Raw genomic sequence first — 40,485 nt, 5'->3', positions numbered from 1 at the left:
AGCAGCGTCATGGCGAGGGCCGCCGCCACGAAGGCGAGTGCGGCCAGCCATCTTCTGCCGCGTCGACGAGCGAAGGTGCGCATGTTTTCAACCTCCGGAAAAGGATGGGGAGTTGCTGTGCGAGGGGGACGTGACTGCTGACCCGGACGGGCCGATGTGCGCCTGACCTGCGGGTGTGTGCGGACCGCAGGCGTACCGTCCTCCGGCCGACGCCGCCTCTCGGTGAGAGTGAACTTCGCTTTCTTTCGAGGAAGCGTTGACAAAGTTTCACTGTTCCTCATCAATATGTGTCCACGGTGCCCCACTGGCAAGAGGTGCGGCGCAGATCTCTTCGGAGGGCAACCATGGGCGCGCACACGGCAGTTGCGCCATCACGTGAGAGCGCGGAGGCGAAGCGGGAAAGGGTGGCTGCCGGGCGGCCGCACCGGCGCCGCGACGACCGCAGGGTCGCCTGGCTGTTCCTGGCCCCGGTGCTGTTGGGATTCGCGCTGTTTTACGCGTATCCGACGATCCGCGGCGTCTACTACTCGCTCACCGACTACAACCTGCTCACGCCGCCACGGTTCGTCGGCGCGGACAACTACCAACGCCTCGTCGGCGACGACCAGTTCTGGAACGCCCTGAAGGTCACCGGCTTCTATGTGGTCCTCAACATCGGCTCGCAGACGGTCATCGGTCTGGGCCTGGCCACGCTGATGCACCGCCTGACCCGCTCGGTGGCCCTCCGCGCCATGCTCCTGGTGCCCTGGCTCGTGCCCAACGTCACCGTGGGCCTGCTGTGGATGTGGCTGCTGGACGCCGACCTCGGCTTCGTCAACCACGTATTGAACGCGCTGGGGCTAGGCACCACCGGCTTCTTCACCTCACCGCACTGGGCCATGCCGTCCGTCGCCGCGGTCAACACCTGGGCCTACGCCGGATATACGGCACTGCTGCTCTACGCAGGGATGCTGCAGATACCCCAACACCTCTACGAGAGCGCCTCGTTGGACGGGGCCGGCGAGTGGCGCATGTTCACCCGGATCACGCTGCCGCTGCTGCGCCCGGTCCTCGCGCTCGTCCTCGTGGTGTCGCTGATCGGCTCGTTCCAGATCTTCGACACGATCGCGGTGACCACCTACGGCGGCCCCGTGAGCGCCACCCGCGTCATCTACTACTACATCTACGAGCAGGCGTTCACGAACTTCCGCATGGGCTACGCCTCCGCCATCGCCGTGCTGCTCGCGGTGATCCTCGGCGTCCTGACCGCCCTACAGATGCGACTGCTGCGTGCCTCCCGCTCGGATCTGGCCTGAGGAGCCCCGACCATGAACCGCCTCCGCACCAAGGCCTCACCCGGCCGGATCGCCGCCTGGATCGCCCTCAGTCTCGCGCTCGTCGTGACCGTCTTCCCGTTCTACTGGATGGTCCGCACCGCCCTCACCCCCGCCGCCGACCTCTACACCGACTCCACCGCACTCGTTCCGCACCATCCCACAATGATCAACTTCCTGCGGGTGCTCGGCCTCACCAGTACGGAGAAGGCACAGGCCGCGGGCGGTTCGGGCGCGCACGTGAACTTCCTGCGCTATCTGCTCAACTCCGTGGTCTACAGCGGACTGATCGCCGCGCTGCAGACGATGTGCTGCGCGATGGCCGGCTACGCCTTCGCCCGGCTGCGCTTCCCCGGGCGGAACCTGGTGTTCGGTGTGCTCGTGGGCGCCCTCATGGTGCCGCCGATCTTCACGGTGCTGCCCAACTTCGTCCTGGTGAAGAACCTCGGCTGGCTGAACACCTTCGCGGGCATGGTCGCGCCCAGCGTGCTGATGACACCGTTCGCCGTGTTCTTCCTGCGCCAGTTCTTCCTGTCCATCCCACGGGAGGTGGAGGAGGCGGCGGTCCTCGACGGCGTCGGCCCCTGGGGCCTCTTCTGGCGCGTCGTGCTGCCGATGAGCCGCGGCCCGCTGCTGACCATCGGCCTCACCACCACGGTGTGGGCCTGGAAGGACTACCTGTGGCCGCTGTTGACCGGGCGTGAGGAACAGACCCGCGTCCTGACCGTCGCCCTCGGCATCTTCCGCCAGCAGTCGCCCAACACCCAGCCCGACTGGACCGGCCTCATGGCCGGGTCGGCGCTGTCCGTGCTGCCCGTCCTCGTCCTGCTGTTCCTGCTCGGCCGCCGCCTGGTCGAGTCCCTGAACTTCACCGGCATCAAGTAGCGGTCCACACAAACGACTTCACGCACCTCCCCCTTCGTACGAGCTGAGAGGCCCCTGTCATGAGCTCCCTGCGTCTGCGCGCCGGCACGGCCCTGTTGTGCCTGGCCGCCACCGCCACCCTCACCTCCTGCGCCGGCTCCGACGACACGGCCGGCGGGAAGACCACCATCGACTACTGGCTGTGGGACGACAAGCAGATGCCCGCCTACCAGGAGTGCGCCACCGCGTTCCAGAAGGCCAACCCCGACATCACCGTGAAGATCACCCAGACCGCGTGGGAGCAGTACTGGCAGAACCTCACCACCCAGCTGGCCTCCGGCGACGCCCCCGACGTGTGGACCGACCAGGCCTCGTACTATCCGCAGTTCGCCACGAGCAACCAACTCCTGGACCTGCAACCACTGGTGGAGCGCGACAAGGTCGACCTGTCCGCCTACCAGGCGGGCCTCGCCGACACCTGGGTCAAGGACGGCAAGCGCTACGGGCTGCCCAAGGACTGGGACACCATGGCCCTCGTCTACAACACCGCCCAGCTGAAGAAGCAGGGACTCGACGCCGCTCAGCTCGACGACCTGACCTGGAACCCGACCGACGGCGGCACCCTGGAGAAGACCGTCGCCAAGGCCACCGTCGACACCCACGGCCGCAACGGACTCGACCCCGACTTCGACAAGGACCACGTCAAGACGTACGGGTTCCTGCCCGAATGGAAGGACGGTTCCCAGGGGCAGAACGGCTGGGGCGACCTCGCCGCCTCCAACGGATTCACCTACCTCGACAAGAACCCGTGGGGCACCGAGTTCAAGTACGACGACCCCCAACTCGCCGCGACCATAGGCTGGTTCACGCACCTCATCGACAAGGGGTACGCGCCCCGCTTCGACAAGAAGTCGACGCTCGCCAACTCCGAACTGCTCACCGCGGGCAAGGGCGCCCTCATGGTCGCCGGATCCTGGACGATCTCCACCTTCACTGATCCCAAGGTCAAGGGGAAGTTCGCGTTCGCGCCGATGCCGACCGGACCGCAGGGCCGCAAGAGCGCCATCAACGGCCTCTCGGACGCCATCTGGGCCGGCTCCAAGCACCAGGAGCAGGCCTGGAAGTGGGTCAAGTTCCTCGCCTCGCCCGACTGCCAGAACCGCGTCGCCCGGCACGGCGTCGTCTTCCCCGCGCTCAAGAGCGCCACCGCCAAGGCCCTCGCCGCACACAAGGCCAAGGGCGACGACGTCCACGTCTTCACCGACGCCGCGAACGACAAGGACGTGACCTTCCAGCTGCCCGTCACCGAACACGGCACGGAGATCAGCACGCTCGTCCAGGACGCCATCCAGTCGGTGGTCCTGGGGCAGGCGAAGCCCGGTCCCGCCCTCAAGGGCGCGAACGACAAGGTGAACGGCCTCTTCAAGTAGTCCTTCCCCGCCCGCCCCTACGTTCCCGACCGACATCCGAGGAGCCCCATGGCCCAGATCCTGCGCCTCGGCGCGCACACCGTCGCCGCCGAACTCGGCAGCGACACCCCGCCCCGCCCGGTCGACGGCGGACTGTTGCTCCCGCCCGGCCGCGTCGCCCTCCTGCACGGCCTCGGCGACGCATCGTTCTACCGGCACGGCCACAACTCCTGGAGCCCGTGCGGCTGGCGGCGCCTGTCCGAGGCACCGCTGCGGATCGCGAGCGCCGAGCGCCGCCTCACCGCCGACGACACCTCCTGGGACGACCCGGCCCGCCATCACTCGTCGGCCGTCGCCGCCCTCGAAGGACCGGACGGCCAGGTGCTGTTGCTGGGCGCGCTCGGCCTGGACGTGCCACGTCTGGCCGCCGACCGGGACACGCTCGCCGGGTGGTACGAACGCGGGGGCGCCCCCTGGTTCCTCGCGTACGGCAGCGAGGACGAGGTGTTCGGCGCGTACGCCCGGCAGCTCGCCGAGCGGCTCGGGCGCAGCGGCAGGCGGGCGGGCAACGTCTGGTGCAGCTGGTACGCGTACTACGAGAACATCACCGAGGAGCAGCTCACCAAGGACATCACCGCCCTGCGCGGGCTGCCCTTCGACGTCGTCCAGGTCGACGACGGCTGGGAGCAGGCGGTGGGGGACTGGCAGCCGAACGCCAAGTTCCCTTCCGGGATGGGGGCGTTGGCCGAGCGGATCGCCGACGCGGGGCTGCGCCCCGGGCTGTGGATCGCCCCGTTCATCGTCCACCCCGAGTCCCGCACCGCCCGGGAGCGGCCCGAGGTGCTGCTGCGGGACGCGAGCGGTGAGCCGGTGATCGCCGGACACAACTGGGGCGCCGGCTACTGGGCCCTCGACCTGACCCACCCGGCGGCCCAGGACCATCTGCGCGAGACGATCCACCGCGTGTGCCGGGAGTGGGGCTTCACCTATCTCAAGGCCGACTTCATCGGGGCGGGCGCGGCGCCGGGGGCACGGCACGCCGACACCGGCCGCGAGGAGGCGTACCGGACCGGGCTGCGGATCATTCGCGAGGAGGCGGGTCCCGACGCCTACCTGCTCGGCAGCGGAGCGCCGCTGCTGCCCTCGCTCGGGCTGCTCGACGGCATCCGCAGCGGCCCCGACGTGGCGCCCCTGTGGGAGCACTACGCGACCCAGGACCCCTCCGACGCGCTGGCCCGCAACGCCGTCGTGAACACGCTGCACCGGCTGTGGCAGTCGCCGCTGCTCGAGGTCGACCCGGACGTCGTCTACTTCCGCAGCCGCCTCAACCTGCTGACCGAGCAGCAGCAGCGATGGCTGCGCGACCTCGCCGACATCTGCGGATTCCGTGCCGTCTCCGATCCGCCCGGCTGGCTGCACCCCGACGAACTGGAGGCGATGACCGCGTACTTGGGGGCGCGGCCCGAGATCCGCAGGCTCGGGCGCTACCGGTTCGCGCTCGACGGGCGCGAGGTCGACTTCACCCCCGCCGTCCATCCCGAGGCGCAGCAGCTCTACCCCATCGCCTGATCGTCGGTCGCGGGTACGGCCACCTCCAGGAATTAGTAAACTGCGCAGCATTATTCATGCGGCAGGAACGGCAACCCCTTCAGGGAGCACCAAGATGGCGACGACCGGAACGGACCTGTCCCGGATGCGCGAGATGAACCAGCTGTCCATCGTTTGGGCGCTGCGCGGGGAACTGCCCGCCACCGTCACGGAGTTGGCCGGCCGCACCGGACTGTCCCGCCCGGCCGTCGACGTCCTGGTGCAGGCCCTGGTCACGGACGGCTGGGCGGAGGTGGAGGAGCCGGGGGCCAGCAGTGTGGTGGGCCGTCCGGCACGCCGCTTCCGCTTCCGGGCCCGCGCCGGGCACGTACTGGGCATCGACATCGGGGTGCACAAGGTCCTGGTGATGCTCAGCGACCTGGAGGGCAACCTCCTGGAGACCCGGCGCTGCCCGGTCGACCCGGAGGCCGCGCCGCAGGCCCGGCTCGGCGCGGTGGACCAGGTGATCGACGAGGTGCTGCGCGGCGCCGGGATGGCCCCGGCCGACATCTGGGCCGTGACGGTCGCGGTGACCGGGCCCGTCGACGCCACAGGGCGCACCAGCCTGTTCACCCCGCTGCCGGGCTGGCGCACCACCGACACGGTCGCGCACCTGCGCGCCCGCTTCACCTGTCCCGTCCAGGTCGAGAACGACTGCAAGCTGGCTGCCGTCGCGGAACGCTGGAAGGGCGTCGCGCAGGACGCCGACGACATCGTCTTCCTCCTGGCGGGACTGCGCACCGGCGCCGGGCTCATCCTCGACGGCACCCTGCGCCGCGGTTTCGGGGGCGCGGCGGGGGAGATCGGTGCCCTCAAGGCCGTGCGCTGGCTCGACGCCCCCGGCCACCTGGAGTCCTGCCCCGGCATCCCCGCCACGGCCGCACCGGGCGAGGCGGCGGCATGGGTCTTCCAGGCCGCCCGGGACGGTGACCGTGACGCGAGGACCGCGGTGCGCCGCTACACCCGGGACCTCGCGGTGGGCGTCGCCGCGCTGGTCCTCGCCCTGGACCCCCAAGTCGTCGTCTACGGCGGCGGTTTCTCCCGTTCCGCGGACGTCGTCCTCGACCCGCTGCGCCGTGAACTCACCAAACACTGCCTGCGCCTGCCCGAACTGCGCACCTCCACGCTCGGCGACGAGGGCGTGGCACTGGGGGCGGTCCGGCTCGCCCTCGACGAGGTCGACCAGCGCCTGCTCACCGACGGCCTGGCGGCGCCGACAGCGCCCCAGGGGTAGCCGCGCCCGACAGTCGTCCCCGGTGCCGAGAGGGTGGCCGACGCGCCGGCGGTGGGCGACGATCAGGCGCGAGGCGATCACCCTTTGGAGGAGTACCCGTGTCCGACGTCAAGGCCGAGCTCGACCAGCTGATGCGTGTTTTCCTCGGCGCCTTCACCAACACCGGTGGCAGCCGGCCGAACGTCGAAGCCGTCCGAGAGGTGTTCATCCCGCAAGGAATGATCATCAAAAACGTGGGCGGCGTGCCTGTGATCCACGACCTCGACGCGTTCGTCGAACCCCGGGAGAAGATCCTCACTGATGGGACGCTGACGGAGTTCTCCGAATGGGAGGTCGCCGAGCGGACCGAGGTCTTCGGCTCGATCGCGCACCGGTTCAGCGAATACCGCAAGTCCGGTTTCCTCGACGGCGAGTGGTTCGAGGGCGCCGGTTGCAAGACCACCCAGTTCGTCCTGACTCCTGCCGGCTGGAGGATGAGCTCGATGGCCTGGGACGACGTGGAGAGCCCACGCCCGTGACACCGGATCTCACTGACCGTGGCGTCGGCCTTCACGACCACGACGGGTCGTGAAGGCCGACGCCACGTCCGGCCCAGGTTCGCCGGCAGAGTTCGCGACCCCGGAGGCCGGGTGGTGGGCCCGGGAGCGGCCCGCTCCTCTGGAGGAGTCCGGAACTCAGTGACCGACCATCACGGTGGGGTCGGCTGCCTTGACCTTCCTGCGCGGCAGCAGCGCCGCGGGGATGAGGCAGACCGCGATGAGGACGGTCGCCACGAGGAACACCGAGGCATAGGCGTCGCCCATGTGGTCCCGTATGGCGTCCGGAGAGGTCGGACTGCCGTCCTTGAGACCGTTGGTGAGGAGCACCGAGAACAGGGCGGTGCCGATGGAGGCGGCCACCTGCTGGACGATGTTCATCAGGGTCGAACCCCGTGCGACGGTGTGGTCGGTCAAGGTGGCCAACGCCGAGGCCATGATGGGCATCATCGAGGCGCCCATCCCGAGGCCCATCACGAAGAGCGCCGCGATGATGTAGGTGTACGAGGTGTCGGCGGAGAGCTGCGTGAACATGCCCATGCCGACGGTGATCACCGCGATGCCCGTCATCACGATCTTGCCGGGGCCGATCTTGTCCGCCAGCATGCCGGCGATCGGCATGGTGATCATCGCGCCGATGCCCTGCGGGGCGAGGAGGAGCCCGGAGTCGAGCGCCGACTCGCCGCGGACCTGCTGGAAGTAGAGCGGGAAGAGCAGGCTGGCACCGAAGAAGGCGACGGCGAAGAGCGACATTGCGATGACCGCGATGCTCATGTCCCGGTTGAGGAACAGGCGCAGGTCGACGAGCGGGTGAACGTTGCGCCGGTTCAGCGCCCAGGGAACGAACGCCACGATCAGGACCAGCCCGATGGCCGCGGGCACGAGCACCTCGGCGTCCCAGACGGTGCCGGACTCGGGAATGGTCGAGACGCCGTACAGGAACGTCGCCAGGCCCGGGGAGAGCATCACCATGCCCAGCCAGTCGAAGGTCTCCGACGGCTGCACGTTGTCCTTGGGCAGGACCTTCGCCGCGTAGATCAGCGCGATCACGCCGACGGGCACGTTGATCAGGAAGATCCAGTGCCACGAGGCGGCGTCGATCAGCCAACCGCCCAGGATGGGACCGAAGATGGGGCCGAGGAGCATGGGGATGCCGAGTACCGCCATCACGCGGCCGACGCGCTCGGGGCCGGCGGCGCGCGTCAGGATCGTCATGCCGAGCGGCATCAGCATGCCGCCGCCCAGTCCCTGCAGGACGCGGAACGCGACCAGCATCTGCAGGGAGGTGGCCGCCGCGCACAGTGCGGAGCCGGCGGCGAACAGGATGATCGCCAGCAGGTAGAGGCGTTTCGTGCCGAATCTGTCGGCGGCCCAGCCGGTGAGGGGGATGACGCTCGCCAGAGCCAGCGTGTAGCCGGTCATCGTCCAGGCCACCTGCGCCGAGGTCGCGCTGAACTCCTTCTGGAACGTCTGCAGTCCGACCGACACCACCGTGATGTCGAGGATCGACATGATGCCGCCGAGCACGACCACGCCTGCTACGAGGAGGACTCCGCGGTCCAGCCCGGCGCGTGACGTGTCCTGGGGAGGACTGTTCTCGTTCCGTTGTGATGTGGTCACTTCGCAACCTTTCCGAGGAAAGGACGGGACCCCGCCGAGTCGCCGGGGTCCGTCCGCCATCTGCCACCGCCGCAGACGGGGACCGGCGACGCGAAGCGCCCTGAACTCGACCGACGTGCCCCCGCACCCACAACGGACAATCTGAGGTCCGACTTACTGATGGACAGTTTAGGGAGCGGGACCGTACCACCGTTCGGGCCATTGTCGTGCGAGTGACGAGAAGGGGTCGTGTCCGGCGGTGCGACTCTCCGGTTGCCGGTCGGATCGGGGTGAGCGAGTTTGTTAGGGGATGAGGGGGTACTCAGAAACATCACCCCGTCCCGGCCGTTCACATCTCAGGAGGACACATGACGAGCCCTGATCAGGATCCCAACCAGCACGAGGGTCCCGCGGACGGTGGTGCGGCGGGTACACCGGGAGTCCACGACGGTGGCGCCGACGGTGGGGCGGAAGGCCCCGCGGACGGCGGTGCGGCGGGTACACCGGGAGTCCAGGACGGCGGTGCCGACGGTGGGGCGGAAGGCCCTGCGGACGGTGGCGCGGCGGGTACGCCGGGAGTCCACGACGGTGGCGCCGACGGTGGGGCGGAAGGCCCCGCGGACGGCGGTGCGGCGGGTACACCGGGTGTCCACGACGGTGGCGCCGACGGCGGGGCCGACGAGTCCGGCAGTGGCGTTTGAGCATCGCCACCAGCAAGGTCCAGGACGCCGACGCCGAGACGGGTGCCGGCGTCCTTGGCGCGCGTCTGACGCACATGAGCCGGCAGGAGTTCGCCGACGGGTTCTGGGCGCGCACCCCCCTGCTCACGCGCGGGGCCGATGATTTCAGCGACCTGTTCTCGGCCGACGCCGTCGACGAGTTGATCTCCCGGCGCGGTCTGCGCACCCCCTTCCTCCGCGTCGCCAAAGACGGTGCGACGCTTCCCGCGTCGTCGTACACCGCCCCCGGCGGGGTCGGCGCTTCGGTCGCGGACCAGCTCGACGACACCGCCCTGTGGCGCAGCTTCGCCGACGGCGCGACGCTGGTCCTCCAGGCCCTGCAGCGCACGTGGGAGCCGGTGGCCGACCTCAGCGCCCGGCTCGGTGCCGAGCTGGGACATCCGGTACAGGCCAACGCCTACGTCACTCCGCCGCAGAACCGCGGATTCGACGACCACTACGACGTGCACGACGTCTTCGTCCTGCAGATCGCGGGCACCAAGCGCTGGATCGTCCACGAGCCGGTGCATCCCGACCCGTTGCGCGACCAGCCGTGGACCGAGCGCCGGGAGGAGGTCGCCCAGGCCGCGAAGGGCGACGCCCACCTCGACACCGTGCTCCGCCCCGGTGACGTGCTCTACCTGCCGCGGGGCTGGCTGCACGCCGCCGAGGCGCAGGGGGCCGTCTCGATCCACCTGACGCTCGGGATCCACAACTGGACGCGCCACGGCCTGGCCGAGCAACTCGCCCAGAGCGCACTGGCGTTGCTGCGTGACGACCCGCAGATGCGCGGCTCCCTGCCGCTGGGCACCGACGGGCCCGCCGACGAATTGGGGATGGTCCGTGAACGCCTCATCGCCGCGCTGACGGAGGCCGACCCCGCCCCGCTGTTCCACCGGGTCCGCAGGAGTCAGGCCCGCCCGGCACCCCTGGGACCGCTGGCCCAGCTGGCGGCCGTGGACGAGCTCTCCGCGGACTCGCGGGTGCGGCTCCGTGAAGCGCTGGAGGCACGGCTGGAGGCGGACCGCCTGCACACGCGCGCCGGCTGGCTCGACTTCCCCCCGGAGCAACTGCCCACGGTGCACCGGCTGTTGGACGGCCGGGTGTACACCGCGCGCGATCTGGGCCTCGAACTCGTCCACCGGCTCCTGCGCGCGGGCGTGCTGGTGCCCGCCGAAGCGTGACGGCACCGCGATGAACGCGGCACCACGGTTCTTCTGCGCGGATGCCGCCAGGCTGCGGGGCGACTCGTTGGCGGGTACCGCGCCGTACGGCTCCACCTGGATCCTCATCGAGTACCGGGGCGGGTGGCCCGCCGACGGCTTCGACGGCCTCCCCCTCGAACCGGTGACCAAGGGCCTCGTGTACGCCGCTGCCGCCGCGATCAGGGCGCGGATGTTGTTGGTCCGGCGTCACGGACGCCGCTCGCGGCAAGGTCCGCCCCGCTGGGCGGTGCTGCGCCACGGCGCGGACGGCGACTACCGGCAGACGTGGGGCGAGTGGAGCCGCGACGAGGACCTGGCAGGCATCGTCGGCGCCCTGGGCAGCCCCGGCGAAGCGGGGCGGCCGCCCGTCGTCCTCGTCTGCGCCCATGGCCTGCACGACGCCTGCTGCGCCGTGCGCGGCCGGCCCGTGGGGCGGGCCCTGAGCGAGCGGTGGCCGGATCTGGTCTGGGAGTGCACACACGTGGGGGGCGACAGGTTCGCGGCCAACGTGGTGATCGCGCCGGACGGCGTCTACTACGGCAACCTCGATGCGGCGTCGGCCGTGAGCGTGGTCGAGGAACACCTGGCCGACCGGGTGCACGCGGATCATCTGCGGGGATACACGGACCTCTTCCCGCCCCAACAGGCCGCTGTCGCCGCCGCCCTCGCCCGTTTCGGGCCGGCGGGCCGGCGGCACTACGCGGTGGAGGAGACGCTGCGTCTCGACGATCGCTGGCGCGTGCGCCTCACGGGTCGTGGCGTGCCGTCCCCGGTGCACGAGATCGAGGTGCGCTCCCACCGCGCGCCCCCGCATCAGCTGACCTGCAAGGGACGCTCGGTCAGCTCCTCCGTCGTCTACGAGGTCCTGTCGGTCTCCACCGGGTGAAGGGAAGGCCGGTGGGGTGCCGGGCCGGGGAGCGGCGGCTTGTTACCTTCGCCCGGACAGCTACTGGCCCGATGTGAAGGCGGACTCGATGGACGATGCGAACGACCAGGCCCTGACGGAGCCGCATGCGCGGGTGCTGTCGGCCCTGGACGACCTGCTGGCGCGCTACGCGGCCCGCATCGAGCAGAAGCGGGAGGCCGGTCTCGGCGACTCCCAGGAGATGGAGCAGCTGCTGGACGAGCAGCAGGGCCTGTTCGCGGACAGGGAGGGGCTACCGCACATGAGCGGGGAACAGCTGGTCCAAGTGGCAGCCATCTACGAGACGCGCATCGAGACGTGGATGTCGGACGCCCCGGACCCGCAGTAGCAGCAGCCACGGCCCGCGCCGGTGCGGGCGTTCCCGGCTCGGCGTCGGCCAGGGAACTTCCGCGCGGAGTAAGGGAATTGTTCGTGATCCCCGGGGCACTTCGCATTGCATGCAGCGCCGTGGGAAGCGTGTGGTGCCCGGGGAGGCCGGATGTTCGAGGGGTTCGAGACCGCGCGGATCGGCGTCGGTGACGCTTGCGTGTTCGTCCGCTTCGGTGGGAAGGGGCCGGCGGTGGTGCTGCTGCACGGCCATCCCCGCACGTCGGCCACCTGGCACCGGGTCGCGCCGCTGCTCGTGGCAGCCGGGTACACGGTGGTGTGCCCGGACCTGAGGGGGTACGGGCGCTCCAGGGGGCCGGCCTTCACGGCGGACCACGCCGGTTATTCCAAGCGGGCGGTCGCCGGGGACGTGGTGGCCGTGATGCGGCGCCTCGGGCACCGGCGGTTCTCGCTCGTCGGTCACGACCGTGGCGGCAGCGTGGCCCTGCGGCTGGTGCTGGACCATCCCGACAGCGTCCGCCGGGTGGTGTTCGCCGACTGTCTGCCGCTGACGGAGCATCTGTCGCGCATCACGCCCGAGTTCGCCACGAAGTGGTGGCACTGGTTCTTCTTCGCGCAGCCGGACATCCCCGAGCGCGTCATCACAGCTGATCCGGACGGCTGGTACCGAGGCGTCCCCGAGACCATGGGGCAGGAGAACCACGACGAGTGGCGGCAGGCGATACGTGATCCGGACGTGGTGCGGGCGATGCTGGAGGACTACCGCGCGGGCCTGACCGTCGACCGGCGGCACGAGGAAGCCGATCGCGCCGCCGGTGCCCGCATCACCTGTCCCGCACTGGTCCTGTGGTCCCTTCAGGACGACTTGGAGGAACTGTACGGAGACCCCCGTGCCATCTGGCGCCGGTGGGCCGATGACGTGCGCGGACACGGCATCGACTCGGGTCACCACGTCGCCGAGCAGGCGCCCGCCGCCTTGGCCGGCGCACTCACCGACTTCCTCACGACGGCTCCGGACCCCGGCTGACCGGGGCGGGCGCCGTCCGCGTCAGGCGTTCTCCTCGGCGCCGGCTTCCTCCACGCTGTGCGAGTCGGTGAGGCTCAGGGCGCCGCCGGCCGCGATCAGTCCGACGACGACCGCGAGAAGGGCGTAGGTGATCCGTTCGCCGTGGAAGAACGACGCGATGAGGTCGCCGCTCCAGGTGCCGGCGGGGAGCTGGTTGGTGACCAGGGCGGCGATCAGGGTGCCGACCACGGCGGTACCGACGCTGGAACCGACCTCCTGCGCGGTGTCGTTGAGCGCGGCACCGATCGAGGTGCGGTTGCTCGGCATCGCGTCGACGAGGGCGACCGCGCAGATCGTCATCACGGTGCGCAGCCCCACGGTCATGAGCACCATGCAGACCGCGATGACGGCGTACCCGTGCTCGACGCCCCAGGCGAGACCGGCCAGCGAACCGGCCAGGCAGGCGGCGCCCACCAGGACGGCGATGCGGTGGCCGAAGCGGCGCGCGAGCCACTCGGACAACGGGGTCGCGACGAGCATCGTCACGATGATCGGCAGGTTGGCCAGCCCGGCCCGGACCGGGCTCCATCCGTAGGCGTACTGGAAGTGGAGGATCAGCCCGAACATCACGCTGGCCATCGCGATGGACGTACCGATCTGCGCGAGGGCGGCGCCGCGGACGGTGCCGTTGGAGAAGAGGCGCAGGTCGAGCATGGGCGCCGTGCTGCGGCGCTCGTGCCGGACGAACGCGAGCGCGGCCACGATCGCGCCCGCGATCGAGGCGAGGGTGAGTGCGGAGAGCCAGCCGTGCTCGACGCCGCTGGTCAGTGAGTAGCAGGCGAGGCCGATGGTGGCGACGCTCAGGGCGGCGCCCGGTACGTCGAGCCTGTCCTTGGTCAGGTCCTGCGGCCGGTCGGCCGGGACGCCGAGCCGCACGCCGATGCAGGCGATCAGGGCGATCGGGGCGTTGACGACCAGCAGCCACTCCCAGCGCACGTGCGCGAGTGCCGTGCCGCCGAGCAGCGGCCCGAGGACGAATCCGGACATGCCGACGACGATCATCACCGTCATGGCGCGCATCCGCAGGGCCTTGTCGTCGAACAGGCGGAAGACCAGGGAGTTCGTGATCGGGGCCATCGCCGCGGCGGCTATGCCGAGCGCGGCCCGCAGGGCGATGAGCTGCCCCGCGGTGGTGACCCAGACGACGCACAGGCTCAGCGCGCCGAACACGGCGAGGCCGATCAGCAGCACCCGGCGGCGGCCGAGCCGGTCGGCCATCGACCCCGCGGTGAGCAGGAGGCCGCCGAAGGTCAGCGAGTAGGCGCCGGTGACCCACTGGAGCGCGGTGGTGCCGCTGCCGAGGTCGCGGCCGATCGTGGGCAGCGCGATCGACAGCAGCGTGTTGTCGACCATCTCGACGAAAAAGGCCAGGCACAGGGCGGCCAGAGGGATCCACGCCGCGCGTAGGGACGGGTAGCTGCGGGAGGGGGTTTCAAGCGTGGCGGTGGTCATGGCAAGTCCTTCCATCGAACGCCGTTCGGCTATCGAACAACGTACGATGAGATACGATAGAACAACGTTCGGTCCGATGCAAAACTGATGGGATGAAGCCATGGCAGGCCCGCAGAACCGCCCCGCCAAGGGGCGCCGACGCGCTTCGCACTCGATGGAGTCCGTACTCACCGAGGCGGTGGCCCTGCTCGACGAGGCCGGAGCGTCCGCGCTCACGTTCCGGGCGCTCGCCCAGCGCCTCGGCGGCGGCGTCGCCAGCATCTACTGGTACGTGGCCAGCAAGGACGAACTGCTCGACCGCGCCACCGACCACGTCATCGGCACCGTATTGGCCGACGTCGAAAAGCTTCCGCGCAGCGACGACCCGATCGACGACCTGCGCGCGATGGCCCTGACCCTGTTCGACGCCATCGTGGAGCGGCCCTGGCTCGGCGCCTACTTCATGCGCAACACCGACGTCCAGGGCAACGCCCTGCGCCTGTACGAGCGCCTCGGGCAGCAGACCCTGCGCCTCGACCTCAGCGCGCTCCAGCGATTTCACGCCGTGTCCGCCATCGTGGGGGTCGTCATCGGTTCTGCCGTCGACCTGGGGCAGGAGCCGCCCCAGGAGGTACTCGGCGGCGCCGTGGACCGCGACGAGTTCCTCGGCCAATTCGCCCAGACATGGCGGGAGCTCGATGCCGAGGACTTCCCGTTCGTCCACGAGATCGTCGAGGAGTTCGACGGCCACGACGACATCGACCAGTTCCGCTCGGCGCTGGAACTGACGCTGACGGGCCTGCGCCTGCAAGCCGGAGCCTGAGCCGCCACCGCACCGCTTGTGCCCGCGCACAGCACGGCGCCGGACCTGCTGTGCGCGCGCCGCCGGAACGCCCTCGCCCCTGTACGCACCCCCGGGCCGCTGATGCCATGCCCGGCATGTCCCCTGGATCCCGCTCGACCCCGGCAGCCGACGCCCTGACGCACCGCTGCGGACCGGCCGCGCGAAAGCACCGGCCGTGACCGGCGGCGACGGGCAGTCCCTCGCCCTCGTCGTCTTCCTCGGCTTCGTCGCCGTGTCCCTGCTGCTGTGCGGACTCGCGGCGGCCGACCTGGACGACCCCGAGCACTTCTACGCGGGCGGCAGCGCGGCCTTCGGTCCGGTCGGCGGAGGGCTCGCCATCGCCGGCGACTACCTCTCCGCGGCCACCCTGCTCAGCACCACGGGAGCGGTCGCCCTCGACGGCACGGACGGCATCCTCTTCGCCGGCGCCACCGTCCTCTCGCTCTACCTGGTCATGCGGATCCTGGGCCCCCAGCTGCGCCGCAGCGGCGTGTTCACCCTGGGGGACTTCCTCACCGACCGGCTCGGCGACCCGTCCGTACGCAAGGCGCTGGGCGTCGCGAGCCTCGTGGTCCTCACCCCGCTGCTCCTGGTGCAGCTCACCACGGCCGGTCGCATCATGGCCGCCATGTTCGGCCTCCCCGGCGGCGCGCTCACCGGCTGCACGGCGGCCGGCGGCGCCCTGATGATCGGCTATGCCGCGGTCGGTGGCATGCGCGGCGTCGGCTACGTACAGATCCTCAAGGTCGGTGTGGCCCTCAGCGTCCTGGTGACGCTGGCCGGGATCGTCCTGTCCCGGTACGGCTGGTCCCCGCCGGCGCTGTTCGACGCCGCCCGGCACGGCTCAGGAGCCGGCGCCGACTACGCCCGACCCGGCCTCCACTTCGGCCACTCCCTGGCCGGCCGCCTCGACCTGATCAGCTTCCAGAGCACCCTCCTCATCGGCGCTGCCTGTCTGCCGCACCTGACCATGCGGCTGCACCCGCTCAGGGACGCGCGGACCGCACGGCGTGCCGTCGGCTGGGCCGTGGGCCCCGTCGCCGTGGTGTGCTCCGGGGTGGTGGTGGCCGGGCTGGGGGCCTGCGCCCTCGTCGGCCGGGACGCCGTGCGGGCCGCGGACCCCGGGGGAGCGACCGCCCTGCTCATGGTGACTGGCGCGCTCGATCCGGTGACCGGGGGCGCCCGGCACAGCGTGCTGTTCGCGATCGTCGCGTGCGCCGTCTTCGTGACCACCCTCGCGGCCGTGGCAGGCATCACGCTGGCGGCCGCCTCCAGCATCGCCCGCGACTTCCGCAAGGCATCCGCGCACCGCGCCGCGACCTGGACGCCGGCCGGGGAGATCAGGCGGGCGCGGGTCGGCATCGTGCTGGTGGGAGCCGCCGCCGTCGTACTGGCGGCCGTCCTCGCGGACCGCGGAAGACTGACCTTGATCTCGTTGTCGTTCGCCGTCGGCGCCTCGGTACTCGCCCCGGTCCTGCTGTACGCGCTCTTCCTGCCGGGGTACTCGGCGCGAGGCGTGCGCTGGACCGTCTACGGAACCCTGCCGCTCATCGTGGTGCTGCTGGCCGGATCCCCGGCCGCCACCGGTACGCCCATCGCGGTCTTCCCCGACCACGACGTCCACTGGTTCCCGCTCCAGACGCCGGGACTGATCACCATCCCCGTCGGGTTCCTGCTCGGCCTCATCGGGCGTACGCACCGTGCGACGGCGCGCCCGCCCGTGAAGCGCCGCACGTCTCAACTGCCGGGGAAGGAAACGCCGGTGAGTTCTTCGGAGACCCGCCACACGCGCCCGGCCTCCTCCGTGCCGCGAAGCCGTGAGTAGAGCTTCTGCGCCCCGGGAGGGCCACCCAGATTCCTGAACCCCCGGGGTCCGTAGAAGGCGCCTGGCTGCGCCTCGGGGGACGTGGCGGCATACAGGGCAGGAAGCTGCGCGCTGCGGACCGTCCCGACGAGCACGCCGCGCGCCGACAGCGCCCGGATGACGCGCACCCCCATGGTGTCCTTGGCGCGGCCGACCTCCGGGCGGGCGGCGAGCAGGTTCGTCGGAGCGACACCGGGATGGGAGAGGTTGCTCGTGATGCCCCAGCCGTGGGCCCGGCTGCGCCGGTCGAGTTCGAGGCCGAAGAGCCCGAGCGCGATCTTCGACTGGCTGTACGCCTTCCTCCCGTCGTAGGAGCGCTCCCAGTTCAGGTCGTCCCAGTTGATGGCACCCTGGTCCGCCGCGATGCTGACCTGGGACGTCACCCGCGCTCGGCCGGAGCGCAGCAGCGGCAGCAGATGTGCCGCCAGGGCGACATGGCCGAGGTGGTTGGTGCCGAACTGAAGCTCGAACCCGTCGGCGGTCGTCTGCCGCTCGGGCGGGGTCATGACGCCGGCGTTGTTGATGAGGAGGTGGATCGGCTGCCCCTCCTCCCGCAGGGTCTTGCCCAGGGCCTCGACGGAAGCGAGCGAGGACAGGTCGAGTTCCCGGAGCGACACGTCCGCCTCGGGCACGGCCCGGCGGATCGTGGCGAGCGCCGCCTCGCCCTTGCGCGGGTTGCGTACGGGCAGCAGCAGTTCGGCCCCGGCCGCGGCGATCCTCGTGGCGATGCCGAGCCCGATGCCGTCGCTGGCTCCGGTGATCACCGCCCGTTTGCCGGACAGATCGGGGACGGTGAGGTCCAGGGGTTCGCGTGGCATGTGCCCACTCCAGGGTCGTGTCGGTGCCTCCACCGCCGTGACCGGTGCCCTCGGCGTCGAGGCCGCTCGGTCCGCGGACGGGACCGGCGGGTTCCCCACCGAGCCTCGGCCACCGTCCCGGCGGGTTCCCCACCAAGCCTCGGCCACCGTCCCGGCGGCGGCAACGGCTGAAGGGGGGATCGACAGTCCGTGGCCCACGAGTGGCGAGGACGGTAGAAAGGAGCATCGAGGGAGGCACGCATGGTGATCGACCGGACCGGACTGGCGGAGTTCCTCCGGAGTCGGCGGGCGGCGCTGCAGCCGGAGGACGTCGGTCTGCCACGGGGGCGGCACCGCAGGACGAGCGGGCTGCGGCGGGAGGAAGTGGCCGCCCTGAGCCACATGTCGACCGACTACTACGCGCGGCTCGAACGCGAGCGCGGACCTCAGCCGTCCGGGCAGATGCTCTCGTCCCTCGCACAGGGGCTGCACCTCTCCCTCGACGAGCGCGACCACTTGTTCCGGCTCGCCGGTCACCCCCCGCCCGCGCGCGGCGCGGACAGTGAGCACATCGGCCCCGGCCTGGTACGCATCCTCGACCGCCTCCAGGACACACCCGCGGAGATCGTCACCGAGCTCGGCGAAACACTGCGGCAGACGCCGCCGGCCGTGGCACTCACCGGTGACCTGACCGGCTACAGCGGTCCGGCCCGCAGCATCGGCTACCGGTGGTTCACCGACCCCGCCACGCGTCGTCTCTACGCTCCCGAGGAGCATGCCTTCCTCACCCGCATGTTCGTCTCGGGACTGCGCGGGGTGGCCACGCTGCGCGGACCCGGCTCGCGCGCGGCCCACCTCGTCGACCTGCTGCTCGACCGGAGCGAGGAGTTCCAGCAGGTGTGGCGCGCGCACGAGATCGGGATCCGGCCGAGCGACGTGAAGCACTTCGTCCATCCCGAGGTCGGCGCGATGGAGCTGAACTGCCAGACCCTCGTCGACCCGAACCAGTCGCACCTGCTGATCGTCTACACCGCCACTCCCGGCAGCGAAAGCCACGAGAAGCTGCAGCTGCTGTCGGTCATAGGAACGCAGGAGCTCGCCCGGCGGGCCCCCTACGCATAGCGACCGCGCGGGGGAGCGGCCCCGGGCGAGCCAGGAGGCAGCGGTATGGGAACGGATGTCGTCGTCGTGGGCGCCGGCGTGATCGGGAGCGCCATCGCTCTCGAACTCTCGCGAGCCGGACGGGACGTGACCGTCGTCGACAAGGCCGGTGGAGTGGGACTCGGCTCCACCAGCGCGTCCAGCGCGGTGATCCGCTTCAACTTCTCCACGTACGCGGGGGTCGCGGCGTCCTGGGAGGCGGCCGCGCTGTGGACGCACTGGCCGGAGCACCTCGGCCACGACGTGGGGGAGTTGGCCCGCTTCGAGCGCAGTGGCCTCGTGATGCTCGACGCCGACGTGGCACCCCGCTCGCTGTACCTCCCGCTGTTCGACGAGATCGGGATCCAGTACGACGAGTGGGACAGCGCCGACCTGCGCGCGCACGTCGCGGGCATCGACGCCGGGCGGTACTGGCCGCCCAGACGACTGGACGACGAGGCGTTCTGGAAGGACGCCGTCGGCACCCTCGGCGGGGTCTGGACACCCGACGCGGGGTACGTCACGGACCCGCAGCTCGCCGCGCAGAACCTGGCCGATGCCGCACGGCTCCACGGGGCGCAATTCTCGCTCAGGCGCGCTGTCACGGGCGTCGACGTCCGTCACGGACGGGTTGCCGCGGTGATGATGGACGACGGGACCCGCATCGCCTGCTCCACGGTGGTCAACGCCGCCGGGCCCTGGTCCGGCAAGGTCAACGAACTCGCCGGAGTCGGCGGCGACTTCACCATCGGGACCCGGCCGATGCGGCAGGAGGTGGCCTACGTCAGCGCCCCCGAGGGCTTCGCCGGGCCCGGCGGGGTGGGCATCAGCATCGCGGACATGGACCTGGGCACGTACATGCGCGGCGCGAGCGGTGGCGGCCTGTTGGTCGGGGGTACGGAGCCGGAGTGCGATCCCGTGGAGTGGATCGACGACCCCGACGCGGCGAGCCCCGCTCCCACGGCGGCCGTCTTCGAGGCCCACGTCACCCGTGCCGCCCGGCGTCTGACGGATCTGACGGTGCCGCACCGCGCCAAGGGCGTGGCAGGGGTGTACGACGTCGCCGACGACTGGACGCCGATCTACGACCGCACCGACCTGGACGGCTTCTACGTCGCGATGGGCACGAGCGGCAACCAGTTCAAGAACGCGCCGCTCGTCGGCCTGCTCATGCGGACGCTCATCGAGGAGGTCGAGGGCGGCGCCGACCACGACCTCGTTCCTGTCCGTTACGCGGCCGGGCGCACCGGGACCACGATCGACCTCGGCGCGTTCTCACGCCGTCGCTCCGTGAACGCCGCGAGCTCCGGCACGGTGATGGGGTGACTCCTTCCCGGCCGGGGCCGGGAAGGAGCCGCTGCTCACCAGTCGTGCACCGTTCCGTCCTGCAGCCGGTTCACGGGAAGGTAGGCGGCCTTGTACGGGTGGGCGGCGGCGAGGTCCTCGTCGAGGTCGACGCCGATGCCGGGGGCCTCGCCGGGGTGCAGGTGGCCGTCGGTGAAGGTGTAGGCGTGGCGGAAGACCTGCTCGGTGAGCGGGGTGTGGCCGGAGTACTCCTGGATGCCGAAGTTGTGCACGGCGAGGTCCAGGTGGACGGCGGCGGCCATGCCGACCGGGGAGATGTCCTCGGGGCCGTGGATGGCGCTCTTGATCTGGTACTGCGCGGCGAAGTCGAAGAGCTTGCGCAGCGGCGTGACACCGCCGAAGTGGGTGACCGCGGAGCGGACGTAGTCGATCAACTGCTCGCTGATCAGCGTCTGGTAGTCGTACACCGTGTTGAAGACCTCGCCGATCGCCAGCGGCACGGAGGTGCCCTGCCGCACCAGGCGCAGCGCCTCCTGGTTCTCGGCGGGCGTGCAGTCCTCGAGCCAGAAGGGGCGGTAGGGCTCCAGGTCCTTGCCGAGGCGGGCGGCCTGGATGGGGGTGAGGCGGTGGTGGGCGTCGTGCAGGAGGGGGAGTTCGGGGCCGAACTCCGCGCGTACGGCCTCGAAGACGGTGGGGGTGTGCCGCAGGTAGGCGTCGGTGTCCCAGTCCTCCACCAGGGGGCGGGCCTGCTGGTGCAGGACGGAAGAGCCGTCGTCGCGGGTGCTGGTGACGCCGTACACCGCCTTGAGGCCGGGGATTCCGGACTGGATGCGGATCGCTGGGTAACCGGCGGCGAGGCGGGCCCGTACGGAGTCCAGGAGTTCGGGGATGTCGCGGCCGCTGGCGTGGCCGTAGGTGGCGACGCGGTCGCGGCTCGCGCCGCCGAGCAGCTGGTAGAGCGGGAGCCCGGCCGCCTTCGCCTTGATGTCCCACAGGGCGGTGTCGACGGCGGCGATCGCGGCCATCGTCACCGGGCCGCGGCGCCAGTAGGCGCCGCGGTACAGGGACTGCCAGGTGTCCTCGACGCGGTGCGGGTCGAGGCCGATGAGGAGCGGCGCCACATGGTCCTGGAGGTAGCTGACGACGGAGAGTTCGCGGCCGTTGAGCGTGGCGTCGCCGAGGCCCGTCAGGCCTTCGTCGGTGGTCAGCTTGAGGGTGACGAAGTTGCGGCCGGGGCTGGTGACGACGACCTTCGCGTCGACGATCTTCATGGTGGCTCTTTCTTGCCGACGGTGGCGAAATGCGGGACTGAGGGTCGGTCAGCCCTTGGTGGCACCCGAGGTCAACCCGGCCACCAGGTACTTCTGTCCGAGGACGGCGGCGAGGACGACGGGGACGGTGATGAGCGTGGCGGCGGCCATCAGGCCGCCCCAGTCGGTGCTCGCGTAGGAGATGAAGTGGAACAGGGTCACCGGGACGGTCTGCGTACGGTCGTCGGCGAAGACCAGCGCGAACATGAAGTTGTTCCAGCTGAAGACGAACGCGAGCAGGGAGGCGGTCGCGGTGCCCGGCGCGGCGAGCGGGAGCGAGATGCGCCAGAAGGCGCCGAAGGCGCTCAGCCCGTCGGTGCGGGCGGCTTCTTCGAGCTCGACCGGCAGCCCCGCGAAGAAGCTGATCATGATCCACATGATGAGCGGGACGGAGACGAACATCTGGCTGAGGATCAGCACGGTGTAGGAGCCGACGAGGCCCATCTTGGCGAACAGGTAGTACCAGGGCACGAGCAGGGAGATCGCCGGGACGATGCGTGCGACGAGGATCACCGACCCCGTGCGGTGCATCGCGAACCGCCCCACCGCCCAGGCCGCCGGCACCGCGAGGACCGCGGAGAGCACCGTGGACACCGTTCCGACCAGCAGGGAGTTGCCCATCGACCGCAGGATCTGCCCGTCCTCGACGATGCCGCGGAAGTTGTCGAGGGTGGGGGAGAACCACAGGCCCACGGTGGGGTCGGTGACCTGGACGTTGGTCTTGAACGCGGCGGCGAACATCCACACCACGGGCAGCACGAAGACGAGCGACACGAGCGCGATGGTGACGCCCCGCAGCCAGGACAGGGTGCGGCGCCGTCGCCTCGCCGTCGTCGCGGGGGCGGGGGTGGCGGTGGCACTCATGCGGTCTTCCTTCCGCCCCGGCGGCGCAGCAGCACCACGACGCCGACGATGAAGAGCGTGAACAGGACGAGGACGGCGGCGGCCAGGCCGTACTCCTGGTAGTCGAAGGTCAGCCCGTACGCGTACACGTTGAGGGTCTCCACCTCGAAGTCGGAGCCGCCGCCGGGGCCCTTCGTGGCGTAGAGGATGTCGAAGGTCTTGAGTGCGTCGACGGCGCGCAGCACCAGGGCGGTGGCCAGTGTCGGGCCGAGCATGGGCAGGACGACGTACCGGAAGCGCTGCCAGGGGCCCGCACCGTCGACGAGTGCGGCCTCTTCCGGTTCCTCGGGGAGCGTGGTGAGGCCGGCGAGCAGCAGGAGCGTCATCATCGGGGTCCACTGCCAGACGTCGATCAGCATCAGGGTGGGCAGCGACTGGCTCACCGAGCCGAGGAACTCCTGCGGGGGCAGGCCGACTTGGGTGAGCAGGTGGTTGGCGATGCCGTTGGTGGGGTCCAGGATCAGCAGCCACAGGATGCCGATCGCGACCGGCGTCGTGAGCAGCGGGATGACCAGGACGGTGCGCACCCAGCGCATGCCGCGGAACGGCTTGCGCATCAGCATGGCCAGGGCGAGGCCGAGGACCGTCTCCAGGAACACCGCGCCCACCGTGAAGACCAGCGTGCGCTGGGCGGCGGGCCAGAACCGGCGGGTGTCACCGAGGGCGTCGGCGAAGTTGCGCAGCCCGGCGAACCCGGTCCTCGCGTTCACCGCGCCGAAGGCGTCGCTCAGGCTGAGGCCGACGGTGTAGGCCAGCGGGAAGACGATCATCAGGCCCACGAAGAGCAGGGCGGGGGCGAGCATCGTCCACTTCAGCCGCCGGTTGGCCTGTTCGAAGGTGCGCGGGCGGCGGTCCCGGCGCGGGGAGAGGCCGCGCGGCCGGGTGGCAGGGCGGGCCCCGGACGTCTGCACGGTGGCCATCAGGACTCCTTGTGGCGGTTGTCGCGGACGAGGAAGTCGGCGAACTCGGCGTCGGCGTCACGGGCGACGGGCGCCACGGACTGGCCGAGGATGCCCGCGACCAGCGGCCGGCCGACGATGTCGCGGGCCCGGCCCACCTGGAGCACCCGGGGCCGGTCGTAGCCCCGGCCCCGCTCGGCGTTGAGCCGCATCGCCTCGGCGAGGTCCGGCGGGAAGGAGGCGAGCGTCTTCGCGTCCGACCACACCGAGGCGCGGGCGCCCGGTATGCCCTCCGTCTGCAGGACCTTGGACATCTCGGGTCCTGCGGCCCACTTGATGAACTGCCAGGCGTCGTCGCGCAGCAGGGAGAACGCGTTGATGCCCAGGCTCCAGGACGGGATGTTGTGCGGCTTCGCGCCGGCCGGACCGGCGGGGAAGGGGGCGAAGCCGACGGTGTCCTGCACCGTCGACACCTTCGGGTCGAGGAAGCTGCTGTAGATGGCGTCCGCGTCGACGTAGAAGGCGGCCTTGCCCTGCGCGAAGATCGGCATGGCCTGTTCGAGGCTCATGTTGGTGGCGCCGGGCGGGCCGGTCCGTGCGAGCAGCTTCCCGTAGTACTCGTACGCGGCGAGCGCCTCGGGCGTGCCGATGGCGGACCTGCCGTCCACGACGAAGTCGCCGCCGTGCGAGTACAGGAAGCTCGACCACTGGGAGACCGCGCCGTTGCGCTGGCCGCGGCCCACGAACCCGTACAACCCCTTCTTGTGCGCGGCGAGTTCCTCGGACGCGGACATCAGTGCTTCGAGGGTGCGCGGCGGCCCGCCGAGGTCCTCGACGAGGTCCTTGCGGTAGTAGAGCGTGGGGCGCTCGGTGACGACGGGGACGCTCAGGATCTTGCCCTGCGTCACGGAGGCGGCGCGCGGCGCCGGTTGGAAGTCGCGCCAGGCGAACCGGGCGTCGTCCGCGACGCGGTCGCTGAGATCGGCGAGCCAGCCGTTGTGGGCGAAGAGCAACTGGTCCTGCAGCGCGCGGACCATCATGACGTCGACATCGGTGCCGGAGGCGTTGAGCTTCACGTTGTAGCTGCTGGTCAACTGGTCGGCGGTGAGCAGGGTCATCGAGACCCGGCGTCCGATGCGTTCCTCGAACTCCTTCGTGCGGCGCCGGACCGCCTGGGACCACACGTGGTTGATCGCCATGATCCGCAGGGGGGTGTCGGCCGAAGGCCGCCCGCGCCCGCTCGTGCACGCGCTGAGCGCTCCGGTTCCGGCGGCTCCCGCCAGTCCTGCCGCCAGCCTGCCGAAGGAGCGCCGGCTGAGGAGCTCGCCGCTCTGGGACATCGTCGTCCTCTTCTCTCTGTGCTGTCGTTCTCCATGCAGTGGTCCAACTGGTAGGACCAGTTGGACCAGGCAGTAGTTAACAGGAGAGATCCACGGCGAACAAGGCCTGGTGGGAAGAGAATCAGGGAGGCAAGGGCGCGCGGTCGCGTCAGCCCTCGGCGTCGTCCAGCAGCGAGGCGATGTGGTGCCGAGCCATCGTGTCCACCTGGAGATCGAGGTCCCGACCGTAGGTGCGCAGCCCGAGAGTCAGGTGCTCGCGCATCCGCGCGCACGCAAGATCCGCGTCGCGCGCCGCGATCGCCTCGAAGATCTCGGGGTGGTGCGGGACCCCCGGCTCACCGATCGAGGGGTCGGAGTTCGAGCGGAGCATCATCTCGAACATCATCCCGCTGATCGACGAGAGCATGATGCGCAGGACGGAGTTCCCGCTCGCCTGCGCGATGGCGTCGTGGAACGCGACATCGGCCCGGGCCTTGACGACGACGTCGTTCGCCGCCTGCACGGCATTGAGCGCGGTGCGCAGGGCGGCGATGTCCGCGTCGCTCGCGCGCTCGGCCGCCAGACGCACCGTCTCGGTCTCCAGCGGCAGCCGCGCCTCGATCAGTTGCCGCACGGTGGGCCGGCCCGCGCGGTACAGCGCGTCGTACACCCTGGCATGCCCCGACGCCTGTTCGAGTACGAACGAACCGCGGCCCGGAGCGACGTCGATCAGGTGCTGGGCCTCCAGCCGGCGCAGTACCTCGCGCACGACGTTCCTGCTGGCGCCGAACTGGGACGCCAACTCGCGTTCGGAGGGCAGCTTCACCCCTGCGGCGATCTTTCCCGACCGGATGTCGTGCTCCAGCTCGCGCGCGATGCGCTCCGTCAGGAGCCGGCGCTGGGCCGGCGCGGCCGAACCCGGCGTCGAGGATGCGGAGGAGGAAGCAGGCTGCACCAGCGCAGCGTACAGGCCGCCCTCCCGCACACACCCGCCGGTCACGGAGCTCGGCCGGCCGGGGCCCGCAGGTGCTCCCGCCGGTGGACCCGCATCCCGACCTGGCCCGTACGCGCGTGTGACGCCCGGTGTGCGCGCCCGGTGCGTGTAGTTGTGGGAGTGCGTCGTGTCCCTGACCCACCAGCAGTTGGAGGAGCCGTGAGCAGTACCGCACCGGGTGACCCGGCGGCGGTCGACTGGGCCGCGCTGCGTGGCCGCCGAGTCGCCCTCGACGACCGCTGGAGGAGCGAGGGGCAACGCCCCGGCGGCGCGAGCCGGTACCAGGGGGCGGTCCGCGACGTCGAGGCGGACGGTGCCGGCACGGTCGAGCTGACCTTGACCCGCTACGACGGGCGCGTGCACCTGCTGCGCCCTGTCGGCCGGTTCACGGTGACCGACGACGACACGGGGGAGGTGCTGTACGCGCCCGCCGTCCGGGCCCCGCGCACGCTGCCGCCGGACTTCGTCGACGCGGTACGGCACGCCGCACCCGAGCGACGGGACGTCCTGGAGCGGATGCTCGGTTCCTTGCGGACCGACCGGCTTGCGCCGCACAGTGCGCAGGAGTTGGTGGACCTGGCGGCCCAGGTCGAGTGGGAGTGCACGCGCGAGCGCGATGTCCTCGACGATCCCGCGTCACGGGCCGCACAGTACGCGCGGGCGGCGCGCCGCGTCGTCGAGATGTGGGAGGGCGATGCCGGTGCCCGGCCGCCGAGGTCCTTCGAGGGAGCGCTACGGGCCGGCGGGGGCGGTGCGGGCGGGCATGGCCCGGCGGGCGAAGGCGATGGTGCCCGCCACGATCGCGGCGAAGACGGGGCCGGTGGCGATGTGCACGATGCCGAGGACGACGGGTTCGTCGCCGCGGTAGTAGATGACCTGTAGGGCGGCGTTGACGATGTTGACGGCGATGCAGACCCAGGTCGACACCGTGTAGACGCGCCGCAGGGGCGTCACGGAGCGCCAGTCGTCCGGGCCGCCGCTGACCTTGTTCAGGATCATGCCTGTCAGGGGGCGTTTGACCGCGATGCTGGTGAGACAGACGCCGAGGACGACGAACGGGATCAGGGCGGGTACGAGGAAGAAGCCGCGTGCTTCACCGGTCAGCGCCGCGACCGTGGCGCACACGGTGACCATGGCCAGGCCGATGACGGCCTGGCGCAGCTTCTCCTTGCGGAGCAGGCGCCATGCGAACGCGGCCACGGCCGCCGTCGCGGCGGCGATCAGCCCCGCGGTCAGCGACGCCACGGCGTTGGCCACGAGGAACGCGAGAGTGGGAAGGGCCGCGACCAGTACGCCGGCCGCCTTCTGCCCCCGGCCGCTCCGGCGGGCGCCGGAGGCAGGGGCCTGCGGGGGAAGGGAAGGCGGATGATCGGCGGGGCTCACGCTGACCATCTTGCTACCGGAACGGTTCCTGTTCATTGTCATCTCTTCGTGGTCGGTGGGGCGTGGTCAGGAGGCGAACATGGCCCGCTTGAGGGGCGGCGCGCGGTCGGCGGCCCGCAGGAGGGTGCGAAAGGCGGTGCGCGGCAGGCGGGCTGACGAGCCCGCGTTGCGTGCGTTGCGCCGCGAGGCGGCCACCGCCGGATTGGCGTACGCCCGCATCCGCGTCTCGTAGGCGGCTACGGCCGCCACCGGGTCACGGCGGCCGCTCGTGACGTCGCGCAGTGCTCGGCGCAGTTCCGCGGCATCCCGAAGGGCGGTGTTGGCGCCGACGCCGGCCATCGGGGTCATGTTGTGGATGGCGTCGCCCAGCAGCGTCACGTTGCTGGAGGGCCAGGCGGTCAGTTCGGGCATGCTGCGCAGGGTGACCGGGGCGACGGACGTGATGTCGCACGCGCCGACCAGGGTCGTCAGCGCGGGTGCCCAGGAGCGCATGCGGGAGAGCGCCAGGTCCCTCAGGGCGGCCGGCGTCCACTGCGTCACCTCTGGGGGCAGCGCTGCATGGTGAGCGATGTAGGCCCACACCACGTAGGAGCCGTCGGCGGCGGGTGCGGAGTGCTCGACGGGCGGGGGAGTGCCGGTGCGCCAGGCACAGACGAACATCCAGCCGGACCCCGCGGGCACGATGCTGTTCGGCGTGCCGTCGAGGATCTCGGCGGGCAGTCCGGCGGTGGCCCGGGCGGTCAGGGGAGTGCGTCCGGCGATGGTGAGCACGCCGGTGTCCTGGCGGGCGATGTCGGGCAGATACTGCCGGCGCACCCGCGAGTTGCTCGCGTCCGCGCCGACCAGTAGATCTCCGTCGGCGTGCGTGCCGTCGGCGAAGTGGGCGCGCACCTGCCCGGTCGGCATCTGCTCGTAGTGCGTGAACTCCTTGCCCCAGCGCACCCGTTGAGCGGGCATGCCCTCAAGCAGGCGGTCGCGCAGGCCGAGGCGGCTGATCGAGCGACGGCTGCCCTGGCGGCCGTTGCCGACCCGCGTCAGCGGCCGCAGCCGGTGGTCGTAGAAGCCCGCCGTACTGCCGGCGTACCCGGCATCGGCGTCGATCTCCGCCCAGATCGCGGGCGGCAGGCACTCCCGCAGCGCGGCGCAGCCCGCCTCGTTCAGGTGCAGTCCGTACCCCTGCAGCCCCACCGTGCGATCCGAGCGACGTTCAAAGACCTGCACGTCGACGCCGTCGCGCTGCAGCCCCTGCGCCAGGGCGAGACCGCCCAGGCCGGCGCCTATGACCAGAACCTTCATGCCCACTCCCTCGTCCGTTCCCTCCCCCACAATGTCATTCATCTTGATGACAATGTCAAACAGATGAATGACAAATCACATGGGTGGTTGAAATGCGAGGTGGGAGGCTATGCTCTGCAGCCATGGCAATGGACAAGCGCCCACGTCGGGCTCCTCAGGAGGCGGACCGCCGCAGAGATTCGGGCCGCACGCGGGAGCGGATCATCAGTGCCGCCGTCGGCGAGTTCAGCGCGCACGGGTACTCCGGCGCCCGCGTCACGCGCATCGCCAAGGCAGCGGGGGTGAACGCGCAGCTGATCTCGTACCACTTCGACGGCAAGGCCGGTCTCTACCAAGCCGTCCTGCAACGCGGCACCAGCGCTCTGGACCCACTGCCGGCCGCCGACAGGCCGCTGAGCGATATCGCCGCGGACTACGTGCGCATCACCGGCCGGAACGCCGACATCACGCGCCTGCTCGCCTGGGAGGGCCTCGGCGACACCCCCGAGGCCGGCGAGCACACGGACATCGACCGGCACGGCCAGGGCCGGGCCGCCTTCATGCGCGGTGTCGTCGATCAGCTCCGCGGCCGTCAGGCGGCCGGTGAATTCCCCGCGGACCTCGACTCCGGGCACCTTCTGTTCGCGCTGTACGCCATGGCCAGCGCGCCGGTACTGCTGCCCCAGGTCGCCCGGCAGATCTTCGGCGCGGACGCCGACCGCGACGACTTCCAGGAGGCGTTCGCCCAGCAAGTCGCGCGCCTCGTCGAGCACTTGGCCACGCCTCCCGCCGCACCGTGACGCCGGAGGGCCTCGGTCGCGCCCGGGCCCAGGAGCCCACCCGACGATCCTCTACGCTCGGTGCCCGGTGCGGGACAGCCGCGCAACAGCAGGGACTACGGGGGAGCGAGCGTGCGCACGGGGTGGATACGGCTGTGGCGGTGGACGGCGTACGCCGGGCTGGGACTCAGCCTGTACGGGGGATGGCTGACGGTCGACGACTTCCGGGACCGGGCGTCCAGCGAGCGGGCCATCGCCACGGCGTGCAGTGATCTGGTGCCGGGTGTCGCGGTGATGGACCTGCGCGGTGGCATGGTCCGCGTCCACGCGTACAAAGGTGGTCTCGTCCCGGACTACCCGTCCGGCGCGTGCACCGTCTACCGGGTCACCGGACCGGACGCGAACGATGCCCTGTTCACCCTGGAGGCCCGCAGGAGCGGCGACATCACCGGGCCCGACGGATCGGCGGCGCCGACCCACGTCATCGGCGACGAGCTCGGGAACCCGGAGAGCCCCTTCGACTACTTCGCCCGCAGGGGCGTCGCACGCACCGATGGCCGGCGCGCTGACGTCACCGCGGTGGCCGCGCGCGCGGAGCCGCGACCGCTTGGCGACGGCACGCTCGGCTGGTACGGGGACTCCTACGCCACCGTGCGCGCCGAATGCGGCCCCAGCAGCCGTTCCTCGGCCCCGGCCCTGCTCACCGTCACCACACGCGCCGCCTACGCCCCCGTCTCCGGCGCGGACCGCGAACGGCTGGCCGCACTCGCCCGCACGGCAGTGCGCACGCTCGCCGACAGGACCGGCTGCGCCACGCACCTGCCCGCCCTCCCCGACCACTTGGCAGCCGCACCCACCGCGCTGCGCCCAGCGAGGACGGCCACCGGCACCTGCAAATGGCTGGCCGACCACCTCGCCGCACGGGGCCGCGGCCGACTCCCGGACCGCGTACTGGACACGCCCGCGCGAGCAGCCAATCCCCAGGAGACCTGTCTGATGGCGGTAGGCCCCCAGCAGGTCTCCCGCATCGCGGCCGGTCTGGACCGTGACGACCGCTCCGCTGCCCGCAGCGCGCTGACCCACTCGCCGTGGTGGCTGCGCACCGCCTCCTACTTCGGAGCCGAGGCGGACACGGTCGGCTATAAGGACTCGGGCCCGGATCGGGAGGTGCTCATCGAACCGGGCTCCGCGGGCGGCAAGCTGAAGGGCATCTGGTGGGCGTCGTCGGTGTGCGACGGCAAGCCGGCCCTGCACACACTCACCTCCAGTTACAACTACGACGGAGTGCTCGACAACCGGACGCTCTCCGCCTTGTTCCGCGCCTACGTCGACGACATCACCACTCGGCGCGGCTGCACCCACGTGACGTTCCCGGACGCCAAGGACTTCCGCGTCGTCTGAGCCGCGGACACCTCCCGGCCGAAAGCCCGCAGGGCGCGGTCGGCCCCACGCGCGCCGCGGTCTACTGCGTGATCCGGCGTTCCAGGCCGCCGACGATGAGGTCCAGGCCCGCCTCGAAGGCCGCTTCGTGAGCGAGGAGCGGGACGCCCGGCCGGCCCGCGATGTCGCCGAGGCCGACGTCGGCCTGTTCCTCCAGGGCGCAGCCGACGGTGTACCGGCCGGCGGCGAGCACGGCCATTTGTGCGTGGTGTTCGGGGATGCCTGCGGCGATCAGGAAGTCCAGTTTGCGGCCGATCCGTTCGAGGTCGGCCGGTTCCGGGCTGCTCCCGGCATGGAGGCGCGCGCCGTCGCGGCGCATCAACAGGGTGCGGCGGAAGCTTCGCGTGTCCTTGAAGAACCAGTCGCGCCAGTCATCTCCGGGCTCCGGCGCGGCGACTGCGACGTGGGGTGCCATCGCGGCCCTCGCCATGGCGCCGAGCAGTTCCTTCTTGTTCTTGAAGTGGTAGTAGAGCGACGGCTGTTCCACGCCCAGTCGCCTGGCGAGCTGTCGGGTGCTGACGGCGTCCAGGCCGACTTCGTCGAGCAGGTCGAGCGCCTCGTCGACCACGGCTTCGCGGTTCATCTTCACGTTGACAACCTATCGGTGATAGGCCACGCTGCAAAAGTACCTATCGCCGATAGAAAAGGTGCGTGTCGTGGCTCGCACAGCGCAAACCCGTTCCCTGAAGGTCCTCATCTGCGGCGCAGGCGTCGCCGGTCAGGCACTCGCGTACTGGCTGGCCAGGGACGGTCACGAGGTGACCGTGGTGGAGCGTTTCCCGGCCTTGCGGGCGAGCGGCGCCCAGGTCGACCTGCGCGGCCAGGGCATCGACGCCATCCGACGCATGGGACTGCTCGACGAGGTCCGGGGCAAGCTCGTCGACGAAGCGGGGGTCGCCTTCGTCGACGCCGAGGGCAGGGCGCGGGCGACGATCATGGCGAACACGTCGGGGAAGGGCCGGCAGAGCCTGACGTCCGAGTACGAGATCATGCGCGGTGACCTGGTGCGCATCCTCCACGAGGCGACCCGGCAGGACGTGAAGTACGTGTTCGCCGTGAGCGTCGACCGCTTCGAGCAGGACGCGGAGCGCGTGGTGGCGCACTTCTCCGACGGTTCGTCCGGCGCGTACGACCTCCTTGTCGGCGCGGACGGCCAGGGATCGCGCACCCGCCGTGCGATCCTGCCTCCCGGGCCGGACCCGTACTGGCGCGTCGGCATCCACATGGCGTACTGGTTCGTCCCGCGCACGGCGGCGGACACTCGCATCCGGGACACCTACAACGCCCCCGGCGGTCGCATGATCATGCGACGCAGCCACAATCCGACCGAGACTCAGGTCTACTTCGTCCTGCGGGAGGAATCCGAGGAGGCCTCCGCCGTTCACCGCGAGCCCGTCGAACGGCAGAAGGAGTTCTGGGCCGACCGGTTCGGCGACGCGGGATGGCAGACGGACCGCTTCCTCGCGGGAATGGACGCCACGGAGAGCTTCTACTCCCAGGAAGTCGTGCAGGTGCGTGCCGACACCTGGTCCGAGGGGCGCGTCGCCCTGGTCGGTGACGCGGCGCACTGCGCGTCTCCGTACAGCGGCATGGGCATATCCGGCGGCCTGGTCGGTGCGTACGTCCTGGCGGGCGAGATCAGCCGCACCCCCCACGACCTGCCCGCGGCACTCGCGCGCTACGACACCACGCTGCGTCCGTTCGTCGACGAGATCCAGGCCGAGGTCAAACCACACCTTCTGCGCGTGGGCATACCCAAGAACCAGTGGGCCATCGGCGCCTTCCACACCGTCACGGCACTGGCCTGCTTCCTGCGCATCCCCGACCTCGTCGCGCGCTACGCGAAGGAGGACAGGGGCGGCGACTGGAAACTGCCGCGGTATCCGGACCTCACGCACGTCGACCGCCTCCACGCCGGCTGAGCGGGGAGCGCCGCATCGGGGCGGGCGGCCCGGAAAGCCACGTGCCCCGGGTTCCGCGCGTGCCTACGCTTCCCGTCATGGACAGCGCCCGCACCGATCGCCTCGTCAATGTCGTGGATGTCGAAGCGACCTGCTGGGCCGGTCCCCAACCGCCCGGCCAGGTCAGCGAGATCCCCGGTATGGCACAGGCCCTGGAGATCGCCGGACTGCCGCTCGAAGGCCGTCACCACAGGGGCGAGGACGACGCCTGGAACATCGCGGCCCTCGTGCTGCACCTCGCGGAACGGGAGCGCTGGCCGGCGACGGCCGCCGGGTGACGGATGCTTTCGCGCCGCCCTTGTCCTCTACCTTCAACACGACGGTCCAGCCCGGTGGTTGTGTCGGTCGAGAGCCGTTACGAGGACGGTTTCCTCGTAGCGGCACGCGAGTTCGTCGTGCCCGGCCCTCGTCTTCGGCCGCTGTCCGGCGGACCGGCGCGGCGTGGTGGCCGGCCCGCCGCGCGAACGAGGCAGAGCCTGGTGAGCGGAGGCGATGCCGCTCCGGGTCCTACTCGGCCGTATGCGTGGGGTAGACCTGAACGTCGGGGTACGCGCCCTTGATCGCCCCGGCGCCGGCCGGCCAGTCCAGGGTCACCGAGTGCGTCTCGTTCGGGGGCGTCACGATGATGTCGGTCGGGGACGCGAGGCTCTTGCCCGTGTGGTCGATGGGGTAGGCGAGGTCGAAGACGGCGGCGTCGCCCGGCTTCAAGGTGGTGACGCGCGGCTGGGCCGGCCCGCGTTCGATCGGGCTCGACGTGTGGTCCTCGTCCTTGATGTCGACGCCCGCGAAGCCCGTCGCCGAGCAGGTGGTCGAACCCCGGTTGATCATGGTGATGTTGATCCGGCCCTCGTCCGCGCCTGCCGCGGCGTACTGGGCATCGATGGCCAGGTCCTCCGTCTTGCAGAACGTGGCCTTGCCGCTGGCCCCGGCCGCACCGTTCGCGGCATCGGTGCCGGAGTCGGTGCCGGAGTCCGTCTTCGTGTTGTCGGCCTTCGAGTCGCCGGAGCCCGAACCGGTCTGCGACTGCGAACCGTCGTCCGAGGAGGAGGACGCAGGCGCGGACGAGGACGAGGACGAGGAACCCTTGGAGGACGAGTCCTTCGCGGAGTCGCCGCCGCCACAGGCCGTCAGGGAGAGGGTGGTGGCGACGCCGAGGGCGGCGAGGGCGGTGATGCGCGTGTACTTCATGGTGTTCCCCCAGGAGGTGCGTGGTGCATCTGGTCGAAACCATTTGTATCTCGCACCGAGTTACAGGCAGTGCCCCACGACGTCTTCGTTCTGTCACAGGCGTCTCGCCGTAACGGTCCGTCAAAATGGCTCGCTGCGGCCCGTGTCATCGCCGGGTGGAGACGTCGGCGTTCGCCTTCCTGGCCCCGTGGCGTGGAGCCTGCCGTGGGCCGAAGGATCCGTCGGCTTGCTGCGGTCGGCGACTCCGTGGTGGACGTTCCGATGCTGCCGGGCCGCCGTGCATCACCCGCGTAACAGAATGATCCACTTCCTTGTGCGGCCCGTTTCCTCGCCTGTGAGGTGGGCTGATGTACTCTCCCACCACAGGCCGTCCGATCCTTCGCCACCTGCGTGTGTGGCACGCCGTGGTGGCCTCTCTCGTCGTGGTGGCGGTGGTGGCGTTCGTCTTTCTCCTCCCGGCCGACGACGGCGTGCGCCCGGTATCCGGCAGTCCCTGCCGACCGGTCGATTCCGCACGTGAGGACGCGCCCGCGACCCCCGATCTCGACGGGGACGGCTCCGTCGATCTGGTGCACGAGATCTCCCGGTCGTTGAAGGTCGACGTGGTCGTCGTGCCCGGCTCCGCGCGCGGTCCTGACCAAGACCGCACGACCGTCCTCACCCAGGACGACCTCGGCGTGCCGGACGACATCCAGGTGGGCGACGACCCGTTGCAGCCCACGGTCGCCGACCTGGATGAGGACGGCCACGCCGACCTCGTCGTCAGCAGCGCCGCTCAGGTCGTGTGGGGAGGCCCCAAGGGCCCGCAGGCCGACGGGCCGCACGGGCGCGTCCCGCTGCCGGGCAGCGGCTACCACACCGCGCCGATCGCCGGCGACTTCGACGGGGACGGCCACACCGACCTCACGGTCTTCAAGGACTCGGGCGAGGCACAAGGCCAACTGGTCGTCCTCAAGGGGCCGTTCACACGCTCGGGCGACCCCGCCCGGACCGTGCGGATCCCCAGTCCGGTCCACAAGGGCGCGACGCCCACGCTGGTCGCCGGGGACGCGAACGACGACCGCGCCACCGATCTCGCGCTCTACGACTCCCCGGGGGAGCCGCCCCTGCTGTTCACCGGCGGCGCCCGTACCGCCGGCGGCCTGAGCAAGGAGCCCGAACGGCTGCCGGAGGGTGAGAACGTCGCCTTCGGCGACTTCGACGGCGACGGCCGGCAGGACACCGCCGTCGGCAGGAGCTTCGTCGCCAGTTACGACGAGGACGACACGCCGCACCGGCGCGGTCAGATCAGCGTCCGCTACGGCAAGGACCCGGACAAGTGGGTCACCATCGAAGGTGGCGACTTCAAGGAGGGCTTCGGCAGCGAACTCGCCGCCGCAGACGTCAACGGCGACGGCTGCGACGACCTGGCCGTCCAGCTCACCAAGAAGAAGGAGGCGGGGGACGCGCGGATCGAGGTGCTGCGGGGCGGGTCCGAGCACGGGCTCGGGTCGAAGCCGTGGTGCGCCACCAAGCGCACCGCGCCGGGTGACGACGGCCCCAGCGACGGCGTGCTCTTCGACGCCCACGACTGGGACGGCGACGGCCGCGCGGAACTGGCCCTGTTCGGCGGGGACAGGTGGTGGATCACCGACGGCACGGACCGCGACGAGGCGTCCTTCCCGCTCAACCCCGCCAAGAGCCAAGGTTCGTAGACACCGACGAGGCGGCGAAGCCGCCGCCCCTGGCCGTCGCCCACCGGCGACCGTCGCTGTCACCGAGCAGCACGCCCGCAGCCGGCCGGAGTTCTTGCGACTTCGAGCGGGACGAAGCCGTGCGCGCCTCTTGACACGGAAGCGATCACGCGCGGAATCTATGGCCACCTGGATGGCAACGTTGTCATGCCTCCTTGTTCTTGAGGGGACCCGAGTTTTCATGACCGATCGGAACGACCGGGCGATACGTCCGTCACGGCGCTGGTTCATCGCCGCAGGCTCCACTCTGCTCGCGGGCTTCGGACTTGAGGCGCCCGCGGTGGCGGCCGGCGCACGGCCTGCCGGGAGTGCGCCGGGCGTGCCCGGCGAGCTTGCCGCCCACCGCCCGGTGCGGGTCTCGTCGACGGACTACGCACCGACGCCCGGCGCGTTCGCCGTTGACGGACTGTCCGAGCCCGGCGTGCGGGGCAGCGGCTGGCGGGCGGCGTCGGGCGACCCGCAGTGGATCTCGGTGGACCTGCAGGCGCTCTGCGAGATCACGTCCGTCCGGCTCACGTTCGAGGCCGCCGCGGGCGACCCCGTCTTCGAACCCCCGACGACGGGCAACCCGCGCTCGGGCACGACGGGCAAGGAGATCCTGTCGAGTTACGCCACGTCCTTCGCCGTGGAGACCTCGAAGGACGGCACGACGTGGACCACCGTGCACCGGACCACCGACGGTCGGGGCGGCGCGGTCGACATCCCGCTGGCCGACCCCGTCACGGCGCGCTGGGTGCGCATGACGTCCCTCAAGCGGTCGAGCGCGCTCCCGCTGGGGCTGAACGGATTCGCGGTCTACGGCAAGGCCTCGGGGCACCGCCCGGCCGCGAGCGGCTGGACGGACTGGGGCCGGCGCCACCACGACGCCCCGGCCCTGCGGGTGGCGGCCGACGGGACCGTGCCGGTGGAGTCGGGCTGGCTGCTGACGATGGACGACTGGGCGGGCAGCGGCGACGGCGCCGACCTGTCGCGGCACGGCGTGGACACGGACGGCTGGCTCCCGGCGACCGTTCCCGGCACCGTCCTCGGCTCGCTCGTGGACCAGGGCAAGCTGCCCGATCCCGTCGCGGGCCTGCACAACCTGGAGATCCCGGAGGCGCTGTCCCGCCATGCCTGGTGGTACCGCCGCGAGTTCACCGTCCCCTCGGACCTCGTACTCACCGGCGGCCGCCGCGTCCGTCTGGAGTTCGACGGCATCAACCACGAGGCCGAGGTCTGGCTGAACGGCACCCGCGTCGGCGCGTTGGCGCATCCCTTCGCCCGCGCCGCGTTCGACGTCACCGACGCGCTCGAACCCCGCGAGCGGAACGTGCTCGCCGTCCGCATCACGCCGATGCCCGTGCCGGGCAGCCCCGGGGACAAGGGTCCGGCGGGTGAGGCCTGGGTGGACGCCGGCGCGGACACCATGAACAAGAACTCGCCGACGTATCTCGCGTCGTCCGGCTGGGACTGGATGCCTGCCGTCCGCGACCGCGCCGCCGGCATCTGGAACCACGTGCGGCTGCGGAGCACGGGCGCGGCGGTCCTGGGCGATCCGCGGGTCGACACCGTGCTGCCGAAGCTGCCCGACACCTCCGTCGCCGAGCTCACCCTCGTCGTCCCGGTGCACAACGCCGACGGGGCGAAGAGGTCCGTGCGGGTGTCCGCGGCCTTCGACGGTGTGCGCGTCGCGAAGAGCGTCGACGTGGCGGCGGGCAAGAGCACCGAGGTGGTGTTCGCGCCGGACGAATTCGCCCAACTGCGGCTGCGCAGCCCCCGCCTGTGGTGGCCCAACGGCCTCGGCGACGCCGCACTGCACGACCTGACGCTGACCGCGTCCGTCGCCGGGAAGCAGAGCGACCGGCGGCGCACCCGGTTCGGCATCCGCCAGTTCGGCTACGAATACGACGTGCCGCTGCCGTTCGGTACGGGCGGCAGCGACGACGCGAGCCCGCAGTCCGTACCGATCGAGCGCACCGACGCCCGCTACGTCCGCGTCAAGTGCGGGGCGCGCAGCACCGACTGGGGATTCTCCCTGTGGTCGCTGTCGGTGCTCGACAGCCGCGACCCCGGCACCGATCTCGCGCTGAACGCCCCGGCGGACGCCTCCAGTACGGACACCGCCGACCACGCGGCCCGCTGCGTGACGGACGGCGACACGTCGACCCGCTGGTCCTCGGAGTTCGCCGACGACCAGTGGATCCAGGTGGACCTCGGCGCCGCCCGGTCCGTCGACCGCGTCGACCTGCTGTGGGAGAAGGCGTACGCGCGTACCTTCACGGTCCAGGTCTCCACCGACGGCACGAGCTGGCACGACGCCGCGTCCGTCGACAACACGGGGCTTCCGCTGCCGTTCGGGAACAGTGACGCCAGCCTCCAGGTGCGCGACATCCCGGCGCGGACGGCCCGCTACCTGCGGATCAACTGCGGTGTGCGCAACACCAGTTGGGGCGTCTCGTTGTGGTCGCTGTCGGCGTTCTCCTCGAAGGACGCCGGCACGGACCTCGCCCTTCACCAAAAGGTGACCGCCTCCACCCAGGAGGACGACAAGCCCGCCGCGAACGCCACCGACGGCGACCCGAGCACGCGATGGGGCTCCGCGTACGAGGACGACCAGTGGATCCAGGTCGACCTCGGGCAGGCCCGCGAGTTCGACCGGGTGGCCCTGCTGTGGGAGCGCGCGTACCCGAAGACGTACACGATCCAGGTGTCCGACGACGCCAAGGAGTGGACGGACGTCGAGACCGTCTCCAACGAGCCCGACCCGCTCAAGATCAGCGTGAACGGCGTCCGCGTGCTGGCCCGCGGCGGCAACTGGGGCTGGGACGAGCTGCTGCGCCGGATGCCCGCCGCGCGCATGGACGCCGCCGTACGCATGCACCGGGACATGAACTTCACCATGATCCGCAACTGGGTCGGCAGCAGCGACCGCGAGGAGTTCTTCGCCGCCTGCGACGAGCACGGCATCCTGGTGTGGAACGACTTCCCCAACGCCTGGGCGATGGACCCGCCGGACCACGACACCTTCAACGCGCAGGCCGCGGACACCGTCCTGCGCTACCGGATCCACCCGAGCATCGTCCTGTGGTGCGGTGCCAACGAGGGGGACCCGCCCGCCGCGATCGACGAGGGCATGCGCAAGGCCGTCGAGGGCGTGGCTCCCGGCATCCTCTACCAGAACAATTCCGCGGGCGGCATCGTCACCGGCGGCGGCCCCTACGGCTACGTGGAACCGGAGAAGTACTTCGACGCCGGCACGTACGGCAGCAGGAACTTCGGTTTCCACACCGAGATCGGCATGCCCGTCGTCTCCACGGCGGAGAGCCTGCGCGAGATGACCGGCGACGAGCCCGAGTGGCCGATCGGCGGCGCCTGGTACCTGCACGACTGGAGCGAGCGCGGCAACCAGGCCCCGCAGAACTACAAGGCCGCCATCGAGACCCGGCTGGGCGAGGCGGAGGACCTCGACGACTTCGCGCGCAAGGCACAGTTCGTCAACTACGAGAACACCCGCGCCATGTTCGAGGCGTGGAACGCGCACCTGTGGGACGACGCCACCGGGCTCATGCTGTGGATGTCGCACCCGGCCTGGCACAGCACGGTCTGGCAGACGTACGACTACGATTTCGACGTCAACGGCACCTACTACGGGGCCCGTTCGGCGTGCGAGCCGCTGCACGTCCAGGCGCATCCGACGACCTGGCAGGTCACCGCGGTCAACCACACCGGCGCCGCCCTGAAGCATGCGAAGGTGACGGCCGCCCTGTACGACCTGACCGGCCGTCGTCTCGGCGGCGTGCGCACGCAGACCGTGGACATCGCCGCGGCGACGAAGACCGAGGAACTGTTCCCGGTGCCGTGGACGGACGCGCTGCCCGACCTGCACGTGCTGCGCCTGACGCTGCAGGACGCCAAGGGCCGGACGGTGTCGGCCAACACGTACTGGCGCCACCGCACCCCGGAGGCGATGAAGCGGCTCGGCAGCATGGACCGGACCCGGCTGGCGATCTCCGCGCCGCGCCTCTCGCGCTCGGGGGACCGGCGCGAGCTGACCGCGACGGTCCGCAACACCGGCTCCGCGGTCGCCGCGATGACGCGCCTCTCCCTGCGCGAGGCACACAGCGGCCACCGCGTGCTCCCCACGCTCTACAGCCACAACTACCTGTGGCTGCTGCCCGGCGAGGCACAGCAGGTGACACTGTCGTGGCCCGCGTCGGCGACGACGGGGGAGCGGCTGGAACTGCGCGCGCAGGCGTACAACTCCGCGTCGGCCGCCCGGCACGCCTGAGCGCGGCGCAGCGGCGCCCTCCGGCCGGGTCAGTCCCGGCCGGAGTCCGGCCGTACGGTGAGGGTGTGCCCGCCCTCGGCCGCCGGGGCGCGGGCGGTGAGGACGAGCCGGTGGACGGCCGGGCCCCAGACGCGGGTGAACGCCCGGTCGGTGAGCGGGATCTCCTCCACGGAGGCGGTGAACGCCTCGGCGTCCCAGTGCATGCTCAGACCGCGCCCGGTCGGGGGAGCGACCACGGCTCGGCCGCCACCGCCCGGGAGGACCACGGCGCCGGCGACCAGGAGGTGCAGCGCCAGCGCGTCGGGAGCGGCGCAACAGCTCCAGGCCTCGCCGATCTCGACGCGTTCCTCGTCGTCCGTGCCGCGCACGAGGCGGAACGTGCGCTGCCAGCGCGTCAGTCCGGCTTCAGGCGGGTAGGCCGCGGCGATGTCGCACGTCAGCTCGTCGCCGTCCGGGTGGTGGCGGTGGATGACGTCGGTCGCCCGGAAGGCCGCTCCCGGTGGCTGGCCGAGACCATTGACGACCGGCACGTTGTGGTACGCGCTGGTCATCGACCAGATCCCGTAACGCTCCGGGCCGAAGGTCTCCTTGCGGTACGTGCCGACGCCGACGTCGATCAGCAACGGGCGGGCGTCCACGGCGACGATGCATGTCCCGACGTCGTTGTGGTTGTGGCTCTCGTCGTTGTGGCCGCCCTTCGCCGCGAGCAGCAGTCCGCGCTCGCTGCCTGCCGCCGCGCGGGTGACAAGGACTTGGGTGTCGGGCAGCCAGTGGCGCTGCGGCAAGGGAAAGCGGGCGGGCCCGGCGGCCTGCCAGTCGGTGTCGAAGAGGGCGTCCGAGACGCGGCGCAGGTCGAACGGCCCGCCCGT

General features: G+C 71.0%; 34 protein-coding genes. 20 read left to right on the top strand and 14 right to left on the bottom strand.

Annotated features, from left to right (window positions below; translation table 11 throughout):
* Nucleotides 1-344 precede the first annotated feature (344 nt).
* The 6 genes from G3I40_RS10125 to G3I40_RS10100 all read left to right on the top strand — a co-directional run bounded on the left by G3I40_RS10125 (nucleotide 345) and on the right by G3I40_RS10100 (nucleotide 6,925).
* A complete protein-coding gene (locus G3I40_RS10125) occupies nucleotides 345-1,295 on the top strand; it encodes a sugar ABC transporter permease (protein ID WP_164301817.1) in 951 nt (316 codons plus the stop codon).
* Between the two features lie 12 nt (nucleotides 1,296-1,307).
* On the top strand, nucleotides 1,308-2,198 hold the full coding sequence (locus G3I40_RS10120) for a carbohydrate ABC transporter permease (protein ID WP_164301816.1): 891 nt from the start codon (nucleotides 1,308-1,310) through the stop codon (nucleotides 2,196-2,198).
* A gap of 59 nt (nucleotides 2,199-2,257) precedes the next feature.
* Nucleotides 2,258-3,607, top strand: a complete 1,350-nt coding sequence (locus G3I40_RS10115) for a sugar ABC transporter substrate-binding protein (RefSeq protein ID WP_164301815.1) — start codon at nucleotides 2,258-2,260, stop codon at nucleotides 3,605-3,607.
* Nucleotides 3,608-3,655: 48 nt separating this feature from the next.
* Nucleotides 3,656-5,155 carry a glycoside hydrolase family 36 protein gene (locus G3I40_RS10110; RefSeq protein ID WP_164301814.1) on the top strand — a complete coding sequence of 500 codons (1,500 nt, stop codon included), beginning with the start codon at nucleotides 3,656-3,658 and terminating at the stop codon, nucleotides 5,153-5,155.
* Between the two features lie 94 nt (nucleotides 5,156-5,249).
* Nucleotides 5,250-6,407: an ROK family transcriptional regulator gene (locus tag G3I40_RS10105; protein ID WP_164301813.1), complete on the top strand. Its 1,158-nt coding sequence runs from the start codon at nucleotides 5,250-5,252 to the stop codon at nucleotides 6,405-6,407.
* A 98-nt stretch (nucleotides 6,408-6,505) separates the two neighbouring features.
* Nucleotides 6,506-6,925, top strand: coding sequence for a DUF4440 domain-containing protein (locus tag G3I40_RS10100; protein WP_164301812.1), 420 nt, complete (start codon nucleotides 6,506-6,508; stop codon nucleotides 6,923-6,925).
* A 156-nt stretch (nucleotides 6,926-7,081) separates the two neighbouring features.
* Here the strand turns inward: G3I40_RS10100 and G3I40_RS10095 are convergent, their stop codons facing one another.
* Together G3I40_RS10095 and G3I40_RS46435 are read right to left on the bottom strand one after the other, a co-directional pair.
* On the bottom strand, nucleotides 7,082-8,563 hold the full coding sequence (locus G3I40_RS10095) for a DHA2 family efflux MFS transporter permease subunit (protein ID WP_164301811.1): 1,482 nt from the start codon (nucleotides 8,561-8,563) through the stop codon (nucleotides 7,082-7,084).
* Nucleotides 8,564-8,898: 335 nt separating this feature from the next.
* The gene (locus tag G3I40_RS46435; RefSeq protein ID WP_203643757.1) at nucleotides 8,899-9,195 is read right to left on the bottom strand and encodes a hypothetical protein; all 297 of its coding nucleotides are present in this window, start codon (nucleotides 9,193-9,195) and stop codon (nucleotides 8,899-8,901) included.
* Nucleotides 9,196-9,239: 44 nt separating this feature from the next.
* On the opposite strand from G3I40_RS46435, the gene G3I40_RS10085 reads away from it, so the two are divergent.
* The 4 genes from G3I40_RS10085 (at nucleotide 9,240) to G3I40_RS10070 (ending at nucleotide 12,745) form a co-directional block, all read left to right on the top strand.
* A complete protein-coding gene (locus tag G3I40_RS10085; RefSeq protein ID WP_239091645.1) occupies nucleotides 9,240-10,445 on the top strand; it encodes a cupin domain-containing protein in 1,206 nt (401 codons plus the stop codon).
* Nucleotides 10,446-10,455: 10 nt separating this feature from the next.
* The gene (locus G3I40_RS10080; RefSeq protein WP_164301809.1) at nucleotides 10,456-11,352 is read left to right on the top strand and encodes a sucrase ferredoxin; all 897 of its coding nucleotides are present in this window, start codon (nucleotides 10,456-10,458) and stop codon (nucleotides 11,350-11,352) included.
* Nucleotides 11,353-11,440: 88 nt separating this feature from the next.
* A complete protein-coding gene (locus G3I40_RS10075; protein ID WP_164301808.1) occupies nucleotides 11,441-11,719 on the top strand; it encodes a hypothetical protein in 279 nt (92 codons plus the stop codon).
* A 150-nt stretch (nucleotides 11,720-11,869) separates the two neighbouring features.
* Nucleotides 11,870-12,745, top strand: coding sequence for an alpha/beta hydrolase (locus G3I40_RS10070; protein ID WP_164301807.1), 876 nt, complete (start codon nucleotides 11,870-11,872; stop codon nucleotides 12,743-12,745).
* Nucleotides 12,746-12,766: 21 nt separating this feature from the next.
* On the opposite strand, the gene G3I40_RS10065 is transcribed toward G3I40_RS10070, so the two are convergent.
* Entirely contained in the window at nucleotides 12,767-14,236 is a 1,470-nt protein-coding gene (locus G3I40_RS10065; protein ID WP_164301806.1) for an MFS transporter, read from the bottom strand.
* A gap of 154 nt (nucleotides 14,237-14,390) precedes the next feature.
* Here G3I40_RS10065 and G3I40_RS10060 point away from each other — a divergent pair, with 154 nt between their 5' ends.
* The gene (locus G3I40_RS10060; protein WP_164301821.1) at nucleotides 14,391-15,038 is read left to right on the top strand and encodes a TetR family transcriptional regulator; all 648 of its coding nucleotides are present in this window, start codon (nucleotides 14,391-14,393) and stop codon (nucleotides 15,036-15,038) included.
* Between the two features lie 196 nt (nucleotides 15,039-15,234).
* Complete coding sequence (locus G3I40_RS10055) at nucleotides 15,235-16,884, top strand: cation acetate symporter (protein WP_164301805.1); 1,650 nt, start codon at nucleotides 15,235-15,237, stop codon at nucleotides 16,882-16,884.
* On the opposite strand, the gene G3I40_RS10050 is transcribed toward G3I40_RS10055, so the two are convergent.
* Nucleotides 16,797-17,741: an SDR family oxidoreductase gene (locus tag G3I40_RS10050; RefSeq protein ID WP_164301804.1), complete on the bottom strand. Its 945-nt coding sequence runs from the start codon at nucleotides 17,739-17,741 to the stop codon at nucleotides 16,797-16,799. The two genes, G3I40_RS10055 and G3I40_RS10050, sit on opposite strands and share 88 nt — an antisense overlap.
* 240 nt (nucleotides 17,742-17,981) lie before the next feature.
* Between G3I40_RS10050 and G3I40_RS10045 the strand changes: the two genes are divergently transcribed.
* Both G3I40_RS10045 and G3I40_RS10040 read left to right on the top strand, forming a co-directional pair.
* Complete coding sequence (locus tag G3I40_RS10045; protein ID WP_203643755.1) at nucleotides 17,982-18,842, top strand: helix-turn-helix transcriptional regulator; 861 nt, start codon at nucleotides 17,982-17,984, stop codon at nucleotides 18,840-18,842.
* A gap of 45 nt (nucleotides 18,843-18,887) precedes the next feature.
* Nucleotides 18,888-20,186 (top strand): FAD-dependent oxidoreductase, encoded by a 1,299-nt coding sequence (locus G3I40_RS10040; protein ID WP_164301803.1) that lies wholly within the window; start codon nucleotides 18,888-18,890, stop codon nucleotides 20,184-20,186.
* A 35-nt stretch (nucleotides 20,187-20,221) separates the two neighbouring features.
* On the opposite strand, the gene manD is transcribed toward G3I40_RS10040, so the two are convergent.
* The 7 genes from manD to G3I40_RS10005 all read right to left on the bottom strand — a co-directional run bounded on the left by manD (nucleotide 20,222) and on the right by G3I40_RS10005 (nucleotide 28,269).
* On the bottom strand, nucleotides 20,222-21,436 hold the full coding sequence (gene manD / locus G3I40_RS10035) for a D-mannonate dehydratase ManD (protein WP_164301802.1): 1,215 nt from the start codon (nucleotides 21,434-21,436) through the stop codon (nucleotides 20,222-20,224).
* A gap of 48 nt (nucleotides 21,437-21,484) precedes the next feature.
* Nucleotides 21,485-22,339 (bottom strand): carbohydrate ABC transporter permease, encoded by an 855-nt coding sequence (locus G3I40_RS10030; protein WP_164301801.1) that lies wholly within the window; start codon nucleotides 22,337-22,339, stop codon nucleotides 21,485-21,487.
* A complete protein-coding gene (locus tag G3I40_RS10025) occupies nucleotides 22,336-23,298 on the bottom strand; it encodes a sugar ABC transporter permease (protein ID WP_164301800.1) in 963 nt (320 codons plus the stop codon). Before G3I40_RS10025 ends, G3I40_RS10030 begins: the two co-directional genes overlap by 4 nt.
* The gene (locus G3I40_RS10020) at nucleotides 23,298-24,617 is read right to left on the bottom strand and encodes a sugar ABC transporter substrate-binding protein (protein ID WP_164301799.1); all 1,320 of its coding nucleotides are present in this window, start codon (nucleotides 24,615-24,617) and stop codon (nucleotides 23,298-23,300) included. Before G3I40_RS10020 ends, G3I40_RS10025 begins: the two co-directional genes overlap by 1 nt.
* A gap of 148 nt (nucleotides 24,618-24,765) precedes the next feature.
* A complete protein-coding gene (locus G3I40_RS10015; protein WP_164301819.1) occupies nucleotides 24,766-25,554 on the bottom strand; it encodes a FadR/GntR family transcriptional regulator in 789 nt (262 codons plus the stop codon).
* 768 nt (nucleotides 25,555-26,322) lie between these two features.
* On the bottom strand, nucleotides 26,323-26,973 hold the full coding sequence (locus G3I40_RS10010) for a DUF3159 domain-containing protein (RefSeq protein WP_164301798.1): 651 nt from the start codon (nucleotides 26,971-26,973) through the stop codon (nucleotides 26,323-26,325).
* A 66-nt stretch (nucleotides 26,974-27,039) separates the two neighbouring features.
* Entirely contained in the window at nucleotides 27,040-28,269 is a 1,230-nt protein-coding gene (locus G3I40_RS10005) for an NAD(P)/FAD-dependent oxidoreductase (protein WP_164301797.1), read from the bottom strand.
* A 122-nt stretch (nucleotides 28,270-28,391) separates the two neighbouring features.
* Here G3I40_RS10005 and G3I40_RS10000 point away from each other — a divergent pair, with 122 nt between their 5' ends.
* Both G3I40_RS10000 and G3I40_RS09995 read left to right on the top strand, forming a co-directional pair.
* Nucleotides 28,392-29,048, top strand: coding sequence for a TetR family transcriptional regulator (locus G3I40_RS10000; RefSeq protein ID WP_164301796.1), 657 nt, complete (start codon nucleotides 28,392-28,394; stop codon nucleotides 29,046-29,048).
* A 111-nt stretch (nucleotides 29,049-29,159) separates the two neighbouring features.
* Nucleotides 29,160-30,428 carry a hypothetical protein gene (locus tag G3I40_RS09995; RefSeq protein WP_164301795.1) on the top strand — a complete coding sequence of 423 codons (1,269 nt, stop codon included), beginning with the start codon at nucleotides 29,160-29,162 and terminating at the stop codon, nucleotides 30,426-30,428.
* Nucleotides 30,429-30,489: 61 nt separating this feature from the next.
* Here G3I40_RS09995 and G3I40_RS09990 read toward each other — a convergent pair whose 3' ends face one another.
* On the bottom strand, nucleotides 30,490-31,050 hold the full coding sequence (locus G3I40_RS09990) for a TetR/AcrR family transcriptional regulator C-terminal domain-containing protein (RefSeq protein ID WP_164301818.1): 561 nt from the start codon (nucleotides 31,048-31,050) through the stop codon (nucleotides 30,490-30,492).
* 73 nt (nucleotides 31,051-31,123) lie between these two features.
* Here G3I40_RS09990 and G3I40_RS09985 point away from each other — a divergent pair, with 73 nt between their 5' ends.
* Nucleotides 31,124-32,389: an FAD-dependent oxidoreductase gene (locus tag G3I40_RS09985; RefSeq protein ID WP_164301794.1), complete on the top strand. Its 1,266-nt coding sequence runs from the start codon at nucleotides 31,124-31,126 to the stop codon at nucleotides 32,387-32,389.
* A gap of 77 nt (nucleotides 32,390-32,466) precedes the next feature.
* Nucleotides 32,467-32,706, top strand: a complete 240-nt coding sequence (locus G3I40_RS09980; RefSeq protein ID WP_164301793.1) for a hypothetical protein — start codon at nucleotides 32,467-32,469, stop codon at nucleotides 32,704-32,706.
* Between the two features lie 229 nt (nucleotides 32,707-32,935).
* Here G3I40_RS09980 and G3I40_RS09975 read toward each other — a convergent pair whose 3' ends face one another.
* Nucleotides 32,936-33,616 carry a DUF4232 domain-containing protein gene (locus G3I40_RS09975; protein WP_164301792.1) on the bottom strand — a complete coding sequence of 227 codons (681 nt, stop codon included), beginning with the start codon at nucleotides 33,614-33,616 and terminating at the stop codon, nucleotides 32,936-32,938.
* A gap of 347 nt (nucleotides 33,617-33,963) precedes the next feature.
* Here G3I40_RS09975 and G3I40_RS09970 point away from each other — a divergent pair, with 347 nt between their 5' ends.
* Complete coding sequence (locus G3I40_RS09970; protein WP_164301791.1) at nucleotides 33,964-35,310, top strand: FG-GAP and VCBS repeat-containing protein; 1,347 nt, start codon at nucleotides 33,964-33,966, stop codon at nucleotides 35,308-35,310.
* Between the two features lie 220 nt (nucleotides 35,311-35,530).
* Complete coding sequence (locus G3I40_RS09965; RefSeq protein ID WP_164301790.1) at nucleotides 35,531-39,616, top strand: discoidin domain-containing protein; 4,086 nt, start codon at nucleotides 35,531-35,533, stop codon at nucleotides 39,614-39,616.
* A 29-nt stretch (nucleotides 39,617-39,645) separates the two neighbouring features.
* Here the strand turns inward: G3I40_RS09965 and G3I40_RS09960 are convergent.
* Nucleotides 39,646-40,485: heparinase II/III family protein (locus G3I40_RS09960; RefSeq protein WP_203643752.1), on the bottom strand; the 840-nt coding region annotated here is incomplete at its 5' end.

The sequence above is a fragment of the Streptomyces sp. SID14478 genome (assembly GCF_010548525.1).
Classification (GTDB): Bacteria; Actinomycetota; Actinomycetes; order Streptomycetales; family Streptomycetaceae; genus Streptomyces.
The sequence above is the reverse complement of the archived record's forward strand: the minus strand, read 5'-3'. Positions and strand labels throughout refer to the sequence as shown.

Bases quoted from the DNA above. Each gene is read 5' to 3' on its own strand.
- G3I40_RS10125 (WP_164301817.1), top strand. From the start codon at position 345: ATGGGCGCGCACACGGCAGTTGCGCCATCACGTGAGAGCGCGGAGGCG.
- G3I40_RS10120 (WP_164301816.1), top strand. From the start codon at position 1,308: ATGAACCGCCTCCGCACCAAGGCCTCACCCGGCCGGATCGCCGCCTGG.
- G3I40_RS10115 (WP_164301815.1), top strand. From the start codon at position 2,258: ATGAGCTCCCTGCGTCTGCGCGCCGGCACGGCCCTGTTGTGCCTGGCC.
- G3I40_RS10110 (WP_164301814.1), top strand. From the start codon at position 3,656: ATGGCCCAGATCCTGCGCCTCGGCGCGCACACCGTCGCCGCCGAACTC.
- G3I40_RS10105 (WP_164301813.1), top strand. From the start codon at position 5,250: ATGGCGACGACCGGAACGGACCTGTCCCGGATGCGCGAGATGAACCAG.
- G3I40_RS10080 (WP_164301809.1), top strand. From the start codon at position 10,456: ATGAACGCGGCACCACGGTTCTTCTGCGCGGATGCCGCCAGGCTGCGG.
- G3I40_RS10075 (WP_164301808.1), top strand. From the start codon at position 11,441: ATGGACGATGCGAACGACCAGGCCCTGACGGAGCCGCATGCGCGGGTG.
- G3I40_RS10070 (WP_164301807.1), top strand. From the start codon at position 11,870: ATGTTCGAGGGGTTCGAGACCGCGCGGATCGGCGTCGGTGACGCTTGC.
- G3I40_RS10065 (WP_164301806.1), bottom strand. From the start codon at position 14,236: ATGACCACCGCCACGCTTGAAACCCCCTCCCGCAGCTACCCGTCCCTA.
- G3I40_RS10060 (WP_164301821.1), top strand. From the start codon at position 14,391: ATGGAGTCCGTACTCACCGAGGCGGTGGCCCTGCTCGACGAGGCCGGA.
- G3I40_RS10050 (WP_164301804.1), bottom strand. From the start codon at position 17,741: ATGCCACGCGAACCCCTGGACCTCACCGTCCCCGATCTGTCCGGCAAA.
- G3I40_RS10045 (WP_203643755.1), top strand. From the start codon at position 17,982: ATGGTGATCGACCGGACCGGACTGGCGGAGTTCCTCCGGAGTCGGCGG.
- G3I40_RS10040 (WP_164301803.1), top strand. From the start codon at position 18,888: ATGGGAACGGATGTCGTCGTCGTGGGCGCCGGCGTGATCGGGAGCGCC.
- manD (WP_164301802.1), bottom strand. From the start codon at position 21,436: ATGAAGATCGTCGACGCGAAGGTCGTCGTCACCAGCCCCGGCCGCAAC.
- G3I40_RS10030 (WP_164301801.1), bottom strand. From the start codon at position 22,339: ATGAGTGCCACCGCCACCCCCGCCCCCGCGACGACGGCGAGGCGACGG.
- G3I40_RS10025 (WP_164301800.1), bottom strand. From the start codon at position 23,298: ATGGCCACCGTGCAGACGTCCGGGGCCCGCCCTGCCACCCGGCCGCGC.
- G3I40_RS10020 (WP_164301799.1), bottom strand. From the start codon at position 24,617: ATGTCCCAGAGCGGCGAGCTCCTCAGCCGGCGCTCCTTCGGCAGGCTG.
- G3I40_RS10005 (WP_164301797.1), bottom strand. From the start codon at position 28,269: ATGAAGGTTCTGGTCATAGGCGCCGGCCTGGGCGGTCTCGCCCTGGCG.
- G3I40_RS10000 (WP_164301796.1), top strand. From the start codon at position 28,392: ATGGCAATGGACAAGCGCCCACGTCGGGCTCCTCAGGAGGCGGACCGC.
- G3I40_RS09990 (WP_164301818.1), bottom strand. From the start codon at position 31,050: ATGAACCGCGAAGCCGTGGTCGACGAGGCGCTCGACCTGCTCGACGAA.
- G3I40_RS09980 (WP_164301793.1), top strand. From the start codon at position 32,467: ATGGACAGCGCCCGCACCGATCGCCTCGTCAATGTCGTGGATGTCGAA.
- G3I40_RS09975 (WP_164301792.1), bottom strand. From the start codon at position 33,616: ATGAAGTACACGCGCATCACCGCCCTCGCCGCCCTCGGCGTCGCCACC.
- G3I40_RS09970 (WP_164301791.1), top strand. From the start codon at position 33,964: ATGTACTCTCCCACCACAGGCCGTCCGATCCTTCGCCACCTGCGTGTG.
- G3I40_RS09965 (WP_164301790.1), top strand. From the start codon at position 35,531: ATGACCGATCGGAACGACCGGGCGATACGTCCGTCACGGCGCTGGTTC.